This is a genomic window from Paraburkholderia pallida (assembly GCF_004524855.1).
Classification (GTDB): Bacteria; Pseudomonadota; Gammaproteobacteria; order Burkholderiales; family Burkholderiaceae; genus Paraburkholderia; species Paraburkholderia oxyphila.
Genome location: NZ_CP038148.1, coordinates 115344 through 171179 on the forward strand (window position 1 = coordinate 115344; position 55836 = coordinate 171179).

Here is a 55836-nt window from a genome sequence, read left to right on the forward strand (position 1 = left end):
CGCAGCTCGACCGCATCTGCGCGATCACCATCGCCGCGCTCGTCACGTTCGTCATCGCGCAGTCGTTTCCCATCATCGAACTCGATGCCAACGGCATCATCTCGCAGTCGAGTCTGTTCGGCGCGCTCGTGGTGCTGTGGAACGAGGGCATGGAGATCGTCGCGGTGATGGTTTTTTTCGCAACCATCCTCTGCCCGCTCACCGAGCTGGTCGCGCTGCTCTATGTGCTGCTGCCGATCCGGCGCGGCTACATTCCACCGGGCTTCAACCTCGTGCTGCGCACGATCCAGTTCGTGCGGCCCTGGGGCATGCTCGAAGTCTTCATGCTGGGTGTGCTCATCACCATCGTGAAGATGGTGAGCCTCGCGCGCGTGATTCCGGAGACCGCGCTGTTCGCGTTCGGTGCGCTCACACTCATGATCACCGTGGTCCTGACCTTCGACGCGCGCACGCTATGGGACGTGGCCGACGCCCTGCGCGAAAGCGCGCGCGGCGCGCGCCGCGGCAGTGCGGGTCCGGCGGGCAGCGGGACGGGTTCGGGTGGGCCGGGCGGTTCGGGCGGCCTTGGTGGTTCGGGCGGCCTTGGCGGTTCGGGCGGCCTTGGCGGTTCGGGCGGCCTTGCTGGTTCGAGCAGCCTGGGCGGTGCCGCCGCGCATGGCCTCTCCCGGGACGCAAGCGACATGAGCGGCACCGGGGTGCCCGGGGCGACCTCGGACGAGGGCGGACTCGATATCGACCCCATCGGCGCGCTCGACCCGGGCGTGCCCGCAGTGCTCGCTGAGGACGCGCGCGAAGCGAGCGACGCAGCCGGCGGCACCAATCCCGCATCCAGTGAAGACGCACCACGCGCCCCCGACGCGATCGGCCCGCTTGCCAGCCCAGAGATCCACGATCCCGCCGCGCCGAAGGGGCACGGCGGCGGCGCAAACGCGCCTGGCTGGACCCCGCAATGAACGCCCAGCGCACCGAGGCATCACGATGAAATTCACCACCGCCACCGACGCCGGCCTCGTCTCCTGCCACGCCTGCGGCCACGTCCAACCGCGCGCGCGCGCGGGCGGGCACGCACGCTGCGCGCGCTGCGACTCGCCGATGCACGAGCGCCATCCCGACAGCCTCACGCGCACCTGGGCGCTGCTCTTCGCCGCCGCGATCCTGTACATCCCCGCGAATCTGCTGCCGGTGATGCACACGGCCTCGCTCGTCGGCGAGGAGGACGACACCATCATGAGCGGCGTCGCTTACTTCTGGACTTCGGGCGACGCCCCGCTCGCAGTGATCGTCTTCATCGCGAGCATTCTCGTGCCCATGCTCAAGCTCTCCGTGCTCGCCCTGCTCTGCACCACGGCGCAGCGCCGCTCCACGTGGCGCCCGGTCGAGCGCACGAAGCTTTATCGGCTCGTCGAGTTCATCGGCCGCTGGTCGATGCTGGACGTGTTCGTTGTCACGCTGACTGTCGCGCTGGTACGCTTCCAGTCGCTTGCGGTGATTACGGCGGGGCCCGGCGCGATCGCGTTCGGCTCGGTCGTGATCCTGACGATGATCGCGTCGATGCAGTTCGATCCCCGCCTCATCTGGGATCCGGTAGACGAAGACAAACAGCAACCCTCGCAACACTCTCAGGATCGCCCTCATGAATAGTCCGAAAGGACCGACCCCGCCCTCGGGCGGTGCGCCTTCTGGCGGTGGCTCGCTACCGCCCGATCTGCCCGAACCGGACATCGTCAAGCCGAGGCGCTGGCTCCCTTCGCTCGTCTGGATCGTGCCGCTCGTCGCGGCGCTGATCGGCGTGGCACTCGTGGTGAAGTCCGTGGCCTCGCGCGGCCCGACCATCACGATCAGCTTCATGACCGCCGAAGGGCTCGAGCCCGGCAAGACCAAGGTCAAGTACAAGGACGTCGACATCGGCTCGGTGCGCGCCATCAAGCTCTCGCCGAATCTCTCGCGCGTGCTCGTGACCGTGGAGCTCACCAAGGACGCCGAAAACTTCGCCAAGAAGGACAGCCATTTCTGGGTCGTGCGCGCGCGCATCGGCGCGAGCGGCGTCTCGGGCCTCGGCACGCTGCTCTCGGGCTCGTATATCGGCGCCGACGCAGGCCGCTCGAACGACACCGCAACCGACTTCGTCGGGCTGGAAACGCCGCCGGCCGTCACCATCGACGAAAAGGGCCATCGCTACACACTGCATAGCGACAATCTGGGTTCGCTCGACATCGGCACGCCCATCTTCTATCGCCGCATCCAGGTGGGCCAGGTGACGGGCTACTCGCTCGACAAGGACGGCAACGGCGTCACGGTGCAAGTGTTCGTGAGCGCGCCCTACGACCAGTACGTGGGCACCAACACGCGCTGGTGGCACGCGAGCGGCGTGAACGTGCAGCTCGATTCGAGCGGCATCAAGGTCAACACGCAGTCGCTCGCGACCGTGGTGGTGGGCGGCCTCGCGTTCGAGGCGCCGCCAGGCCAGGCCATGGGTCCGCAGGCGCCCGACAACTCGACCTTCACGCTCGCGTCCGACGAGACCGAAGCGATGCGCGAGCCGGACGGCGCGCCGGTGCGCGTGGTGATGTACTTCAACCAGTCGCTGCGCGGCCTCTCGGTGGGCGCGCCGATCGACTTCCGTGGCATCGTGCTTGGCCAGGTGACCGACATCGGCATCGAGTACGACCCGAAGGAGCACAACTTCACGATGCCGGTGGCGATGAACCTGTATCCGCAGCGCCTGTCGCGCCGCATCCACGGCGAGGCGCCCGCGCCGCATTCGGCGCAAAGCCAGGAGCTCGTCAAGCGCCTCGTCGAGCGCGGACTGCGCGGCCAGTTGCGCACCGGCAATCTGATCACGGGCCAGCTCTATATCGCGCTCGACATCTTCCCGAAGGCGCCGGCCGCGAAGGTGGACCTCGACCACGACCCCATGGAGCTGCCGACGATTCCGAACTCGCTCGAGGAATTGCAGCTGCAGGTCGCCGACATCGCGAAGAAGCTCGACAAGATTCCGTTCGACCAGATCGGCATCAATCTGAACGACTCGCTGAAGAACGCGAACCAGTTGTTCGGCAAGGTCAACGACGAGATCCTCCCGCAGATGCGCGGCACGCTCGACCAGGCGCAGAAGACCTTCAACGCCGCGCAGTCCACGCTGCAGCAGGATTCTCCGATGCAAACGGACGTGCACCAGGCGCTGCAGGAGCTCACGCGCACGCTGCAGTCCCTCAACGCGCTCTCGGACTATCTGGAGCGCCATCCCGAATCGCTGCTGCGCGGCAAATCAGGAGACAAGCCATGACGTTTCGCCGGCTCCCCCTGCGGCTCCCGGCAGCCCTTGCGGCGCTCGCCCTTGCGGCGGCGCTCGCGGGCTGCGCCTCGCCCGGCAGCCGTTTCTACACGCTGAGCCCCACCGACGACGCCGCACACGCGAGCGTCGCCTCGACCACGGGCAACCCGGCGCTGCTCGTTGCGCTGGCGCCGGTCGACGTGCCGCCGCAGGTCGCGAAGTTACAGCTCGTCGTGCAAAACGACCCCACCCAGGTCAAGGTGCTCGAGCAGGAGCGCTGGGCTTCGCTGCCCGGCGACGAGATCCGCCGCGCGCTCTCGGGCGACCTCACGCAGCAGCTCAACACCATCGACGTGTATGGCTCGCCGCATCCTGAAGGCGTGCCCGTGTACCGCGTGAGCGTGCAAGTGCAGCGCTTCGAATCGTGGCCGGGCTCGCATGCCCTCATCGACGCGGTCTGGAGCGTGCGCTCGCTCGATTCGCAGGCGGTCATGACCTGCCGCAGCGTGCTCAATGAGCCCGTCGGCGACGGCTATGACGCGCTCGTGGTCGGCCACCGGCGCGCGGTGGCGGCGCTCTCGCAGGCCATCGCAAGCGGCGTGCGTACGCTTGCCGCCGCACCGCAGACGAGCGCGCCGGCCACCACGAAGAACGGCACGAAAAACGCGCACATGAAGCCGGTGACCAACCTGGCCTGCCCGCAGGCCATGTCTGCCGCCGCTACGGCGGGCTGACACTCCGGGTAGGGACGTCTCGATGATCGCGGTGTCGTGCGCGCCGCGTTCATCTGGCTTGCCGGCTGCGCCTCAGACATCCCCTGCGCTGGCGCCTCCGCGGCGCTTGCGCACCGCACGCCAGTGCCGGCGCGCCCGCCAGGAACATCCACCCGCCCCGCTGCCGCCCGCCCCTCTTACGCCGCCCGCGCGTCCCAAAACAACGCGCATCGACGATCCCCTGCGGCCCAACTCGAACAGGCGATTCCGCGCGAGCCGCGATAATGCCGCTTTACCCTACTGCCTGACGTTTTTGTATGTTTCGTTCGTTCACGACGCTCTGGAAAAAATGGCGCGCTTCGCGCAGCGCGGTTCGTCAGCTCGACGCGCTGCTTGCCATCGCCGACGCCGACGCGCCCTACGCGGAGCGCAGCGACTGGCTGATCGAGCTCGCGCACTGGATCCACCGGCGCGGCAAGCTCGACGCCGACGCCACGCCTTCCGCCACGGCGCCGGATGCGCCGCTGCGCGCGCCGCCCGAGCACGCGCGCGTGCGCTATCTGCTGCACGTGCTGGACCGCAATCCGGCATGGAAGGCCAACGTGGGCGCAATGGTGCGCAAGCTCCTGCGCGAGAGTGACAGCATCACGCTGCTCTGCGACGCGGGGATGCCGGTCCACTCGGGCCTGTTCGGCGCGCTCATCGGCCGCGTGCAGGCGCAACTGATTCCGCCGGCGCCCAATCGACGCGACCTCGCGGCGCTTGTCACGCTGATGTTCCCCGCCACCCACGATCCGGAGTGGATCGCGACGCTGCCGCGCGACCTGCTTGCGCGCCTGCAGGCCCTGATCGCGGAGCCCGCCGCCCTGCAACCTGGCGCCGCCGCCGAACTCACCACCGTATCCGCGAGCAGCCCCGCCGATGACAGCGCGCCAGGCGCGCGCGCCGCTGCGCCCGCGGCGCTGCCCAACGAGTTCTCGCTCGACCTGCTCACGGCGCTGCACAACCTGACCTGCCAGATCAGCTCGACGGGTCTCTCGCCGACGGTGCGCAGCCGCCTGTCCAGCGAGGACGCGCGCGTGGCCGTCGAAAAGCTGTCGTTCTTCCGCCTCACCCGCGCGATGCTTGCGGTGGAGAACGCGCGCGATGCGGGCGAGCCCGCGCGCCTGCTGCAGGAAGTCGCGTGGCTGCGCCTCTTGCTCGACGACTGCCGCAAGGCCACCGACGACGTCTTCGCGCACCTCTACCGCCACGGCGTGCGCGTGGACACGGTGTTCCAGGTCTTGCGCATGCGCATGCGCATCGTGCGCGCGGAGCGCCTGCTCGACGCGTGGATGGCCGCCGACGATCCCTCGACGCAGGCGCGCCTCGTCGCCGAGCTCGTGCAGGCGAACCAGAAGAGCCAGAGCGTGGCGTACCTCATGCGCAGCAACTTCGCGCTGCTCTCGCGCAAGGTGGTGGAGCTTTCCGCCGATACGGGCGAGCACTACATCGCCCGCGACCGCGCCGAGTACCTCACCATGCTGCGCATGGCGGCGGGCGGCGGCCTCGTCACGGCGGTCACGGTCTACGTGAAATTCGGCATTACGGGCGCGCACCTGCCCTCGATGATCGAAGGGCTTTTCGCGGGCATCAACTACGCGCTGAGCTTCCTTGTCATGCACTTCTGCCACTTCTCGCTCGCGACCAAGCAGCCCGCGATGACGGCGCCCACGCTCGCCCGCGAGCTCGACGGCGCCAACGAGAGCGCGGGGCGCGCGCGCTTCGTGTCGTCGGTGGTGGCGCTGATCCGCACCCAGGCCGCCGCCGTGCTCGGCAACGTGCTGCTCGTGTTTCCGGCCTGCCTCGCGATCCAGCTCGTGTGCGGCTGGCTCTTCCACACGAACCTGATCACGCCGGCGAAAGCGCACGCCACGCTCCAATCGTTCTCGCTCATCGGCCCGACGCCGTTCTACGCCGCACTGACGGGCGTACTGCTGTGGGCCTCGAGCCTGTTCGCGGGCTGGGCCGACAACTGGTTCGTGCTGCACCGCGTCGAGGATGCGCTCGCGTGGAACCGCCGCCTGCGCATGACGCTGGGTGCCGCGGGCGCGGCGCGCCTCGCCCACTTCTGCCGCACGAACGTGGCAGGCGTGTGGGGCAACCTCGTGCTGGGCATGTTGCTCGGTCTCGTGCCGGCAATCGTCTCGGCCGTCGCGTTCCACTTCGAGGTGCGGCACGTGACGCTCTCGTCGGGCTCGATCGGCGTGGCGCTCGGCGTGCTCGGCACAGCCACGCTCAAGAGCGGCGAGCTCTGGTGGGCCGTGGCGGGTGTAGCGAGCATGGCCGTGCTCAACGTGACGGTGAGCTTCGCGCTCGCGCTGCACATGGCACTGCGCTCGCGCGACCTCGGGCGCAAGGATGTTCGCCCGCTCATGCGTGCGTTCTGGCGGCGCGTGACGCGCCATCCGATCGATCTCGTGTGGCCGATCCGGCGGGGGCGGGCCACGGATCAAGAAGGTTGAAAGCCGATCGGGGCATTACCTCGGCGAGTTGACGGACGATAAGGTGCGGTAGACGCCTGGGCGTTAGGGTCGATGTTTCGGGGCCAACGCCCGACACGCGTTTCAGGCCCTTGCATTCAGAGGCCATGATCAACCGCCAGCATGTGAACCAAGGTTCACATTCCGTCAACTATGGATTACACTTCGTCCAGACTCACCATTCGGACAACCGAGGTTTTCGACCGCTGGTTCGACACGCTGAGAGACCGGATCGCCAAGCGTCGGATTCAGGCACGAATCGACCGGCTCATGCTTGGTAACGCGGGAGACACACGTTCTGCAGGTTCGCCAGTCGTCGAAATGCGCATTGACCATGGCCCCGGTTACCGCGTTTATTACGTGCCGCGCGGTTCCGTTCTGGTGATCCTGCTTTGTGGGGGCGACAAGTCGACCCAGGAAGCCGATATCCGGGCTGCGCACGGCATGCTCGCGCATCTCGACACGGAGTAGTGGATCATGTCCCGGAAGACCATCAAGACCCGGCCTTGGGATTCGGCCGAGCACCTGCAGACCGAAGACGACATCGCAGAATACTTCGAGGCCTGCCTGCGCGAAGGCGGCGAAGATCATGCGTTCATCGCGCACGCGCTTGGCGTAATCGCGCGAGCGCGCGGGATGGCGCAAGTCGCGCGCGATACGGGCATCAGCCGTGAAGGTCTCTACAAGGCGCTGTCGGGCGAAGGCAATCCGAGCTTCGCGACGATCCTGAAGGTCGTGAAGGCGCTCGGACTCGAATTGCATGGCTCGAAGGCGTCCGCCTGATCGACGCGATCCGGCGCAGCAAATTGCGCGAAGACAACGATTGAAACCGCCGATTTCATACTTCGTTCGGCCAACGATGCCGCAAATTTGACGCCATCCCCAAAGCGCGCAAAGCCGTAGTGCCAGGCTTGAGGGGCACTCACACCCCGCTCGTTCGCGGGGCGTCCCTCACCCTTTTCTACACCGCGACACGCCACCACAGGCCGTTGCAGCGTGTAGTCACATAGGCTACAGTTCATCATGATCAAAACCTTTCGGCACAAAGGTCTTGCATCGTTTTTTCTGGAAGGCAGCAAAAGCGGGATTCTCGCGCATCATGCGGGCCGGCTACGTGTCCTGCTCGGTGCGCTGGATCAGGCGCGTGGCCCGCAGGACATGAATGCGCCGCCCTGGCGATTGCACGCGTTGCACGGCGATCTTGTCGGGCACTGGGCGGTCTGGGTGAACGGCAACTGGCGTCTAACGTTCACATTCGACGGCACCGACGCCATCCTCGTCGACTATCAGGACTACCATTAAGGGAACGAACATGAGCAGAATGCACAACCCGCCGCATCCGGGCGAAGTGTTGCGGGAGTGGATCCCGCCGGACGTGAACGTGACGCAAGCCGCGCACGCGCTGCAGATCAACCGTGTCACGCTCTCCAATCTGCTCAACGGCAAGGCCGGTATGACGGCCAATATCGCGCTGCGCCTGTCGGCGTGGCTCGGCACCACGCCCGAGCATTGGCTCGGCCTGCAAACCCAGTGGGATCTCTGGCAAGCCCGCCAGCAGCCTCGCCCCAGGATCAAGCCGCTCGCCCGGCAAGCCGCCTGAAGGCCGCTTTCGCCAACCCGCGTACAATAGCGCCTTCCCCGCAGCGTCACCACTTTCCTCATGTCTTTCGATTTCTTTGCCCCCTGCCCGCGCGGCCTCGAAGCCCCGCTCGCCGCCGAACTGGCTGAAACCGCGCAGCGGCGCCTGCCGCCCGGCGCGCTCGAGGTGGGCGCCGAAGTGCCCGGCGGCGTGCATTTTCGCGGCAACTGGGCCGGCGCCATGGCCGCAAACCTGCACTCGCGCATCGCGAGCCGCGTGCTCCTGAAGATCGCCCAGCGGCCCTATCGCGGCGAGCAGGACATCTATGCGCTCGCGCGCGAGCAACAGTGGGAAAAGTGGTTCTCGCCGAACGAGACGATCCGCATCGACATCACCGCGATCAAATCGCCGCTGCGCAGCCTCGAATTCGCCACCCTGCGCGTGAAAGATGCGATCTGCGACCGCATGCGCGACAAGGCCGGCGCGCGTCCGAGCGTCGATACCGCCTACCCCGACGTGCGCGTGTTCGCCTTCCTCACCACGAACGACTGCACGCTTTATCTCGACACCTCGGGCGAGCCGCTCTTCAAGCGCGGCTGGCGCCTCGACAAGGGCGCCGCGCCCCTGCGCGAGAATCTCGCCGCCGGCATCCTGCGACTCACGGGCTGGACGCCCGAGATGCCGCTCTACGACCCGATGTGCGGCAGCGGCACGTTTCTCGCGGAAGCCGCGCAGGTCGCGCTCGACATCGCGCCGGGTCTCACGCGCAGCTTCGGCTTCGAGCGTCTGAAGCAGGCCGATACCGCCGCCTGGCGCCATCTGAAAAGCGAGGCGAACACGGCGCGCAACACGGCCATGAGCCGCGCGACGGAGCTGCGCATCTTCGGCAGCGACATTTCCGACGTCATGCTCGAGAAGGCGCGCGCCAACTTCGCGCGCGCGGGTCTCGGCAACGTGCCGCTCAAGCAGCTCGACGCGCGCAACATGACGCCGCCCGCCGAGGGCAACGGGATTCTCGTGGCGAATCCGCCATACGGCGAGCGTATTGAAGTGCGCGGACGCAATGCGCGCGGCGAGGCCCGCGCGCCCCGCGAGATGCGCGACGACTACGAGGCGCAGGAAGCGTTCCGCCGCGTCCATACCGATGCCCCCGACGCCGAGTTCTTCCAGGCGCTCGGCGACGCGCTCAAGCAGCGCTTCACCGGCTGGCGCGCGTTCTTCCTCACCTCGGACCGCAAGCTGCCAGGCCAGTTGCGCCTGCGCGAAGCCGCCAAGACGCCGCTCTTCAACGGCGCGCTCGAATGCCGTCTGTTCCGCTTCGACCTGATCGCCGGCAGCGTGCGCCAGCGTCCCGCGAGCGCCAGCGCGGACGCCGCAGCGGCCAAGGGCCCCGGCAGCGCCGACAACAACGGCTGACCCGCGACCGGGCCCATGCGCCGCAGTGCGCGTGGGCCGCTCATGACGGCGCGGCCCCCATGCCGCGCACCTCGTTCAGACGCGCGCAGGCCCGACGGCCTCGCCGCCCGGCTCGACGGGCAGCGGATATCCTTCGTACTCCGGAAAGAGCCTGGGCAGCAGGAAAACCGGCAGCGAATGGCGCGAAAAACAGCGCGAGGTCGAAGCCGGATGGATCAGATGCAGGCAGCTCGCCTGCGTGTCCTCGGCCGCGAGCACTTTTTGGCCCACTTCCACCACGCGGCGGATGAAGCTCTCGTCTTCGCCCAGATCGACGTCGTCGAAGCGCGCGAGATCGAAGAGCGCCTTGCGGTACACGTAGGCAAAGCCGTAGAAGAGGATGAAATCGGCGCCAATCTGCATCTTCTCGTGGAACGTCACCGTGCTCACTTCCTTGCCCTTGAGCACATAGTGCAGGCCGACGCGCGCGTTCAGGTCCATGTAGCCCAAGAACTGCGTATGCGGCGCGTACATCCAGAATGTCGAAAGCTTCATGAACTGCGCGCCGCTCTCGCGCAACAGCCGCAGCATTCCCGAGAGATAGTGCGCGGCGTAGTGGTCGTCGTCGTCGAAGTGGGCGATCAGCTCGCCGCGCGACTCGCCCACGAGGAAATTGCGCTTCGCGCCAATCGACATGCGCGTTTTCGACCAGTAGTAGCGCACGCGCGGGTCGGCGTCGGCGAGCTGGCGCATGAAGGCGCTGGGCTGCGGGCTGTCGTCGAGCACGAGCCACTCCCAGTCGACTTGCTGACGCGCGACGCAACGGGCGATAGCAGGCAGGAAAGCGTCGCGATTGGCCGTGGGCGTGATGATGGAAACGTTTGGAGACATGTGCTGAGGACGAGTCGAACAGTCTCGCCCATTACAGCAGAAACGTGTCCGCAGCTCTCTCGGAAAACTCCGGATGTCTCGTCGAAAGCAGCGCAGGGTTCAATGCAACTGAATTCGAGGTCGTCCGATCAGCTCCATTGCCCATCGCTGACAATCAGCCCGTCGCGCAGCAATGAGCGCCAACTCTCGTAGTGCGCAGTCGATGGACCGACGAAATTGGGGCTCTCCGCCCTGGCACCGGACGCCGAGGTGTAGGCGTCGTACTCGGAAGTGTGCTGCTGGCGCAGCGCCGCGGAGTTCAGGCGCAGGTTCATATCGCCGAGGAATTTGTAATGCAGCAGTGCGCCACTGACTTTACCGCCCGTGCGCGCCGCGGGGGCATTGAGCCGGTAAGGCCAGACTTCGTGCGTCGACTTGAGAAAGGCGTAATGCCTGCGCCAGCGGACGAGCACGGTCTTGTTGAGCGCGGGCCCCTTCCAGACGTCGTCGGCGAAGTAGGTCCGTCCACGCACCCCGCCCTTGATCCAGGTCGTGCGGGTGCACGGATCAAAATACGCGTTATAGCCGCTGCTGTCGTAGAGCGGGCAGACGTTCACCGGGTCGACACCAGGCGCGCACAGGTTGTCTTCGGGCGCTCGCTCGCTGTACATGTCCAGCATGAGCACGTTCATCGACTGCTGGCCCGTGCGCTCGAAGTGATCGGTCAACATGCGGATGCTCTTCACGTCGCTGTGCGGAAAAACGAGAAACTCGTCCGCATCGACATAGAGAATCCATTTTTGACGGCAATGCTTCGAGAGGATGGCGTTGACCCAGTCGATGCCGAAACGCGCGCTCCGATACTCGCCGTCCGCGTAGAAGTACGACACGCCGGGGCGGCCCTCGAGCAGCGCGGCCAAGCCATCGGTGGAACGATTGTCGACGATGATGAACTCGTCGATGCCGAGACGCCGGTAGTGGTCCAACAGGGCCTCGAGGCGCAACGCTTCGTTGTAGACGGGGACGACGGCGACGTGCGTCGCATCCTTCAGCCCGGGAGACATCCAGACGCAGGAAAGCTGACGGGCGTGCGCGATGCGCCGGATATGCGCCTTGGCGAACGCCTTGACGCTGTCAATCGCACGCGTAAGCGCACCGGCTGCCCCACGCTCGCCGGCGGCGTCTTCCCAACTCAAGCCACGCCCGGTGCCCACCCGCGTGGTGTCAGCCGTTTCGCGCAGGTAGCCCGCGTCACCACTAGCCGCTATCTCGATCGCCGCCCCGGAAGGCAGGCTGCTATTGACTGGATTCACGTGTCACTCCGTTGCACGATGTTCGCCGCTCATTGCCTGATTCACGCTGTGCCGCTGGGAACGCGTGCGCACCCGCCCGAATAACGACCCGAGCATCCGAACGACATGGGCCTTCACTCGAGGCTCGACCGATATCGACCAGGCGAGTGCCATGCAAGTCAGCCCCATCCAGACAGCGAGGCCCGCAAGCGAGAGCGAATTCAGCACGCAGGAAGCCGCGTAGGCCCCGAGCACCATGAGCATGGGCACGCAAAGCTGCCAGAGCTGCTTCTGGCCAAGGCGCGCGACACCGAAGAGCAGCACGCCATCGAGCGCGCAGCGGGCACTCCACGCCAGCGCCGCGCCAAGGACCCCCAGGGCGTGCAGCGCCCACCAGAGCCCGGCGATGAACAGCACGCTCTCGACGAGCTGAAAGCGCGCGACGATGCCGGGACGCCCGATGGCCTGCAGGTGGCAGGCCGGGACATAGGCCAGAGAATTGATCCAGACACCGAGCAAAATCGTCTCGCCGACCAAGGACGCCTTGCTTGCGAAGTCGTGCCCCACCCACAGCGAAAGAAACGGTTGCATCAGAAAGATGCCGAACACGACGGCCGGCGTCATCGCGGCGGTGAGCCCGCGCACTGCCGCGCGCGATAGCTGGGCGGCGTCGTGGCTGTCGAGCGCGGAGAGTCGCGGGAACAGCGTGCGCGTGATGACGCTGGGCAAGAGCCGCGCGCGCACGGCAAGGCTGAACGGCACCTGATAGTAGGCGACAGCCGGCGGGCCGAGCACGCTGCCAATCAGCAGGCGATCGGCCGTCTCGAGCACCGGCGTGACGAGGCTCGAGACGCTGATCCAGGCGCCATAGGAAAAAAGCTGCCTGACGTGCCGCCGCGCGGGTGGCGCGGCGAGCCGCAACGGAAAGACGCCCGCGGTGACGGCAAACGTGATGGCGAACGAGACGATGCTGGCGATCAACGTCGCGAAGACGAGATAGCGCAGGCTTGGCCCGAAAAGGATGGCGAAACCCAGCGGAACGAGCTGGAACAGCATCACGACCGGAACCTGCACGATATTGGATGCGCCGAACCGCTCGCGGCCCGCCATCGCGCCGTTGCACACGCTGATCAGGTTCGTCAGCGGCACGAGGCAGGAGATCCATGGCAGCGCCGGTCCCAGTTCGGCCGTCAGCGCGGGGCTGATATCGAACTGCGCGAGCATCAGATGCATGAGCGCAAGCAGCAGGAGCGCCCCGACGAGACCGAAGCCCAGATTCAGGAGCAGTGCAGTCCACAGCACCGATTCCCGTTCCGCCGGCGTCGCGTCCGCGAGCTGGGCAATGCGATTGGACGTCGCGGCGGAAAGGCCAAGGTCGAAAAAGCCGAAATACCCCTGCAGCATCCACAGGATGGCGAGCACGCCGAAGCGATCCGCGCCGATATGATGCAAATAGATCGGCGTGGTGACGAGCGAAACGAACGTGGGCAGCACGCTGCCCAGCAAGTTGAAAATCGCGCTTCTTTTGAGGCTGGGCTTGGCGTTCATGATGTGTGGCAATCCAGGCCATGGCGCAGCGGCGCACACGGCCGCCCGGCCATCAGGTTCAGTGGATTCTGCCAGCCCGATTGCGCCCTGTTCGTGCGCAGGCGAACGCAGGGAGCACGTCGCCCCAGCCGTGCGGCGGCGCCTTCGGACACCGGCCGGACGGCGAAACCCCGTTCTGCACGCCGGTACATTCCGGTCCGCCTGACGCAGCCGCCGCAATCTTCGCGCAGCCGAACGCTACTGACAGTACGTTGTCAGCAGTCCACCCGCACACTCCTCTTCACGCGGTCTGGGCGCGGCACGGCCTGCCTGGGCAGGCCGCATCCGGCACCGCGGATGCTGCCGTATCCTGCCACCCGCCGCTTATCCGCCAACTGCCATTACAGGCATCCGAGGAGCGCATCATGTCGACCGAAGTTTCCCGTGTCATCTCGTGGTTCGAAATCCCCGCGCACGATCTGGACCGCGCCGCCACTTTCTACGAAGCCGCTTTCGATGTGCCGTTGCAGCGCGAAGTCGTCGGCGGGGTGCCGATGGCGCTGTTCGCCCACACGGAAGCCGAGACCGGCGGCTGCATCGTGTTCAATCCGCACGACGCCAAGCCGGACCCGAAAGGCGTGCTCGTGTATCTGAACGCGCAGCCGTCGGTCACGGCGGTGCTGGACCGTGTGGAAAAGGCCGGCGGCAAGAAACAGGGCCCGGCGGTGGAGCTGCCGAACAACTACGGCTATATCGGCTTCTTCATCGATACCGAAGGCAACCGGGTCGGCCTGCACGCCGCCAAGCTCGGCTGAGCGCTACGGCACGCGAGCGGCGCTATCATCTGCGCTGACGTCCACACGCCGGCGCAGATGCGCTGGCGCATGGACGCTACCGCGCCCGCCCGGGCTCTGCCCGCGGCGCGGACCACGCCGCAGCCCGCACCCAGCCCACTGTCCTGGCCAGCCCCATCATGAGCCGCCGAGCCGACCGCCTGTTCCGCATCGCCGAGCTGCTGCGTGGCCGCCGCCTCACCACCGCGCAGCAGCTCGCGCAGTGGCTCGAGGTGTCGCCGCGCACCGTCTATCGCGACGTGCGCGACCTGCAGCTCTCGGGTGTGCCGATCGAAGGCGAAGCGGGCATCGGCTACCGGCTCGCGCGCACGGCGAGCCTGCCGCCGCTCACCTTCACCGCCGACGAGCTCACCGCGCTCGCGGTGGGCGCGCGCATGGCCGAGTCCTGGGGCGGCGCCGTGCTGGCGGGTGGTGCGCGCGGCGCGCTGGCGAAAATCGCCTCCGCCATGCCCGCCGAGAAACGGGCCGTGCTCGAGCGCATCGCCGTGTTCGCGCCGTCGTATCACGTCGACCCGGCTTATTCGGAGAAAGTGGACGCGTTGCATCGCGCCGTCGACTCGCGGCTCGTAGTGCGCTTCGCGTATTGCGACCGGATCGGCGCGCATACGGAGCGGCGCATCTGGCCGCTCGGGCTCGTGTACTGGGGCGCGCAGTGGACGGTGGGCGCGTGGTGTGAAATGCGCGAGGACTTCCGCAACTTCAACATCGCGCGGATGAACGGCGTGGAAGTCCTCGAGCCGTTTCCCGACGTGAGCGGACGACGCCTCGCCGACTACCTGCGGCGCGTGGAAGCGCCATCGAACTAACGCCGCATGCGGGCGTAAAAAAAGCGCGCATCGCTGCGCGCTTTGCGGTGGCCGGAAGGCTTAGGCGTTCGGCAAGGCTTATTCCGTCGCCTTGACCATCTCCTCGATCACCTTCTTTGCATCGCCAAAGACCATCATGGTCTTGTCCATGTAGAACAGCTCGTTGTCGAGGCCCGCGTAGCCCGATGCCATCGACCGCTTGTTGACGATCACCGTGCGTGCCTTGTAAGCCTCGATGATCGGCATGCCTGCGATCGGCGACTTCGGATCGTTCTTCGCCGCCGGGTTCACCACGTCGTTCGCGCCCAGCACCAGCACGACGTCGACCTGACCGAACTCGCCGTTGATGTCCTCCATTTCATGGACGATCTCGTATGGCACTTCGGCTTCCGCGAGCAGCACGTTCATGTGCCCCGGCATGCGGCCCGCCACCGGGTGAATCGCGTACTTCACGTCGACGCCCTTCTCGACGAGCTTGTCGGTCAGCTCTTTCAACGCATGCTGCGCACGCGCAACCGCCAACCCATAGCCCGGCACGATCACCACCGATTCGGCATTGCCGAGCATGAACGCGGCGTCGTCGGCCGAGCCCGATTTCACCGGCCGCTGCTCCTGCGCACCGCCCGAAGCCGCCGCGCCCGCTTCCGAGCCAAATCCGCCGAGGATCACGTTGAAGAACGAGCGGTTCATCGCCTTGCACATGATGTACGAGAGGATCGCACCCGAGGAACCCACCAGCGACCCGGCGATGATCAGCATTGCGTTGTTCAGCGAGAAACCGATGCCCGCCGCCGCCCAACCCGAATACGAGTTCAGCATCGACACGACGACAGGCATGTCCGCCCCGCCGATCGGAATGATGATCAGCACGCCCAGCGCGAACGCGATCGCCGTCATGATGATGAACGGCAGCCACGATTGCGTCAGGAAAAACAGGATACCGAAGCCGATCATGCCGAGCGCGAGCATCAGGTTGATCAGGTGCTGGCCCGCGTAGACCACGGGCGCGCCCTGGAACAGCCTGAACTTGTACTTGCCCGAGAGCTTGCCGAAGGCGATCACCGAACCCGAGAACGTAATCGCGCCCACGAACGTGCCGATGAACAGCTCGATGCGGTTGCCGTACGGCAGGAAGCCCGGATACGGCGCATCTTCGGCCACGAGGCCGAAGGCGGCCGGCTCGGACACCACCGCATAGGCGATGCACACTGCCGCGAGACCGATCAGCGAGTGCATGGCCGCGACGAGTTCGGGCATCTTGGTCATCTCGACGCGCGCGGCGACAAACGCACCGAGCCCGCCACCGACCACCAGCGCCCCGAACAGCAGCGCGAGACCGAGGCCGAGGTTAGAGCCGAACTGGGCCGATTGCTTCGCGATCAGCGCAATGGTGGTGAGAATGGCAATGGCCATGCCCACCATGCCGAACATATTGCCAGCGCGTGCGCTGCGCGGGTTCGACAAGCCCTTGAGCGCCTGGATGAAGCAGACTGACGCCACCAGGTAGAGCAGCGTAACGACGTTCATGCTCATTTACGCACCCTCCTTCGCGACCGCCTTCTTCGGCTCCTTCTTGCGGAACATCTCCAGCATGCGCCGCGTGACGAGGAAGCCACCGAACACATTCACCGCCGCGAGCAGCACGGCGAAGGTGCCGAAGAACTTGCCCGGGCCGCCCACCGTGAGCCCGGTGGCCAGCATCGCGCCCACGATCACGATCGCCGAGATCGCATTCGTCACGGCCATGAGCGGCGTATGCAGCGCCGGCGTGACATTCCACACCACGTGATAGCCGACATAGACGGCCAGCACGAAGATGATCAGGTTGATGACGGTATGGTTGATCAGTTCCATTGCCGGGTCTCCTCTCAGGTCTTGCGCGTGACGGCGCCGTCGCGGGCCAGCAGCGTGGCCGCGACGATGTCGTCCGCGAGATCGATATTCAGCGCGCCTTCCTTGGTCACGATCAGCTTCAGGAAGTCGAGCAGGTTGCGCGCGTAGAGCGACGAGGCATCGGCAGCCACCATCGACGCGAGATTCGTGTAGCCGCAGATCTGCACGGCGTGGTGCGTGACCACCTTGTCCGCTTCGGTGAGCGGGCAGTTGCCGCCGCGCCGTCCCGTTGCCGGATCGGCGACAGGACCGCGTCCTGCCGCGAGGTCGATCACCACGGAGCCCGGCTTCATCGCCTGCACCGTCTCCGAGGGCAGCAGCGTGGGCGCGTCGCGGCCCGGAATCAGCGCGGTCGAAATGACGATATCGGCCTGCTTCGCGCGCTCGTGCACCAAAGCCGACTGGCGCGCGAGCCACGAGGGCGGCATCGGCCGCGCGTAGCCGCCCACGCCTTGCGCCGCTTCGCGCTCCTCATCGGTTTCGTACGGCACGTCGATGAACTTCGCCCCCAGCGATTCGATCTGCTCCTTGACCGCGGGACGCACGTCCGAGGCCTCGATCACGGCGCCCATGCGCTTGGCCGTGGCGATGGCCTGCAGGCCCGCCACGCCCGCGCCCAGAATCAGCACGCGCGCGGCCTTCACGGTGCCGGCGGCCGTCATGAGCATCGGCATGAAGCGCGGATAGAGGTTCGCGGCCACGAGCACCGCCTTGTAGCCGGCGATGTTGGCCTGCGAGGACAGCACGTCGAGGCTCTGCGCGCGCGTCGTGCGCGGCGCGGCTTCGAGCGCGAAGGCGGTAAGCCCGGCCTCGGCAAGCTTCTGCGCATTCTCGGCATTAAAGGGATCGAGCATGCCGACCAGCACCGCGCCGCGTTTCATGAACGCGAGCTCGCTGACCGAAGGCGACTGGACCTTGAGCACGAGCTCGGCGCCGAAGGCGGCGGCCGCATCGGCGACCTGCGCGCCCGCGGCCACATAGGCCTCGTCGGGAAAGCTCGCGCCGGTGCCGGCGCCTGCCTGAATCGTGACCGTGTGACCCTGCGCGACGTACTTCTTCACTGTCTCCGGTGTCGCGGCCACGCGGGTTTCGTTCGCCCGGGTTTCCGCGGGCACTCCAATATGCATCGTTGTTTCCTCCTCGACCTGCTTTTCTTTCTAATCTGGCTCTAATCGAGCGGAGTGAGGCCGACGAGGCTCGCCGGCTTTCTGGTGCAACGGCAAACGACGCACCACTTTAACCGAAAGCGGCGGCGCCGTTGTAGCCCGATTCGACCGTTTTTGTGCACTGCACACAACACTTTTAGATGTCCGACCGGACGGTCAGCGATGTCCGTTGCAGGCTGCCGCCGGATTCCGCGCACCGCCTGCACAGCGTTGCCGGGCGCGCGATCCGGCCCCGGGCAGCGTGACGCGCGTCCCGGTAAAATAGCGGCCCATGAATGATGAAACCTGGGCCCCCCACGTCACGGTGGCGGCGATCGTCGAGCGCGACGGGCGTTTTCTCCTCGTCGAGGAGCACACGCCGGCTGGCTTGCGCCTGAACCAGCCCGCCGGGCATCTGGAAGCCGGCGAGACGCTTCATGAGGCCGTCGTGCGCGAGACGCTGGAAGAAACCGCGTATGCGTTCGCGCCCGAGGCGCTGGTCGGCATGTACATGACCCATTTCGGCAAGCCCGGCGAAAGCGGCACGACGTATCTGCGCTTCACGTATTGCGGCAGCGTCGCGAGCGAGCCGCAAACGCGCGCGCTCGATCCCGATATCGTCCGCACGCTGTGGCTGAGCGCCGACGAACTGCGCGCCGCGAGCGAGCGTCATCGCACGCCGCTCGTCATGCAGTGCGTCGACGATTACCTCGCGGGCAAGCGCGTGCCGCTCGACTTCGTGCATACGCACGCGGTCGGGCCCAAGGCAGGACCCAAACGCTGAAAGCAGCAACAAGGCAGCAGACAAATGAGCAAACGTAAGGTCGTGGTAGGCATGTCGGGCGGCGTCGATTCGTCGGTTACCGCATGGCTGCTCAAGGAGCAGGGGTTCGACGTCGTCGGTCTCTTCATGAAGAACTGGGAAGACGACGACGACGGCGAGTACTGCTCGACGCGCCAGGACTGGATCGACGTGGTGTCGGTCGCGGACCTGATCGGCATCGACGTCGAGGCGGTCAATTTCGCCGCCGAGTACAAGGACCGCGTGTTCGCGGAGTTCCTGCGCGAATATTCGGCGGGCCGCACGCCGAACCCCGACGTGCTCTGCAACGCCGAGATCAAGTTCAAGGCCTTCCTCGACCACGCGATGTCGCTGGGCGCCGAGACCATCGCCACGGGCCATTACGCGCGCGTGCGCCAGAACCCCGAACGCGACGGTCGTTTCGAACTGCTCAAGGCCCTCGATCACACCAAAGATCAGTCGTACTTCCTGCATCGGCTGAATCAGGCACAGCTTTCGAAGACGATGTTCCCGCTCGGCGAAATTCCGAAGACGAAGGTGCGCGAGATCGCTGCGCAGATCGGCTTGCCGAACGCGAAGAAGAAGGATTCCACCGGCATCTGCTTCATCGGCGAGCGGCCGTTCCGCGACTTCCTGAACCGCTATCTGCCGACGAAACCCGGCCCGATGATGACGCCCGAAGGCAAGATCGTGGGCGAGCATATCGGCCTTGCGTTCTACACGTTCGGGCAAAGAAAGGGCATTGGCCTTGGCGGCAGCAAGGATGGCAGCGGCGACCCGTGGTTCGTCGCGGGCAAGGACATGGCCACCAATACGCTCTACGTCGTGCAGGGCCACGATCACCCGTGGCTGCTCGCGCACGAGCTGCGCGCGGGCAACGTGAGCTGGGTCGCGGGCGAGCCGCCCGTCGACGGCCACGCGTGCGGCGCGAAAACGCGCTATCGCCAGGCCGACGCGCCCTGCTCGTTCAGGGTCGCGCCCCCGGGCGTGGATGGCGTCGACGGCGCCTCGGGCCAGTTCGCGCTGCACTTCCCCGCGGCGCAATGGGCCGTGACGCCGGGCCAGTCGGCAGTGCTGTACGACGGCGACGTGTGCCTCGGCGGCGGCATCATCGAATCCGTCACGACTTTGGAGCCGCACGTGCCCGCGGTGCCGCCGCCCGTCGCGCCGAAGAAAAAGCGCACGCCGCGCAAGAAGTCCGCGCAGTTCGCCGCATCGGCGGCGCAAGGCCAGGCGTAAGTTCACGCGCGCGGCGCAGCACGCGTCGCGCGTTCATCCGCTCCGACCGGCGAGGCGTATCTCGCGCTGCGCGTTCATCTACTCGCACAGGCACATCTCGCGCCACGCGCTCATCCCCTCGCCCAGGCGCATCTCGCGTCGCGCGTTCGTCCCCTCCGCCGGCGACGCGCATCCGCGCTTCGCGGTCTTCCCCGCCTTCTGCGCGGTCCCGGCCTCCCCGTTCCTGTTCCACCCCCGGTTTTCTGCCCGATTTTTTGCCTTTCTGCCGGCCAAATTCACAAACTTGCGGCATCATTCGGGCACGCTGGCGCCTCACCCGGGCGCGGCCGGCGCGCATGGCCCCAGCCGGGGCACCCTGATCCGGGCGGCCCCCACCGGCCACGCGCAGCGAAACAAGAGATCGAGGAGTTCCCCATGTTTTCCCGACGTTATCTCGCCATGTGGTGTGCGGTGCTGCTGCTGGCGGCCTGTGTTCTCGCAGCGGCGTTCCATCATCTGTCGTGGCTATGCGCCATCGTGCCCGCGCTCATCGTCGCGCTCGGCATCTATGACATGACCCAGCAGCGCCACGCCATCCTGCGCAACTATCCGCTCTGGGGCCATCTGCGCTTCCTGTTCGAATTCGTGCGCCCCGAGATCCGCCAGTACTTCGTCGAAGACGACACCGACGAAAAACCCTTCTCGCTCGTGCAGCGGAGCGTGGTCTACCAGCGCGCGAAGAACACCGTCGACAGCCGTCCGTACGGCACCGAGCTCGACGTGAAGGCGGTCGGCCACGAATGGATCAGCCACTCGCTCGCGCCGACGAAGCTTGCGGGCAGCGACTTCCGCGTGCTCGTGGGCGAGCAGCGCGAGCAGCCGTACTCGATGTCGATCTTCAATATCTCGGCGATGAGCTTCGGCGCCCTTTCCGCCAACGCGATCCGCGCGCTCAATCTGGGTGCGAAGAAAGGCGGCTTCGCGCACGACACCGGCGAAGGCTCGATGTCGAAGTATCACCGCGAAAACGGCGGCGACATCATCTGGGAAATCGCCTCGGGCTACTTCGGCTGCCGCAACGACGACGGCACCTTCAGCGCCGAGAAATTCCAGCGCCTCGCCAACGAGCCGCAGGTGAAGATGATCGAGGTGAAGCTCTCGCAAGGCGCCAAGCCGGGCCACGGCGGCATGCTGCTGGCCGCCAAGGTCACGCCCGAGATTGCCGAGACGCGCGGCATTCCGATGGGTCAGGACTGCGTCTCGCCCGCGCGCCACTCGGAGTTCTCCACGCCGCGCGGCCTGCTCGAATTCGTCGAGCGCCTGCGCAAGCTCTCGGGCGGCAAGCCCACCGGCTTCAAGCTCTGCATCGGCCACCCGTGGGAATTCTTCGGCATCGCCAAGGCCATGCTCGAAACGGGCATCCTGCCCGACTTCATCGTCGTGGACGGCGCCGAGGGCGGCACAGGCGCCGCGCCGATCGAGTTCACCGATCACATCGGCACGCCGCTGCAGGAAGGCCTCCTGCTCGTGCACAACACGCTCGTCGGCATCGGCCTGCGAGACAAGATCAAGATTGGCGCGAGCGGCAAGATCATCACCGCGTTCGATATCGCCAAGACACTCGCGATCGGCGCGGATTGGGTCAACTCGGCGCGCGGCTTCATGTTCGCGGTGGGCTGCATCCAGGCGCAGAAGTGCCATTCGGACCGCTGCCCCACTGGCGTGGCCACCCAGGACCCGGCGCGACAGCGCGCGCTGAACGTGCCCGACAAGGGCGAGCGCGTCTACTACTTCCATCGCAACACGCTGCACGCGCTGCAGGAAATTCTCCAGGCCGCGGGCCTCGACAGCCCCGCCGATCTGCGCGCGCACCACATCGTGCGGCGCGTGTCGTCGTATGAAGTGAAGCTGATGTCGGAGCTGCTCAAGTACCTGAAGCCGGGCGACCTGCTCGAAGGCCGCTATCGCTATCAGCTGTACGAGAAATGGTGGCCGGTCGCGCGCAGCGATTCGTTCGCGCCGAATGTGGAAAAGATCGTCTGATGGTGTGATGGTTGCGCGCTTGCCGCCCAGGTCGATGCCTGGCGGCGGCGCGAAAAAAAAAGCGCGCAAGAATTTTTTGCGCGCTTTTTTACGTCTTCATGCGGGCGACGGCAAGCCGCCGCCCGCCGGCATCAAGCCTGCGGCACCGTATCCGCGAACGACTGGCGCTGCATGAGCTTGTCGAAATGCCGCGCGAGATTGGGATGCGGCTCGCGCCAGTCGAGCTCCGGCATGCGGAAGTCGAGGTAGCCGAGCGCACAGCCCACCGCGATATCGGCGAGCGTATAGCGGTTGCCCGCGCACCACGCGTTGCCCGCAAGGCCCTTGGCCATCGCGTTCAAGCCCTCGCGGATCTTGCGCTCCTGGCGCGTGATCCATGCCTCGCAGCGCTGCTCGGGCGTGCGCTGCGTGCCTTCGGCGCGGATCAGCACGGCGGCGTCGAGCATGCCGTCGGCGAGCGCCTCCCAGCACCGCACCTCCACGCGCTCGCGCCCGCCCTGCGGAATCAGCTTGCCGACCGGCGAGAGCATGTCCACGTATTCGCAGATCACGCGCGAGTCGAATACGGCTTCGCCGTCCTCCATCACGAGACACGGCACCTTGCCGAGCGGGTTGAAATCGTGGATTGCCGTCTCGGCGCCCCACACGTTTTCAAGCACCAGCTTGTAGTCGATTTTCTTTTCGGCGAGCATGATCCGCGCCTTGCGGACATACGGGCTGCCGAGCGAACCGATAAGTTTCATCGCACCTGCCTTTTCTGGAATCCGGCCGAAGTATACGTTGGAATGCACCAATTCTGACGGGTCACCTACCTTGACGCCGGATTTCTCCGATCCGCGCTGTCGGCTCGATGCAACAGCGGTGCCTTGCGCAAGCGGGGTTGCGCCGCGCATTGCGCCACGCATACGGGCGCTGGCCGGCCGATGCGGGTTCTACACAGGCGCTACAATCGCACGATGGACACGACCCTCACGGAAAGCGCCTCGGCCGCCTCGTGCGCCGCTGCCGATGCGCCGCGCGGCCCCGATGGCGGCGCCGCGCTGTACCGCGCGCGCCGCGAGCGTGTGCTCGCCGCATTGCGCGCCAAAGGCGGCGGCGTGGCGCTGGTGCCCACCGCGCCCGAAGCACTGCGCAACCGCGACGCCGAATATCCGTATCGGCACGACAGCTACTTCTACTACCTCACCGGCTTCACCGAGCCCGAGGCGCTGCTCGTGCTCGACGCGAGCGCGGGCGAGAACCAGCCCGCCGCGATCCTGTTCTGCCGTGCGAAGAACGTCGAGCGCGAGACGTGGGAAGGCTTTCGCTTCGGGCCGGACGGCGCGCGCGAAGCGTTCGGCTTCGACGCCGCGTTTGCCATCGACGAGGCCGATACCCAGGTGCCGCGCCTCATCGCCGATCGCCCGGCGCTGCACTACGCGCTCGCGGCCAACGCCCGCTTCGACGCGCAAGTGAAGCGCTGGATCGACGCCGTGCGCGCGCAATCGCGCAGCGGCGTCGCCGCGCCGGCCGCCGCGTACGACCTCATGCCGCTGCTCGACGACATGCGCATCGTCAAGGACGCGCACGAGCTCGACACCATGCGCCGTGCCGCGAAGATCTCGGCGCTCGCGCACGTGCGCGCCATGCAGGCGTGCCGCCCCGGCATGCGCGAATACGAGATCGAAGCCGAGCTGCTCTACACGTTCCGCAAGCATGGCGCCCAGGCGCCCGCCTATGGCTCAATCGTCGCGACCGGTGCGAACGCCTGCGTGCTGCACTATCCGGCCGGCAACGCGGTGGTGCGCGAAGGCGACTTGATTCTGATCGACGCTGCCTGCGAGCTGAACGGCTATGCCTCAGACATCACGCGCACCTTTCCCGCAAGCGGCCGCTACACGAGCGCCCAGCGCGAGCTCTACGAGATCGTGCTCGCGGCCCAGCAGGCCGCGATCGACGCTACGCGCGCGGGCGTGAACTTCGAGGCGCCGCACGAGGCCGCCGTGCGCGTGCTTGCGCAAGGGCTGCTCGACACGGGCATTCTGGACAAGCAGCGCTTCGCGAGCGTCGACGACGTGATCGCCGAGCGCGCCTATGCGCGCTTCTATATGCACCGCACGGGGCATTGGCTCGGCATGGACGTGCACGACGCTGGCGACTACCGCGAGCGCGATGCGCAGGCCGGCGTCACAAGCACTGTGGACAGCGCGAACTCCGCTGGCGCGCCGGGCGCCGCCGCCGCGCCACCCTGGCGCACGCTGCGGCCCGGCATGACGCTCACGATCGAGCCGGGCCTCTACGTGCGCGCCGCCGAAGACGTGCCCGAGCGCTACTGGGACATCGGCATTCGTATTGAAGACGATGCCATCGTTACCGAAACGGGCTGCGAGCTGATCACGCGCGGCGTGCCCGTGGCCGCCGACGAAATCGAGGCGCTGATGCAGGACGCGCGCCGCGGCGCGTGAGCCGTGCGAGCGACGCGAGCGGCCGGCACGCCCAACGCCTCGCGGGCCGCCGCGCGCTCACAAGCGCCGAAGCGCGCAGGAAAAGCCAACGATCTGAAGTGAACGCAGCGACATGAATGCAGTGAACCCAGCAAGCGGGACCGGCCACGCGTCCAACGAGTATGACGTCATCATCGTCGGCGCCGGGCCGGTCGGGCTCGCGCTCGCCGGCTGGCTCGCGCGGCGCAGCGCGACGGCGGCGCTCTCGGTCGCGCTGATCGACGCGCGCGAGCCGGACGACAGCGCCGGCGACCCGCGCGCCATCGCCGTCTCGCAGGGCAGCCGCACGCTGCTGCAGGCGCTCGCGTGGCCGCAGGACGCGACACCGATCGAGCGCATCCACGTGTCGCAGCGCGGGCACTTCGGCCGCACGCTCATCGACCGCCACGACTACGACCTGCCCGCGCTCGGCTATGTCGCGCGCTATGGCGCGATCGTGCAATCGCTCGCGCACGCGGTGCGCGGCGCGCGCGTGCACTGGCTGCATCACACGCACGCGCACGAGCCGGTCGTCGAGCACGACGGCGTCACACTGCCCGTAGAAAGCGCGGGCGTCGCGCGCACGCTGCGCGCGCGCATTCTCGTGAACGCGGAAGGCGGGCTTTATCGGACGCAGGCGGCGCACAAGCGGTCGCGCGCCGGGTCACGTCAGGACGAAGACGAAGACGAAAATCAGGACGTGGCGGCAATGGAACGCGCTGGCCCTACCGAGGCTTCGAGCGAGGCCGATGTTTCAGGCGCCACCACGGCCGCGCACGATAGCGCCCCACCGCATCGAACGCAAGCGCCAAAGCGCACCCGCGATTACGGCCAGACCGCGCTGGTTGGCGTGGTGACGGTCTCGGCACCACAGCCACACGTGGCCTGGGAGCGCTTCACGGAAGAAGGCCCGATCGCGCTTTTGCCGATGGGCGGCGTGCGCGGCGCGGACTACGCGCTCGTGTGGTGCTCGGCGCCGGTCGAAGCCGAACGCCGCGCCCAGCTTTCCGATGCCGATTTCCTCGCTGAGCTCGGCACGGCATTTGGCGCCCGGATGGGCCGCTTTACGCAAATTCACGGCCGTGCGTCATTTCCGCTTGGCCTGAACGCGCTCGATACGCTCGTCTCGGGTCACAACCGCATCGCGGCGGTGGGCAACGCCGCGCAAACGCTGCATCCGGTTGCGGGCCAGGGGCTCAATCTTGGCTTGCGCGACGCTCATGCGCTCGTCGACGCTCTCGCGCAGCACGGCGCCACGCCGCTCGCGCTCGCCGATTTCGCGGGCCGCCGCGCCTTCGACCGCCGCATGACGATCGGGGCGACGGATACCCTCGCTCGCCTGTTCACTATCGACTTCGCGCCGCTCGCGACGCTGCGCGGGCTTGCGCTCACGGCGCTGGAATTCGCGCCGCCGGTGAAAGCGGCGCTCGCGCGGCAGATGATGTTCGGGCAAAGAAGCTGACGAGAGCATCAAGGGGTCGAAACGCATTAAGTGGGACAGCGCGGCTCGACCCTGGCTACCCAGTAGCGCCGCCCGACCTGGGCGGTCCCGCCTGCGCGGCCCTACCTCGGCGGCCCCACCTACGCGGCCCCACCTGGGCGGCCCCACCAGAACAACACCAGGGTCCGCAAGCCGAGACCCCACATCTCGTTAACGCTAAAATATGCGTTTCCCCATTTCGAGCCGCAGCCGCGCCAACGCCTTCGACGCCTGTCGAAGCCAGCCGGGCGCGGCGCTGCTTTCGTCCGCGCATCATGTTCACAATTGGCCGCCACACCCTGCGCAACAACCTGTTCGTCGCCCCCATGGCGGGTGTCACGGACCGGCCGTTCCGTCAGCTGTGCAAGCGCCTCGGCGCGGGCTACGCGGTCTCGGAGATGGTCGCGTCCAACGCGCAGCTCTGGAAGAGCGAGAAGACCATGCGCCGCGCCAACCACGCGGGCGAGGTCGAGCCCATCGCCGTGCAGATCGCCGGCGCCGACCCCGAAATGATGGCCGAAGCGGCGCGTTATAACGTCGCAAACGGCGCGCAGATCATCGACATCAACATGGGCTGCCCAGCCAAGAAGGTCTGCAACGTGGCGGCCGGCTCCGCGCTCCTGCAAAACGAGCCGCTCGTCGCGCGCATCGTGAAGGCCGTGGTGGACGCCGTGGGCATCGGCCCCGATGCCGTGCCCGTCACGCTCAAGATTCGCACAGGCTGGGACCGCGAGCACCGCAACGCGCTCACCATCGCGCGCATCGCTGAGGACAGCGGCATCTCGATGCTCACCATGCACGGGCGCACGCGCGCCGACCTCTATCACGGCGAAGCGGAGTACGAAACGATTGCCGCGGTCAAAGCCGCCGCGCGCATTCCGGTGGTCGCCAACGGCGACATCACGAAGCCGCAGAAGGCGCGCGAGGTGCTCGCCGTGACGGGCGCCGACGCCATCATGATCGGCCGCGCCGCGCAGGGCCGCCCGTGGCTCTTTCGTGAAATCGAGCATTTCCTCGCTACGGGCGAGCTGCTGCCGCCCCCGCGCGTCGATGAAATCCAGACGATCATGAACGAGCATCTGGAGGACCACTACGCGTTTTATGGCGAGTTTACGGGCGTGCGTACTGCGCGCAAGCATATCGGCTGGTACACTCGCGGCCTTTGTGGCGCCAACGCGTTCCGGCATCGCATGAACACGCTGGACACCACACGCGAACAGCTCGCCGCCGTCAACCAGTTCTTCGACGAGCAAAAGGCCGTTTCCGAGCGCCTCGTCTATGTCGATGACGAGAACGGTGCAGACGGCGAGCGCGAACCCACCGATCGACTGGCAGCATGAGCAAGCACAACATCGAACAATCCGTCCGCGAGAGTCTGGGCATTTACTTCCAGGATCTCGACGGCAGCAACCCGCACGACGTCTACGAAATGGTGATGGCGTGCGTCGAAAAACCGATGCTCGAGGTGGTGCTCGAGCAGGCAGGCGGCAATCAGTCGCTGGCCGCCGAGTATCTCGGCATCAACCGCAACACGCTGCGCAAGAAGCTTCAGCAGCACGGCCTGTTGTAACGGCCGTCGCCGCTCTTCAGGGGCGGTACTGGACTTCTGGCGCGGACTCCTCGATCCCTCGGCAACTTCTCCCCCATCATGATCAAGCAAGCGCTCATCTCCGTTTCCGACAAGGCCGGTATCGTCGATTTCGCGAAATCGCTGTCGGACCTCGGCGTCAAGATCCTGTCGACCGGCGGCACCGCGAAACTGCTCGCGGACGCAGGCCTCTCCGTCACCGAAGTGGCCGACTACACCGGCTTTCCGGAAATGCTCGATGGGCGCGTGAAGACGCTGCACCCGAAGGTCCACGGCGGCATCCTCGCGCGCCGCGACCTGCCCGAGCACATGGCCGCGCTCGAAAAGCACGACATCCCGACGATCGACCTGCTCGTCGTGAACCTCTACCCGTTCGTCCAGACGGTGTCGAAGGACGAGTGCACGCTGGAAGACGCGATCGAGAACATCGACATCGGCGGCCCGACAATGCTGCGCTCGGCGGCGAAGAACCATCGCGACGTGACCGTCGTGGTCGATCCCGCCGATTACGCGAAGGTGCTCGAAGAGATGCGCGCGAACGGCAACACCGTGAGCTACGCCACCAACTTCCGTCTCGCGACCAAGGTGTTCTCGCACACGGCGCAGTACGACGGCGCGATCACGAACTACCTCACGAGCCTGACTGAAGCGCTCGACCACAAGGCGCGCAACACCTACCCGGCCGTGCTGAACCTCGCGTTCGACAAGGTCCAGGACCTGCGCTACGGCGAGAACCCGCACCAGAGCGCCGCGTTCTACCGCGACCTGCAAACGCCCGCCGGCGCGCTCGCCAACTACAAGCAGATCCAGGGCAAGGAACTCTCGTACAACAACATCGCCGACTCCGACGCGGCATGGGAATGCGTGAAGACCTTCGACGCGCCGGCCTGCGTGATCATCAAGCACGCGAATCCGTGCGGCGTGGCCGTGGGTGCAAACCCGCACGAGGCGTACTCGAAGGCGTTCCAGACCGATCCGACCTCGGCGTTCGGCGGCATCATCGCGTTCAACCGCGAAGTGGACGAAGCGGCGGCACAAGCCGTGGCGAAGCAGTTCGTCGAAGTGTTGATCGCGCCGTCGTTCTCGGAAGCTGCCAAGACCGTGTTCGCGGCCAAGCAGAACGTGCGTCTGCTCGAAATCGCGTTGGGCGATGGCCATAACGCGTTCGACCTGAAGCGCGTGGGCGGCGGCCTGCTGGTGCAATCGCTCGACGCGAAGAACGTGCAGCCGCACGAGCTGCGCGTGGTCACGAAGCGCCACCCCACACCGAAGGAAATGGACGATCTGCTGTTCGCCTGGCGCGTCGCGAAGTTCGTGAAGTCCAATGCCATCGTGTTCTGCGCGAACGGCATGACGATGGGCGTGGGCGCGGGCCAGATGAGCCGCGTGGACTCGGCGCGCATCGCCAGCATCAAGGCGGAAAACGCGGGTCTCAAGCTCGCGGGCACGGCAGTGGCATCGGACGCGTTCTTCCCGTTCCGTGACGGCCTCGACGTGGTGGTCAACGCGGGCGCGACCTGCGTGATCCAGCCGGGCGGCTCGATGCGCGACGACGAAGTGATCGCCGCCGCCGACGAGCACAACATCGCCATGGTGGTGACGGGCATCCGCCACTTCCGTCACTGATCCTCGCGTGCGGCGCGCGTCCTGCACGCGCCGCCGCATCGCTGCAAGGCCCGCCGGACGCGTGTTCTGCGGGCTTTTTCTTTGCCGCGCGCGCCATGCGCATCGCGCGTCAGCGCTCGCGGTGCCTGCGCCGTTCGTTGTACCATCGCAGGCACATTCGTTTTTCCCGCATTTCATGAGAATTCTCGGCATCGACCCCGGCTTGCGCGTGACCGGCTTCGGCGTGATCGAGCGTCACGGCCATCAGCTCACATATGTCGCAAGCGGCGTCATCCGCACCGCCGACGCCGATCTGCCCACGCGCCTCGGCACCATCTTCGAAGGCGTGTCCACGCTGATCCGCCAGCACGCGCCCGACCAGGCCGCCATCGAAAAGGTCTTCGTCAACGTCAATCCGCAGTCGACGCTGCTGCTCGGCCAGGCGCGCGGCGCGGCCATCTGCGGGCTCGTTTCGGGCGGCGTGCCGGTGGCCGAATACACCGCGCTGCAACTGAAACAGGCCGTGGTGGGCTATGGCCGCGCGACCAAGGAGCAGATGCAGCAGATGGTCGTGCGCCTGCTTTGTCTCACGGGCACGCCCGGCACCGACGCCGCCGACGCGCTCGGCATGGCGATCTGCCACGCGCACAGCGGCGACACGCTCGCGACGCTCGGCAGCATTGCGCCAGCGCTCGCGAAGAAGGGCGTGCGCGTGCGGCGCGGACGCTTGATTGGTTGAACGCGCGGCTAGAAGCGCGGTTAAAGGCGTCGATAACATTGCGCCGGGCGGCGCTTCGGGTTTCCCAAGGACAGCCCTGGCTAAATGGCCAACGCACCCGGAAAGCACGCCGCGGCGCGGCGCGCTCCGCTACACTCTGCCCTTTCCCTCATCACTGAACCCGCCATGATCGGTCGCATTGCCGGCGTATTGCTGGAAAAGAACCCGCCGCACCTGCTCATCGACTGCAACGGTGTCGGCTACGAAGTCGACGTGCCGATGAGCACGTTCTACAACCTGCCCGGCAACGGCGAGCGTGTCGTCCTGCTCACGCAGATGATCGTGCGCGAGGACGCGCATCTGCTTTTCGGCTTCGCCACGGTGGAAGAACGCGCGACGTTCCGCGAGCTGCTCAAGATCACCGGCATTGGCGCGCGCATGGCGCTGGCCATCCTCTCGGGCATGAGCGTGCACGATCTCTCGCAGGCCATCACGCTGCAGGATTCGGCACGCCTCACGCGGGTGCCCGGCATCGGCAAGAAAACGGCCGAGCGTTTGCTGCTCGAACTGAAGGGGAAGCTGGGCGCGGATCTGGGCGCGATGGCCGCCGCCGCATCACCCTCCGATCACGCGAACGACATCCTCAACGCGCTGCTTGCGCTCGGCTATTCGGAGAAGGAAGCGCTCGCCGCGATCAAGAACGTGCCGGCCGGCACGGGCGTCTCAGAGGGCATCAAGCTCGCGCTGAAGGTGCTCTCGAAGGCCTGATGTCCACGCGCGTTCCAGGCGTGCGCGGTATGGTCGGGCCTTGGCTGGCTGTTAGTTGCACACGCCGCGTGGTGCCGGAAACGCGCCGTCCTGCGCGCATGGCGCGCGGTACAATCGCTGCATGATCGAAACCGACAAACTCGCCGCAGACCGCGCGGGCGAAAACCGCGTGATTGCTGCCACGCCGGCCTCGTCCAAGGAAGAGGCGTTCGAGCGCGCCCTGCGCCCGCGCCAGCTCGACGAATACGTCGGCCAGGAAAAGGTGCGCGGCCAGCTCGAAATCTTCATCGAGGCCGCCAAGCGCCGCTCGGAACCGCTCGACCACGTGCTGCTGTTCGGACCGCCGGGCCTCGGCAAGACCACGCTCGCGCACATCATCGCGCGCGAAATGGGGGTCAATCTGCGGCAGACCTCAGGCCCTGTGCTCGAACGCGCGGGCGACCTTGCGGCGCTGCTCACCAACCTCGAAGCGAACGACGTGCTCTTCATCGACGAAATCCACCGGCTCTCGCCGGTCGTCGAGGAAATCCTGTATCCGGCGCTCGAGGACTATCAGATCGACATCATGATCGGCGAAGGGCCGGCCGCGCGCAGCGTGAAGCTCGACCTGCAGCCGTTCACGCTCGTGGGCGCGACCACGCGCGCGGGCATGCTCACGAATCCGCTGCGCGACCGCTTCGGCATCGTCTCGCGGCTCGAGTTCTACAACGCGAGCGAACTCTCGCGCATCGTGCAGCGCTCGGCTGCGCTGCTCGGCGCGCAGATCCATCCCAACGGCGCGCTCGAAATCGCGCGCCGCTCGCGTGGCACGCCGCGTATCGCCAACCGCCTGCTGCGCCGCGTGCGCGACTACGCCGAAGTGAAGGCTGACGGCGCGATCACCGCACAAGTCGCCGACGCCGCGCTCCGGATGCTCGACGTCGATCCCGTGGGCTTCGACCTGATGGACCGCAAGCTGCTCGAAGCGATCCTGCACAAGTTCGACGGCGGCCCGGTGGGCGTGGACAACCTCGCGGCGGCCATCGGCGAAGAGCGCGACACGATCGAGGACGTGCTGGAGCCCTACCTGATCCAGCAAGGCTTCCTGCAGCGCACGCCGCGCGGCCGCGTGGCGACGCAGCTCACCTACCGCCACTTCGGCCTCACGGTGCCCGACGACGCCTCGACCGGCGGCGACTGGACCCCGGACGCGTCGTAAGGCGCGGCAAGGCGCAACGCAGCGCGAGCCAAAGCACGATGTCCGATCACGCCGGCCTGCCTCCCAACGCTCCCGAGCCGACCAGCCTCGTCGGCCAGCTCGCGCGGCGCCTGCGCATGACACTTGCCGAAAACGTCACGCATCTCACCACGGGCAGCGGCCCGAAACTCGACTACTCCTCGCCGCCCGGCGACCCCGGCCTGTTCGGCCCTGACGCCATCTGCTGGAAAGTGCACGCCGATTTCGCCGGGATGATGGCGGGCGGCATCAGCGCGCTGCTGCTGCAGGCCTTGCACCCGCTCGCGCTCGCGGGCGTGTGGGACCACTCGACGTTTCGCGCCGACATTCTCGGCCGCCTGCGCCGCACCGCGACCTTCATCGCCGGCACGACCTACGGCAGCCGCGCCGACGCGCTTGCGCTCATCGAGCGCGTGAAGACAATCCACCTCTCGGTAACAGGCACCGGACCCGATGGCCGCCCCTATCGCGCGAGCGATCCCGCGCTGCTCACCTGGGTGCACGTGGCCGAGGTGTCGAGCTTTCTCACCGCGTATCTGCGCTACGTGAATCCCGCACTACCGGGCGAGGAGCAAGACCAGTACTACGCCGAGGTCGCCCTCATCGCGCAGTTGCTGGGCGCAACCGAGGTGCCCCGCTCGCGCGCCGAAGTCGCCGCGTATCTGGAGGCAATGCAGCCCGAACTCGTTGCGAGCGAGCGCACGCGCGAAGTCGTGCGCGTGCTGATGGAAGTGCCCGTGCCGCGTCCGGCAATGCGCCCCGCCGGCGCGCTGATGCGCAATGCTGGCATCGACCTCCTGCCGCCGTTCGCCCAGCAGATGCTCGGTTTCGACCGCTTCGCCCTCGCGCGCCGCGCGATGGTGCAGCCGGGCATGCGCGCGGTCGCACCCGTGTTGCGCTGGGCGCTCGTGAATGGCGTCTCGAAGCGCGCGCGCCGGCGTGCGGCCGCCCCAGTGGCGCGCTGAGCCCCCTCCTCGTTCCGCACGCAACGAAAAACGGCCAGTCTGCTCGAGCAGGCTGGCCGTTTTCGCTTGGCAGGCAACGCCGACCGGTGCGAGACCGGACGCGTCTTACATCTTCACCACGTCGAGCAGCGTCTTCTTGCCTGCCTTGTAGTTGTAGAGCGAGATCACGCCGTGCTTGAGATCGCCCTTCGAATCGAACACCGTTTCGCCGATCACACCTTTGTAGTCGGTGCCCGGAATCTGCGCGAGGACCTTCGCCGCGTCGGTCGAGTTCGCGCGCTTCATCGCGTCGACGACGATGTACACCGCGTCGTAAGTGAACGGCGCATCGTACTCGACCGGGTGGCCAAAGCGCTTCTGGTACTTCGCCGAGAACACCGCGCCGCCTTCCATTCGCTCGAGCGCCATGCCGGCCTGCGAGCAGACGATGTTGTCGGCCGCCGTGCCCGCGAGCTGCGCGAGGCTTTCCGTGCATACGCCGTCGCCCGCCAGCACCTTCGCGCGCAGGCCGAGTTGCCGCGCCTGCTTGGCGAACGGGCCGCCGGTGGCGTCCATGCCGCCGTACATGATCGCGTCGGGATTCTCGCCCTTGATCTTCGTGAGGATCGCGCGGAAATCGACGGCCTTGTCGTTGGTCGCATCGTGCGAAACGACCTTCATGCCGAGCGACTTAGCGGTCTTCTCGAACTCGTTCGCGAGGCCCTGGCCGTATGCGGTCGAATCGTCGACCACGGCAACGGTCTTCACGTTCAGGCTTTTCGCGGCATAGTTGGCGAGCGCGGGGCCCTGCTGCGCGTCGGTCGCCACCACGCGATAGGTGGTCTTGAAGCCCTGCTGCGTATAAGCCGGATTCGTCGACGACGGCGAGATCTGCACGATGCCCGCGTCGCTATAGATCTTCGAAGCCGGAATCGACGCGCCCGAATTCAGGTGGCCGATCACGGCCACGACCTTGTCGTCGACGAGCTTTTGCGCGACCTGGGTCGCCTGGCGCGGGTCGGCCCCATCGTCCTGGCCGTCGAGCACGAGCGTGACCTTCTGGCCGCCGATCGTGAGGCCCTTCGCGTTGATCTCTTCGATCGCGAGACGCGCGCCGTTTTCGTTGTCCTTGCCGAGGTGGGCCGAGCCGCCCGTGAGCGGGCCCACGTGGCCGATCTTCACGACCTGGTCTGCGCTGGCGTTGGCCGACCATGCAGCGAACGCCACGACGGCGGCGCTCACCGGCAACAGCTTGTGAAGCTTGAACGTCATTGAGAATCTCCTGCGACTTGATCTTTCTGGAAACTGCCTTTCGTTTTTCATGTGCAACCCCGGCTTCGCCGACACCGCCTGCACGTGGTGCGCGCGCGTCCCTCTTCAACGCGCGGCCGGCGCTCGCAAGGATTGTTGAGAATCGCTGCGAGGCCCCACCAGCGCGGCAAAGCACAAAGGTCTGATGAATGGTATCAGGCACACCCGTTTTACGGTTGGCCTTTGGAAAGCAGATGAAAGTCGCAGGTAAGGGACTTGACGGCGGCGCCGAACGCTGCACACGGCAATGAAAAAGTGCCGCTCGTGTGACGAACGGCGCTCTCTTTTTCTGTTCGGCGTTTAACGGCCCACTTCGGGCGTGCGCTTGAAGCCGTCGTCGGCGCTTGCGGCCGGCAGATGCGTGACGTCGCCCCACGCGACCACCCGCGCTTGCGTCACCGCGCCGTCGCGCTCGAAATCGACGATGTTCACGCTCGTGTTGAGAAGCGGCCAGGCGCGCGGCGCGTCGAGCGTGAGCCCGTTCGCGAAACGATAGATGCAGTCGAGCACGCCGCCATGCGCGACGCACGCGATGCGCCCCTCGGGATGCTTCGCGAGGATCGGCTCCAGCGCGTGCAGCACACGGTGGTAGAACGCGCGCTGCGACTCGCCCTCGGGCGGCGCGAAACCGGGGTCGCGCGTTTGCCAGTGCGCGTATTCATCGGGAAAGCGTTCGGCGATCTGGTCGCTGTCGTGGCCCTGGAACGCGCCGTAGTTGCGCTCGCGCAGGCCTTCGGTGAGCTGAAGCGGCAGTCCGAGCGCGGCAGCAATCGGCTGCGCGGTTTGTTGCGCACGCATCAGGTCGCTCGACCAGATCGCGTCGAGGCGTGCACCTTTGCGCACCTCGTGCGCCTCATGTGCCTCGCGAGCCTCATGCGCAAAACGCGCACCGAGCAATTGGGCCTGCTCGACGCCGCTCTCCGCGAGCGGAATGTCGATGTGCCCCTGGATGCGCTTGATGCGGTTCCAGGCGGTTTCGCCGTGGCGGATGAAGAGAATCTGCGTGGTCATGGATTAATTGCGCACCTGCAGCCAGAACGTGACGGGGCCGTCGTTCACGAGCGAGACCTGCATATCGGCGCCGAATTCGCCGGTCTCGACCATCGGGTGCTTTTCTCGCGCGGCGGCGACGAAGTAGTCGAACAGACGCCGCCCCTCGTCGGGCGGCGCGGCGGGCGTAAAGCTCGGACGCAGGCCGCTGTTGGTATCGGCGGCAAGCGTGAACTGCGAGACCAGCAGGAGGCCGCCGGCCGCGCCGTTGCCGTCGATGTTCTGCACCGGCAGGTTCATCTTGCCTGCCGCGTCGCTGAACACGCGGTAGCCCAGCAGCTTCGCGAGCAGCTTGTCGGCATTTGCCTCGGTGTCGCCGCGCTCCGCGCAGACGAGCGCAAGCAGCCCCTGGCCGATCGCGCCGGTCACGCGCTCGGTTTGACCGTCGGCAACACGCACTTCCGCGCGGCGCACGCGTTGAATCAGCGCGATCATCGCGTGCGCTCCTTCAGCGCACGCACGCGCACCGCGCCCATGCAGGCAAAAACACGAACCGTCATCACGCGGTGAGCGTCACGCGCGCGAAGCGGCGCTTGCCGACCTGCACGATGAACTCGCCCGGCTCGACCTTCAGGCCCTTGTCGGACACGGTCGCGCCGTCGATCTTCACGCCGCCCTGCTCGATATTGCGCAGCGCCTCGCTCGTGGAAGGCACGAGCCCCGCCTGCTTGAGCAGCTGGCCGATGGCGAGCGGCGCGCCCGCGAGCGTGACCGACGGGATGTCGTCGGGCACACCACCTTTCGCGCGGTGATTGAAGTCTTCGAGTGCGCGCTCGGCATCCGCCTGGGAATGGAAGCGCGCGACGATTTCCTGCGCGAGCAGCACCTTGAAGTCGCGCGGGTTGCGGCCCGCTTCGATCTCGCGCTTGTAGCCTTCGATTTCCGCCATCGGACGGAACGAGAGCAGTTCGAAGTAACGCCACATCAGCACGTCGGAGATGCTCATGAGCTTGCCGAACATGTCGTTGGGCTTCTCGCTGATGCCGACGTAGTTATTCTTCGACTTCGACATCTTCTCGACGCCGTCGAGGCCTTCGAGCAGCGGCATCGTGAGAATGCACTGCTGCTCCTGCCCGTACTGCTTTTGCAGTTCGCGGCCCACGAGCAGGTTGAACTTCTGGTCCGTGCCGCCGAGCTCGAGGTCGGCGTTGAGCGCGACCGAGTCATAGCCCTGCATTAGCGGGTAGAGGAATTCGTGAATCGAGATGGGCACGCCGCCCTGGAAGCGCTTGGTGAAGTCCTCGCGCTCGAGAATGCGCGCGACCGTGTAGCGCGACGCGAGCTTGATCATGCCGTCGGCGCCGAGCGGCATCGACCATTCGCTGTTGTAGCGGATTTCGGTCTTCTCGCGGTCGAGCACGAGCGCGGCCTGCTCGAAGTACGTTTTCGCGTTCGACTCGATCTGCTCGCGCGTGAGCGGCGGGCGCGTGGCATTGCGGCCCGACGGGTCGCCGATCAGCGAAGTGAAGTCGCCAATCAGGAAGATCACGTTGTGGCCGAGATCCTGGAGCTGGCGCATCTTGTTGAGCACGACCGTGTGGCCGATGTGGATGTCGGGCGCGGTTGGATCGAGCCCGAGCTTGATGCGCAGCGGCTTGCCAGTGGCGGCGCTCTTCGCAAGCTTCTGCTGGAATTCTTCTTCGATCAGCAGTTCGTCGACGCCGCGCTTCGTGACGGCAAGCGCGTGACGGACTTCGTCGGTGACCGGAAAGGCGTCTTTGGCGCCGCTGTTGGGAGTGGACTCGGTGCTCATGCTTCGATCGGATTCGTTAGGTCTGGGTCTAGACCGGGATTTTACGTGATTCGACTGGCGACGCCGAAGTTTGCGGGTGAACACGGCGCGTCGGCCGCCTCGAGCGGCGCGGGTCCGCATGAGGCGGCGCAAGCGAGAACGAGCCGGGTTACGACGAAGAACGACGAAGCCGCGCCGCTCACGAACGAGCGACCGCGCGCTCGACGCGCGGCGAGCCCTTCGAGCGCGCCTGCCAAAGGTCGTAGGCAGCCTGCTGCGCGAGCCAGAGATCGGCGCGGCCGCCGTGCTCCTCGCCGAGCCACGCTTCGAGCCGCAGCGCCATTTCCGGCGAAATGCCGGCACGAGCGTTGAGCACGCGCGAGAGCGCCACGCGCGTGACGCCGAGCTGCGCCGCGGCCTCGGTCACGCTCAGCCCGAGCGCCGGGAGGATGTCCTCGCGGAGCGTCTCGCCCGGATGCGGCGGGTTATGCATACGGATGATCTCGTTCATCTTCAATCTGCCTCAGTGGTAATCGCGGTAGTCGACGAGCACCGCATGGCTGCCCTCGAACGCGAAGGTCAACCTCCAGCTGCCGTTCACGCATACCGCGTGATGGCCCTCGAGCGAACCTGCCAGCGCATGGCAGCGCCATCCCGGCACGTTCATATCCTGCACGGACTCGGCCTCGTCGAGCCGCGCGAGCTGGCGACGCAGCCGGGGTGCGTGATCGGGCCGGACGCCCGCTTGAGTGCCGTCGAAAAAGAACGCCTTGAGCCCTTTGTGTTTCCACGTCTTGATCATGGTGCCCCTGACATAGCGAAACGAACATGGATAGCTCGGTTCGTGGGCGCCGGATGATCTGTATAGCGTATAGGCTCACTATACAACCCACGATTGACACAATCAACGTGCCTGAGCACGAAGCTTGATCGAATCGAGGTTTCGCCCGTGCCCACACGAGCCAGACAGGCCCATAGGGTCACATGCCAGGCGCGTTCGGCTCAATTCATCCGATCGGCTTACGCTGAATGGCCATTGCCCCGATAATCACCGTCAGAATCCGTTCTTCGCACTCACGAAAGGAGCACAAACGTGGCGCCACGCGACGCACGCAAAGACAGCGCACATCCGGCCGACGGCGTGTATTTCGGCCTGATGTCGGGCACCAGCATGGACGGCGTGGACGGCATCGCCGTGCGCTTCGAGCACGGCAAACGGCCCGTGGTGCTGGCCGAGGCCTTCGTGGGCTTCGCGCAGGGCCTGCGCGAAGCGCTCTTTTCGCTCCAGCAGCCCGGCGAAAACGAGATCGAGCGCGCGGCGCTCGCAGGCAATGCGCTCACGGCGCGCTATGCGGTCTGCTGCCACGAGTTGCTGCGCGCCGGCAACCTCTCCGGCAGCGAGGTGCGCGCCATCGGCGCCCACGGCCAGACCATCCGTCACCGGCCCGAAAAGGGCTTTACGGTGCAGATCCAGAACCCGGCGCTGCTCGCGGAGCTCGCGCACATCGACGTGGTCGCCGACTTCCGCAGCCGCGACGTCGCCTCGGGCGGCCAGGGCGCGCCGCTCGTCCCGGCGTTTCACGCGACGCTATTCGGCTCGCACGAGGAAACCCGCGTCGTCTGCAATCTCGGCGGCATCAGCAACATCACGATCCTCGCGGCGACGGGCGCGGTGCGCGGCTTCGACTGCGGCCCGGCCAACGCGCTGCTCGACCTGTGGGCCGAGCGGCATCTGGGCAAGCCCTACGACGAGAACGGCCAGTTCGCGGCGAGCGGCAAGCTGCACCAGCCGCTCCTGAACGTGCTGCTCGACGAACCGTACTTCGAGCAACCGCCGCCCAAGAGCACGGGCCGCGATCTCTTCAACGCCGCGTGGCTCGACGCAAAGCTCAAGGGCTTCGAATCGCTCGCGCCCGCCGACGTGCAGGCCACGCTCGTCGCGCTCACCGCGGTGAGCGTCGCGCGCGAAATCGAGCGTCATGCGGGAGACTGCCGCGCGGTATACGTGTGCGGCGGCGGCGCACGCAACCGTGCGTTGATGGGCGCGCTGCAAAAAGCGCTGGAGACGGGCGGCGTGGCTGGCGTGCCGGTCACGACCACCGAGGCGCTGGGCGTGCCGCCGCAGCAGGTGGAGCCGCTAGCCTTCGCGTGGCTTGCGATGCGCTGCCTCGCGCGCGAGCCGGGCAATCTGCCGACCGTGACGGGCGCGGCGGGCGAGCGCGTGCTGGGCGCGATTTATCCGCGCTAAAGATTCCGGGCGTAGAAATGAAAAACGGGGCGTGATGCCCCGTTTTTTCAATGCCTGGCGTGTCCGCTCAAACCGAGAACGACGAACCGCAACCGCAGGTGGTCGTGGCGTTCGGGTTCTTAATGACGAACTGCGCGCCATTCAGATCGTCCTTGTAGTCGATCTCGGCGCCGACGAGGTACTGATAGCTCATCGAGTCGATCAGCAATTGGACGCCGTTCTTGTTCATCACGGTGTCGTCTTCGTTCACGGTCTCGTCGAACGTGAATCCGTACTGGAAGCCCGAGCAGCCGCCACCTTGCACGAACACACGCAGCTTCAGCTCCGGATTGCCTTCCTCGTCGATCAGTTGCTTGACCTTGTCAGCCGCTGCGTCGGTAAAGACGAAGGGACCGGGCATTTCAGTCACGGGGGTCTCAGTGACAGCGTTCATTCGAACTCTCCAAAAAAGCTTCTAGCCGCTATTGTAGGGCTCTTCCGCAGATCGTGCTTAAGCCCAGAAAATCAAGGGTTTCTCGCCACTTTCTTGCGGCTGGTGCTACTCGTCTCGCGCGTCGTTGCTGAACAAACGAAAAAGCCGCCCGGCGCAATGCGCTCGGACGGCTTTTGCAGTTGCATCGCACCCCGTTCCGCGAAAGAAGAGGCACGATCCAAAGCGGATTAACGCTTCGAGAACTGCTTGCGGCGACGTGCCTTGTGGAAACCGACCTTCTTACGTTCCACTTCACGTGCGTCACGGGTGACGAAGCCAGCTTGCGACAGTGCCGGCTTGAGCGTTGCGTCGTAGTCCATCAGCGCGCGCGTGATGCCGTGGCGAACTGCGCCGGCCTGGCCGGTTTCGCCGCCGCCGTTCACGTTCACCTTGATGTCGAACGTCGTGGCGTGGTTCGTGAGTTCCAGCGGCTGACGCACGATCATGAGCGACGTTTCGCGCGAGAAGTAGTCGGCGATGGGCTTGCCATTGACGATGATGTCGCCCTTGCCCGACTTGATGAAGACACGAGCAACGGCGCTCTTGCGGCGGCCCGTACCGTAATTCCAGTTACCGATCATGTGGGCTCCCCTTAGATCTCGAGCGCCTTCGGCTGTTGAGCCGAGTGCGGATGCGTTGCGTCTGCGTAGACCTTGAGCTTCTTGATCATCGCGTAGCCCAGCGGGCCCTTCGGCAGCATGCCCTTCACGGCCTTCTCGAGCGCGCGGCCCGGGAAGCGTTCTTGCATCTTGCCGAACGTCGTTTCGTAGATACCGCCCGGGTAGCCCGAGTGACGGTAGTACTTCTTGTCGGTGGTCTTGTTGCCCGTGACCTTCAGCTTGCCGGCGTTGATGATGATGATGAAATCACCAGTGTCGACGTGCGGGGTGAACTCAGGCTTGTGCTTGCCGCGAAGACGGCGTGCCACTTCGCTGGCGACACGGCCGAGAACCTTATCCGTCGCGTCAATCACGTACCATTCGCGCTGCACTTCATGTGCCTTGGCGGAAAAAGTCTTCATGATCGATCCAAAAAATATGCTGTGCCCTGATTCGGTCCTGCTTGTATGGTGACGCTCGTTGGCGCCGGCGCAGGCTCTCCCTGTTCTTCCCCCGCGGGCATGGATGCGGGAAACCCACGATTATAAAGGAAAAAATCGGACGGAGACAAGTTTTTGGTGCCGCGTGCGAATGCCGGCCGCCATCGTGCGGCGATGTGTACGGCTTTTGCGCGCATCCTGACTCGTTCTCCCATCTATTTGACGCATATCACCCCTATTTGGACAGATGCGACGCCCGATTTGGGTAGAGTTACGCGTCTACGATCCGAATTTCAGGGAATGATCATGCGCAGGATCGGTTTGGCCGACGATCACCCCATCATCATGGACGCGCTGGAAACGGCGCTGCTCGAGGCGGGCGAATTCGAAATCGCCTTCAAGGTCCGCACGGGCGAGCAGTTGCTGGATGCCTTGCGCACCTGTCCGTGCGAATACGTCGTGACCGACTACTCGATGACGCAAGGCGCACCGGGCGGCGACGGCCTTGCCCTGATCGAGCGCGTATTGCGGCAGTTCGCGCCGCTTCGGCTGGTGGTCTTCACGATGTTGTCGAACCCCGCGCTGTGCGGGCAACTCGCGCAACTGGGCGTCCATGGGATCGTCAGCAAGAACGATGAGCGCCACGAAGTGCTGCGGGCGCTGCGCGCCATCGAGGCTGGGGCGAGGCTCCCCTGGCGCTCGCCCAGCCTGCGCGGCTGGCTCCATGAGCCGCTCAAATCGCTCAAGCCCGCGTGCAAAAACCTCGCCGCGCTCAGCCAGCGCGAGCTTGACGTGGTGCGCCTGTTCGCGCAGGGCCAGACGCTGGACGAAATCGCCGCCAATCTTCAGCGTGCGAAAAGCACGGTCGCCACGCACAAGCAGAACGCCATGCACAAACTCGGCATAGCGAATAACGCCGATCTGATCTGCTATGCCTACGATGTCGGGATCGTCCGATAGCGTGTGCACCGCGCCGTCGTGGCGCGTCCTGCTTGCCCGATTGCTCCGGCTGTGGATCGTGCTGAGCCTGTGCGCCATGAGCTGGGCGGACACGGTATTCGCAGCGCAGCCCGCTCAGGTTGCCGAGCTGTCCCTGGCGAGCCCGCTCACGCGCGCTCGCTTCCCAGTCGAATTGTCCCCGGACGAGATCGCTTGGCTGGACCGCCACGGCACGCTCGTCGCGGGCCTGTACGGCGGCGACTACGCGCCGTTCCAGTTTCGCTCGGACAACGACAGCGTCAAAGGCATCACGGTCGACTATCTGGTGCTGCTCGGCAACGCGCTGCAACGGCCCGTGCGCGTGAGCTGGTTCGCCAACCGCAGCGCCGCGCTCGCCGCACTGCGCTCGCATGAAATCGACGTGCTGGGTGAGATCGGTTCGGCACCTTTCGTGCAGCCCGACGCGCCCTACGCCGTGCCCTGCCTGAACATGCCGCTCGCCACCGTGCGCCGCGCGGGGCCCATGCTCGCGAGCAACGGCGCGTGGGATGGCCGCGGTGTCGTCAAAGACAGCGAGCCAGAACCGCTCGCCGCCCTGCAAAAGCAGCGGCTCGAGGCAAGCGGCAAGGCAACGCTCTTCGACGCGCTCGAAGCCGTGTCGCTCGGCCAGGCCGACTTCTATGTGGGCGACCTGATCAGCGCCACCTATTACGTCGAACAGGGCATCTTCCTGAATCTGCGCGTCGTGCGTGTCGAGCGCGAGGAAACGGCGCTCGCCCTCGCCATCGCCACGGACCGGCCCCTTCTGCGGCGCATCGTCGGCGCCGGCATCGACGCGGTGCCGGCATGGATGCGCCGCAGCATCCTGCGCCGCTGGACGGCGGGCGCGGTGCCCGACATCGTTGGCCGGCCACAACTGAGCGCCGCCGAACAACGTTGGCTCGAGGCGCATCCCGTGGTGCGAGTCGGCGTCAACACGACCGAAGCCCCCTATACCTTCATCGACTCCGCAGGCGAGTTCACCGGCATGTACGCCGACCTGCTCAAGCTGATCAGCCGGCGCACCGGGCTGCGCTTCGAGGTCTCCGCGCGCGCGTCGACGGCCGGGCTCGAGGACGATCTGCGCGCCCAGCGCACGCAACTCGTGACGACCTTGATGCCCACCCCCGAGCGGCGCGGCTTTCTGGATTTCAGCGAGGACATTGCCCCCATGATCTGGGCCCTCGTCGAGCGGCGCGGCACGACGCCCGCGGACACGACGCCGCTCGCGGTATTCGACGGACTCGATGGGCTCGACGCGCTGCGCGGCAAGCGCCTCGCGCTGACACGCGGGCACGGACTGGCCGACACGCTGCGCGCGCTCCACCCCGACATCGCGCTCGTATTCACGTCCACGCCCAACGACGCGCTGGTCCAGGTGGCGCAAGGCCACGCCGATGCGGCGCTGCTCAGCATGGCGAACGCCAGCTACACGGTCGAGCGGTACTTTCCCAATCAACTCCGGATTGCCGCGACCGCGTTCGGCGGCCCGGATCAGGCGCGCTTCGGCGTAGAGGCCCATTCGCCGGAACTGCTCGGCATCCTGAATAAAACGCTGGCCGGCATCACGCCCGCCGAGCGCGCCAGCATCGCCTCGAAATGGCTCGCCAACATCAACTATCCGAGCAGCACGTGGGAGAACCTGCGCCGCCAGGTGTTCCACTGGCTGCCGTGGGCGCTGGGCGCGCTCGGGCTTGCGCTCGTGTGGAACAGCCTGCTGCGCTATCAGATCCGCCGCCGCAAGCAGCTCGAACGCGAGTTGCGTGCGGCGCGCGACGAGGCCGAACGCGCGAACACGGCCAAGAGCGACTTTCTCGCCGTCATGAGCCACGAAATCCGCACGCCGATGAGCGCCGTGATCGGCCTGCTGGAGCTTGCACACCGGCGCGCCCGGGCCGGCGTGGCCGACGAGCAGGCGCTCGCGCTCGCCGAGTCCTCGGCGCGCGGCTTGCTCCATCTGGTCGGCGACCTGCTCGACCTGCGCAAGGCAGAGGCCGGCGAGCTGACGCTCTCCCCGTGCGCCGTCCAACTGCGCGCCCTGCTGGCCGACACGGTGACGCTCTTTCGCCACGCGGCCGAGGTCAAGGGACTGCGCCTCTCGCACGGCGTGGCGGCCGAGGTGCCCGAATGGGCCGCGTTCGATCCGTTAAGACTGCGCCAGGTGATTTCCAATCTGCTCTCGAACGCACTCAAGTTCACCGCGCACGGCGAGATCGATCTACAGGCAAGCCTCGTCGCAGCCGGGCCGACGACCGACGATGAGAGCCAGGAAGCCTCACCGCTTTTGCGCATCGTCGTGCGCGACACCGGTAGCGGCATTCCCGCCGACGACCTGCCGATGCTCTTCGAGCCGTTCAGGCAGGCGTCGTCGCCGGCCGCCCATATGGGCACAGGACTCGGGTTGGGTATCGTCAAACGGCTCGTTACGCTGATGGGCGGGCGCATCGAACTAGCGAGCAAACCGGGCGGCGGTACTTGCGTGAGCTTCGAAGTGCCTTGCCGCAGCGTGCCGGGCGGCGCGAAAGAGCAAATGCCGCTGCTCTTCGCCGCAGTATCGCGCCGCATCCTCATCGTGGACGACCATCCCGTCAACCGGCGCATCCTCGCCGACCAGCTCGCCTGGCTCGGCTACACACCTATCGAAGCGTCCGGCGCGCAGGAGGCGCTGCACCTGCAGCAGGCCGGCGTCGACCTCGTCCTCACCGACTGCAACATGCCCGTGGTTTCCGGCATCGAGCTGGCACGCCGCATCCGGGCCGACGAAGCCGCGCGCTCGGGCACCCGCTGCCCTATCGTCGGCTACACCGCGAATGCGCTGCCCGAGGCGCGCGCGGCCTGCCTGCAGGCGGGCATGGACGACGTGCTCGTCAAACCGCTCGACGTGACGCAGATCGGCCGTGTCCTCGCGCGCTGGTTCGCGACCCGGACCGACCGGCCAGCGCAGGCGGCCGGGCCCGGGGCACCCGCATCGCCACGAATCGAAACGGAACTGGCGATCAGCCTGCGCGACGACTGCGCGGGGCTGGAGCGCGCACTCGCCGCGCACGCATGGCCCGAAGTCGCCGATCTCGCACACCGACTGCGCGGCGTACTCGCCTGCACGCTCGCCGACGCCGATATCGATCAGGCATGCCTGGTACTCGAAATGCTCGCGAGAAGGGCTGGACAAACCGCTCCGGAAAAACTTCGCGCGCAAGGTGCGCGCGTCACGGCGCTCTTGCGCGCGCATGCCGCTCGCTAACGCAAGCCGCGCCGCCCGGGGCCGGCGAGCGCGGCAGCGCGCACGACAACTCTCGAATAAATTCGATGCTCGCCGGCGACCAGCTGCGGCACAGTATCGACGAGCGGCACACAGCGCGCTCACAACTCACGGAGTAAAGAAATTCTCATGAAAAAAATCGTCATCGCGTCTGCCCTCCCTTTCATCTTCATCAGCACTGCTACGTTTGCCGGTTCGCAAGATTGCGCAACCCGCATCAACGCCATCCAGACGCAGATCCAGAACGCGAAGCAATGGGGCAACGTCAACCAGGTCGCCGGTCTCGAGCGCTCGCTGGCGAACGTGCAGGCGAACTGCAGGGACACGGATCAGATCGAGCGCGCCCAGCGCGATGTGCAACAGAAGCAGGAAGACGTTCGCAAAGCGCAGGCCGAAGTGGCAGAAGCCTCCGACAAACTGCGCGACGCGCAAAGCCGCGGCGATGCAAAGAAAATCCAGAGCGCCCAGGAAAAGCTCGCCGACAAGCAGGACAAGCTGCGCGAAAAGATGGACAAGCTGCGCGTCGCCCAAGCCGATCTCGGCGCATTGAAGGGCTAAGGGATCCAACGGCGTTTCGCGCGTAGCCGAAGCGCCGCCTCTGATACAGGGACAGGTGGCTGCCGCCCCCTGTTCTTTTTTCATTGATCGAGCACGACGTTGGTGGCTATTAGAGGATCGCTGTTTCCGGTCTGCGGCGTTGCGCTTCTGTTTGCACCGCTGACCGGGTATGCAGGCGAGCCGTATCTTTCGGGCGACGATCTCGAAAGCGATGCGAATGACGCGACGCGACCTGGGCCAAGCTTTTTACCTGCCGTTCCCAACCAACACGATGCCGATGTACCTGGGCCGCCCGCCCACGACGAGGAAGGGCCGCAGTTGGAGCCGATCAAGGCTGGCGTCTATGTGAACGGCCGCTGGAACGGCTATTACTCGTTGACCGTGCGTGACGACGGCCTGTTTTGCGTGCCGGTCTCGGACTGGCTGGAATGGGGCGTCGCAGAAGATGCGCGGTTCGTGCCGGACGGCGACGCGGGCGAGACGCAATGCGTGCAGCCCCAGCGCCCAGCGGCCGACCCGCAGACGGAGACGCCCGGCGAAGAAGACGAAGCGGTGCGACTCAGTTATGACGCGAGCCAACAGCGCATGACGGTGCGCATCGACGCGTCGTTGCTGAGCCACTCGCGCGGCTCCGTGCAGCCCGCACGACTTGACCACGGCGTATCGGCGCTCCTGCTCGATTACCAGTTCAGCTCGTCGCGTAGCGAAGGCAGCAACGTACCCGCCGAAGGACGAGCCACCACGTTGTACGGCACGATCAATGCGGGGGCCAATTTTGGTCCCTGGCGCTTTCGCACCCGTCAGGTCTATTCACGCGGGACGGCAGGGCCGCCACAGTGGGAAAACCTCGGCACATGGCTACAGCGCGATATCGCCTCGTTGCGCGCAAGGCTGCTGATCGGCGAAGGCACGACTGACAGCCTGCTGTTCGACGGCGTGCCGTTCACCGGCGTGCAACTGAAGTCCGAAGACGATCTGCGGCCGGATTACCTGACGCGCTACGCACCCGTGGTACGCGGCATGGCGCTTGGCAACGCCGAGGTTTTCGTGCGCCAGCGCGGCGTGCTCATCTATCACGCGAACGTGGCGCCGGGGCCCTTCGCGTTCCATGACGTGCACCCGCCGTCGAGCAGCGGCGATCTCAACGTCACGATCCGGGAAGCGGACGGCACCGAGCGCGTCACGATCATCCCGTACATCTCCATGCCGCTGCTCCTGCACGACCGGGACGTCAAATACGCATTCAATGTGGGCCGCTACCGCCGTGACAGCAGCGATGAACGCTATGCACAACCCGAGTTCATGCAGGCGACGCTCGGTTTCGGGTTGCCGCTCGGCCTCAGTGTGTTCGCCGGCATCGTCGAGGCGCGCGGCTATCGCAGCACGGCCGCCGGCGCCGGGTGGCGCCTGGGCGCGGCCGGCGCAGCGTCGCTCGATGTCGCGCGCTCGAATGCAGCGCAAACCGGCGGCGCCACGACAAGCGGTTATCGCATCCGGGCCCGCTACGCGAAAACGTTCGCAACCAGCGGCACCGGCATCAGCATCGATTGGCGACGCTTCACAGGCGAAAGCTTCCGCACACTCACCGACCAGTTGCAGCGCGATGCCGACCGCGCCTTCTGGCGCGAGCTCTTTGGCGACGACGCCCCGGATGCGCCAGCCGAGGCCAAACGCCGAAGCCAGTTGCGGCTCGATGTCCGGCAGAATTTCGGCGGTACGGCCAATCTGTACGCAACTCTCAGCGCCTACCGCTACACCGGCAATTCGCCCTCGCGGCTATCGACGCAAATTGGCGCGAGCTGGTACGGCGAGCGTTTCGATATCGACGTGCAGGCCGGATGGAATCGTTTCGCGAATCAAAGCAACGTGGCGTTCATGGCCACGCTGTCCATTCCGCTATCGATCGGCTGGAAAAAAGGCAGTCTGCGCTACGCCGCTTCGGTGAACCGCGACGACGACGGCGCGCTCGCATGGGGCAACCAGTTGTCGGGCTCCGCCCTGCGCGACTACCGGCTGAGCTATTCGTTGAGCCAGCAGCGTTCTTCCGATACGGGCAATCAATACGGCGCACGCGTGGGTTACCAGGCCGATGCCGGCCGTATCGACGCCGGCTATGAAAATGGACGCGGCTACCACAAGACCGACCTTGCGCTTGCGGGCGGCGTGGTGGCGTATCGCGACGGCGTGGTGGCGGGACAATCGCTCGGCGAGACCATTGCCGTGGTCGATGCACCCGGCTATGCGGACGCGAACGTCGACGGCCAGCTCGGGACGCGAACCGATGCGGCCGGCCGCGCGGTCATCTCGCATCTGACGCCTTACCGGGTCAATCGGGTCGGGCTCGATGGGCTCGAGCTCGGCGACGACCTCGACTACACCTCGCTGTTTCGCGAAGTCGCCCCCACATTGGGCGCCGTGATCTACGTGCCGATCCGTCCGCAGCGGATGCTCGCGCCCGACTGAAAGCCGAGATGGGTGGAGAGCGAATCGGGTGCCGCAGGAAGCCGCGGCAGGAGAAATAAAAAAAGCCCGAACGCGTTTGTTCGGGCTTAATCCACTCTTTGGAGGAGGGTGGAGGAGACATGCTGAGGTGTCGTGAAGCACGACAACCAATGAGATGAATTATACGGATCGACCTTGTGCGACGCAAGAAGATTTGCATTGTGAAAACCAACACCGTAATATGAAATCAAAAAATCGCGCGCGCAAGAATGCTTTTAATATAAAAATCAAAGCATTACGATGAGTGCAGAAACAGACGTCTCACATTGACTAGAGCAAAACCCCTAATTGCACGAGGGAAATCGGACTTGTTCGTAAGATGTCGCGTCGCAACATTCAAGCAGGACGCATCGTCTGCATGCGCCCTGTCCCCCCGGACATACCAGTAGGGCACGGGCTACAATGCCTGTGGAATTGAAAACTTGCGCAGGGGCAAACGCATGGAATGCAAAGTGAGCTGGATGGGTCAGGACGGCATGGCGTTCGCTGCCGAAACGGGTAGCGGCCATCTCGTCAACATGGACGGCGCGCCGGAAGGCGGTGGCCACAATCTCGCGCCGCGTCCGATGGAAATGGTGCTGCTCGGCACGGGCGGCTGCACGGCCTACGATGTGGTCCTGATTCTGAAAAAGAGCCGCCAGGAAGTGGCCGGCTGCAACGTCACGCTCAAGGCCGAGCGCGCGAGCGAAGACCCCAAGGTCTTCACGAAGATCCACTTCCACTTCACCGTGACCGGCAAGAACCTGAACCCGGCCACCGTCGAGCGCGCGATCAATCTCTCGCACGACAAGTATTGCTCGGCATCGATCATGATCGGCAAGACGGCCGAGATCACGCACACGTTCGAGATCGTCGCGGTTTAAGTCGCGCTCACGCCGCTCGCGGTATCGGCGTAAAAGAAAAAGCCGGCGCGCTCCGATGGAGTGCGCCGGCTCTTTTTTGCCGTCGTCCTGATGGAAAACGCGGCGGGAATAAGGCCGCAAAGCAGGCCGATAAGCCGGATTCTGTGCACACGCCGCGTCCGAAGACGCGCCGCGCGTGGCAGCCATTCCTCTAGGCGCGCCATTGCTGACGCGCTCAAGCTTCCTACCCGCAGACGGAATGGGGGCCCCATCCTGCATCCCGAAGATGCGCGCCTGCCTACTTGGAATTGCTCCGGGTGGAGGTTACCGTGCCGTCTACGTCACCGCAGACGCGGTGCGCTCTTACCGCACCGTTTCACCCTTACCTGATCCCGACCGAAATCGGGCCATCGGCGGTCTGTTCTCTGTTGCCCTGTTCCGCGTGTCGCCACGGATGGCCGTTAGCCATCACCCTGCCCTGTGGAGTCCGGACTTTCCTCGCCCCCTCGGCGTGAGCCTCGGGGCCGCGACTGCCTAGCCTGCTTTGCGAGGCGCGATATTAGCACGGGTCGATGCATCGCGCCGGACGCGCGAGGCGTCGGGCACTCAGCGCGCACGCCGTCCCGGACGGAAAACTGCAGCGTCGTCGTAGAACGAAGGGTCTTCGTTGGGCGCCCACCAGCCCGGAATGCCCAGCACCGGCAGCGGCGAGAAGCTGCGCCCATTCAGATGGGCGTTGGCTGCAAGCGCCGCGCTGATCGTTTCATCCAGCCAGGCGTTGCGCTGCGCACGCGGCCACGCGAAGTACGCAGGCGGCACGTCGACCACCCAGGCGTGCGCCGTGCACGCCGCATAGGGTGCGATCAGCTTTTCCAGCAGCGCATGGCCGAAAACGTGCACTTCGCAGCGCGCCGGGCTATGCGTCAAGTCGTGCGCCACGGCGGCCGTTGTCCCTGCCGTCCCTGCCGTCCCTGCCGTCCCTGCCGTCCCTGCCGTCGCGCCGTCCGCCGTCTCCCATGCCGCCCGCCCCGCGACGAACAGCGTGCGCCAGTCGAAGCCGCGTAGCGCCTGTGTGAGCGCCGGATCGGCGCTCGCGAACAGCACGGCGTTTTCGTCGAACAACGTGAGCGCGTCGCGCACGCCGCCGCGCGTGGGCCCGACGCCCAGCACGTCGATCGCCGCTGCCTGGCGCGCGTTGAGCGTCGCCTTGATGCGCGGGAACGCGAACCAGGCAAGCGCATTGAAGAAGTCGTGGAGGTTGTGGCGCGTGGGCACGCATCCCGTCGCGGCGATGTGCGCCTCGTAAGACGCCCCCTCCGGCAGATCGTCCTGCGCGATGAAGCCGAGCGTCTGGCCGCGGCCCGTGCGATGCTGCGCGGCGTGGGCGTCGGCGTTCAGCTCGTCGAGATAGCGCGCGTAGCTTGCCAGCGCGGCCTGCTGCCAGCGCCGGCCGCGCACCGCGTGCTGGGCGAACCAGGGGCGCGCCCAGTCGATGTCGGCGAAACTGCCCTCGGGCAAGGTCCGGCGCGGCGCGACCGTGTGCATCGGTGTGTCTGCATCGACCGCCGCCTGGCTGGCCACGCCGGGCATCGCAACGCTCAATCGAGCTTCCAGCCGATCGTCTCGCCGCCACGCAGCGGCACGACAGGCGCGTCGCCGGCCATCACTTCCGCCGGGAGCGTCCACTGCTCGCGGCGCAGCGTGACCGTTTCGGCGCTGCGCGGCAGGCTGTAGAAGTCGGCGCCGAAGAAGCTCGCAAAGCCTTCGAGCTTGTCGAGCGCGCCGGCGTTGTCGAACGCCTCGGCGTAAAGCTCGAGCGCGTGCAGCGCCGTATAGCAGCCCGCGCAACCGCACGCGTGCTCCTTCAAGCCCTTCGGATGCGGCGCGCTGTCCGTGCCGAGGAAGAAGCGCGCATCGCCCGACGTCGCCGCCTCGACCAGCGCCACGCGATGCGTCTCGCGCTTGAGAACCGGCAGGCAGTAGTAATGCGGACGGATACCGCCCTGGAAGATCGCGTTGCGGTTGTACAGCAGGTGATGCGCCGTGATCGTCGCGCCCAGCAGGCCAGGCGCCGCGTGATCCGCGCGAATGTAATCGACAGCATCCTTCGTCGTGATGTGCTCGAACACCACCTTCAGCGCCGGGAAGTCGCGGCGCAGCGGGATCATCACGCGGTCGATGAAGACCTTCTCGCGGTCGAACAGGTCGATGTCGGCGTTCGTCACTTCACCGTGCACCAGCAGCGGCATGCCCACTTCCTGCATCGCCTCGAGCGTCGGCGCGCATTTGCGGATGTCGGTCACGCCCGCGTCCGAGTTGGTGGTCGCGCCCGCCGGGTAAAGCTTCACGCCATGCACGAAGCCGCTCGCCTTGGCGCGGCGGATTTCCTCGGGCGGCGTGTTGTCGGTGAGATAGAGCGTCATCAGCGGCTCGAACTTCGCGCCCGCGGGCAGTGCCGCGAGAATGCGCTCGCGGTACGCCGCGGCCTGCTCGGTCGTCGTGACCGGCGGCTTCAGGTTCGGCATGATGATCGCGCGGCCGAACTGGCGGGCCGTATGCGGCAGCACCGCCGCGAGCATCGCGCCGTCGCGCACATGCAGGTGCCAGTCGTCGGGGCGGGCGAGCGTGAGAGTCGTGGGAGTGGAAGCGTTCATGGCTAGTAGGCGCGTTGCGCAGCGGATGATCGGACAGCGATATGGGCCAGCAAAGCTCGGGCTGCGAAGCAACGAGGCGGCGAGGCGGTGAAACGGCCGGTGCGGCGTCGCGCGCGCACGACAGCCGCCACGCGCGAATGTCCCGCTGGCGCGCTTTCGCGTCAGCCGGGAATGCATCCGACAAATTTCGTATTGGCGCGCCGCGGCCCGGTGATATGCTTGGAAAATCATCATTGTACCGGGTCGCGCGACCTGCCTCATACGCCGTACCGGGTACCCGTATTACGTACTATAAGCACCATGTGCCAACTTCTCGGAATGAACTGCGCCGCGCCAACGGACGTCACGTTCTCCTTTACAGGATTCGCGGCGCGCGGCGGCGCCACCGACCACCACGCCGACGGCTGGGGCATCGCATTCTTCGAGGACAAGGCCTGCCGCCTCTTCATCGACCACGAGGCCTCGGCGCGCTCGCCCATCGCCGAGATGGTCAAGCGCTACCCGATCAAGTCGCGCAACACCATCGCGCACATCCGCAAGGCCACGCAAGGGCACACGTCGCTCGAGAACTCCCACCCGTTCCAGCGCGAGCTGTGGGGCCGCCACTGGATCTTCGCGCACAACGGCGACCTGCAGGACTTCAATCCGGTCATGTCGGGCGTCTACCAGCCGGTCGGCACCACCGATAGCGAGCGGGCCTTCTGCACCCTGCTGGAAGGGCTGCGCAAGGCCTTTCCGGGATCTCAGCCGCCGCTCGAGGAGCTTTTCGCGACACTGGAGTCGCTCACGCGCGAGATCACGCAGTTCGGCGTGTTCAACTTCCTGCTGTCGAACGGCCAGGCGCTGTTCGCGCATTGCTCGACGCATCTCTACTACCTCGTGCGCAGCTGGCCGTTTTCTACAGCGCATCTGGTCGACGCCGATGTCTCGATCGACTTCGCGGAGTACACCACGCCCGAAGACCGCGTGTCCGTGATCGCCACTGCGCCGCTCACCGACAACGAAGTCTGGACGCGCTTCGCCCCCGGCGACCTGCTGATGTTCCAGCACGGCGATGTCGTCGCGCGCACGAGCGTGCCGGTGCCGCAAAAGGTGCTCGACAAGCTCAGGAATCCTTCGACGGATGCCTCGGCCAGCGCGTCGCGCGTGGCCCAGCCAGGCGAGGTGGACCCGGAAGCCGTTGCCGCCTTGCAGACCTGGGGCGAATGACGCGACGATAATGCCGGCGTGACGCCGCTCCGACGCGCGCAAGACGTGCGCGGCGCCCTCGCCGCCCAAACGAAAAAAACCGCGCAAGGCCCGAAAGCCTGCGCGGTTTTTTCATGCCTTGCGCGTCTAGCGAGACGCGTGGTGCAGACGCCTAGTGCAGAATCTTCGCGAGAAAGTCCTTCGCGCGGTCCGACTTCGGGCTGGCGAAGAACGCATCCTTCTGGTCGTCCTCGACGATAAAGCCCTTGTCCATGAAGATCACGCGGTGCGCGACCTTCTTCGCGAAGCCCATTTCGTGCGTCACGCACATCATGGTCATGCCTTCCTGCGCGAGCTCCACCATCACGTCGAGCACCTCGTTGATCATTTCGGGGTCGAGTGCGGAGGTAGGCTCGTCGAACAGCATCGCGATGGGGTCCATCGAAAGCGCGCGCGCGATCGCCACGCGCTGCTGCTGACCGCCCGAGAGCTGGCCCGGGTATTTGTCGGCGTGCGCGCGCAGGCCCACGCGGTCGAGCAGCTTCAGGCCCTTCTGCATGGCTTCGTCCTTGCTGCGGCCGAGCACCTTGATCTGCGCAAGCGTGAGGTTCTCGGTAATCGACAGATGCGGGAACAGCTCGAAGTGCTGGAACACCATGCCCACCTTCGCGCGCAACTTCGAGAGATTGGTGCGCTTGTCGCCCACCGACTGGCCGTTCACGAGGATCTCGCCCTGCTGGAACGGCTCGAGCCCGTTGACGGTCTTGATGAGCGTGGACTTGCCCGAGCCTGACGGCCCGCACACCACCACCACCTCGCCCTTTTTCACTTCCGTCGTGCAGTCGGTCAGGACCTGGAACTGGCCGTACCACTTCGAAACGTTCTTAATTGAAATCATCTTGCGACCTTTTTCTGAAGACCTTTCACAAGGCTCGACGCGATCACGCAGACCACGAAATAGCATGCGCCCGCGAACAGTACCATCTCGACCATCGTTCCGTCACGATCGCCGATATTGGTGGCGGTGCGGAAGAAGTCGGCAAGGCTGATCACGTAGACGAGCGAGGTGTCCTGAAAGAGCACGATGGCCTGCGTGAGCAGGAGCGGCACCATCGCGCGAAACGCCTGCGGCAGCACCACGTATTGCATCGCCTGGCCATAGCGCATGCCGAGCGCGAACGACGCATTCACCTGCCCGCGCGGCACCGCCTGAATGCCCGCGCGGATGATCTCCGAATAATACGCGGCCTCGAACAGCGAAAACGCGATCATCGCCGAAGCGAGACGGATGTCGATGTCGGGCGACAGACCGAGCAGGCTCTGCAGCAACTGCGGCACGATCAGGAAGAACCACAGCAGGACCATCACGAGCGGGATCGAGCGGAATACCGTGACGTAGCCCTGGGCGAACCATGCGAGCGGCTTCACGCCCGACAGGCGCATGAGCGCGAGCAGCGTCCCCCACAGAATCCCCACGACGATCGCGCAGACCGTGATCTTGAAGGTGACGACAGCGCCGGTCCACAAGGTCGGCAGCGCGCCCGGAATACCGCTCCAGTCGAAATGATGCATCACTTGCCTCCGATATAGCCGGGTAGCCGGGATCTCGCTTCGACCCAGCGCATCAGCGCCATGACGATCAGGTTGATCAGCACGTAGGCGAGCGTGACCGCGATGAACGACTCATAGCTTTGCGCCGTGTAGTCGACGAGCTGGCGCGCCTGTGCGGAAAGATCGAGCAGGCCGATCGTCGAGGCGACCGCCGAGTTCTTGAAGATGTTGAGAAACTCGGAAGTGAGCGGCGGCACGATAATGCGGTACGCAACCGGCAGGAGTACATATCGATACGTTTGCCATTGCGTCAAGCCCATCGCGTAACCGGCGGCGCGCTGACCGCGCGGCAGCGCGTTGATGCCCGAGCGCACCTGCTCGCACACGCGCGCCGCCGTGAAGAGCCCGAGGCAAATGACCGACGCGGAGAAAAACTGCACGCCGGGCGGCAGTTGCTTGAACGCGTTGCCGAGCGAGGGCGGCACGATTTCCGGCAGCACGAAGTACCAGATGAAGAACTGCGCGATGAGCGGGATGTTGCGGAAGATCGCGACATAAACGGTGCCCGCGCCGGCGGCGTATTTGTTCGGCAACGTGCGCAGCACGCCGAAGAACGAGCCGACGATGAGCGCGATCACCCACGCGCAAAGCGACACCGAGACCGTCACCCAGAGGCCCGAGATGAGCCAGCCGAGATAGGTGGTGGGTTCGCCCGTCGAGACCGGGCTGAGCAAAATGCCCCAGTTCCAGTGGTAGGACATGAAGAGCCTCCAACAAAAAGAACGGAAGAAGCGCGGCTTCTTCCGTTCCGTTTTACACGCCGATCAGGCTGGTGCCCTGAATCAGTCGATTGCCTTGTCGTTCGGGCTCTTGAAGAGCGCCTTCATGTCTTCGCTTTCCGGGAAGTTCAGGTTGAGACCCTTCGGCGGAATCGGCGATTCGAACCACTTCTTGTAGATGGCGTCGGCTTCGCCCGAGGTCTCGACCTTCGCGATGGCCTCGTCGGCGACCTTCTTGAACTCGGGGTCGTTCTTGCGCAGCATGCAGCCGTATGCCTCACGCGATTGCGGCGTGCCGACGATCACGAAATCGCCCGGATTGTTCGACTTCGCGCGCTCGCCCGCGAGCAGCGCATCGTCCATCATGAACGCCACCGCGCGGCCCGTGGAGAGCGTCATGAACGACTCGCCGTGGTCCTTCGCGCTGATGATGTTCATGCCCATGCTCTTGTCCTGGTTCATCTTGCGCAGGATGCGCTCGGACGTCGTGCCCGCCGTCGTCACGACGGTCTTGCCCTTGAGATCGGCGAAATCCTTGATGCCCGAATCCTTCTTCGTCATGAGGCGCGTGCCGATCACGAAAATCGTATTCGTGAAGGCGGCCTGCTGCTGGCGTTCGGCGTTATTGGTCGTGGAGCCGCATTCGATGTCGATCGTGCCGTTCTGCACGAGCGGAATGCGGTTCTGCGAGGTGATGGGCACCATCTTGACCTTGAGGTTAGGCATGTTGAGCTTTTGTTTCACCGCCTCGACGATCTTCATCGCGAATTCTTGCGAGTAGCCGACCACGTTCTGCTTGTCGTCGTAGTACGAAAACGGAATCGACGATTCGCGGTGGCCCAGCACGATCACGCCCGTATCCTTGACCTTCTTGAGCGTCCCCGAGTCCTGCGCCCAGGCACTCGCAGCAACGAAACCGAGGGTGGCGAGAACGAGCGCGGCCTTTTTGATTTTCATCT

Annotated in this window: 52 protein-coding genes, 1 other RNA gene and 1 pseudogene (1 of these 54 cut by a window edge); 31 read left to right on the forward strand and 23 right to left on the reverse strand. The window is 65.9% G+C overall.

What is annotated here, in order from left to right; genetic code table 11:
- The 10 genes and pseudogenes from E1956_RS46760 to E1956_RS00500 all read left to right on the forward strand — a co-directional run.
- Positions 1-548: pseudogene (locus E1956_RS46760) on the forward strand (paraquat-inducible protein A) (its annotated part extends 124 nt beyond the left edge of the window); the annotation flags it as partial.
- 430 nt (positions 549-978) lie between these two features.
- Positions 979-1641 carry a paraquat-inducible protein A gene (locus E1956_RS00460; protein WP_134746455.1) on the forward strand — a complete coding sequence of 221 codons (663 nt, stop codon included), beginning with the start codon at positions 979-981 and terminating at the stop codon, positions 1639-1641.
- The gene (locus tag E1956_RS00465) at positions 1634-3286 is read left to right on the forward strand and encodes a PqiB family protein (protein WP_134746457.1); all 1653 of its coding nucleotides are present in this window, start codon (positions 1634-1636) and stop codon (positions 3284-3286) included. Before E1956_RS00460 ends, E1956_RS00465 begins: the two co-directional genes overlap by 8 nt.
- The gene (locus tag E1956_RS00470) at positions 3283-4008 is read left to right on the forward strand and encodes a PqiC family protein (protein ID WP_134746459.1); all 726 of its coding nucleotides are present in this window, start codon (positions 3283-3285) and stop codon (positions 4006-4008) included. The genes E1956_RS00465 and E1956_RS00470 overlap by 4 nt, the downstream gene beginning before the upstream one ends.
- Before the next feature lie 296 nt (positions 4009-4304).
- A complete protein-coding gene (locus tag E1956_RS00475) occupies positions 4305-6491 on the forward strand; it encodes a site-specific recombinase (protein ID WP_134746461.1) in 2187 nt (728 codons plus the stop codon).
- 171 nt (positions 6492-6662) lie between these two features.
- Positions 6663-6980 carry a type II toxin-antitoxin system RelE/ParE family toxin gene (locus E1956_RS00480; RefSeq protein WP_134746463.1) on the forward strand — a complete coding sequence of 106 codons (318 nt, stop codon included), beginning with the start codon at positions 6663-6665 and terminating at the stop codon, positions 6978-6980.
- 6 nt (positions 6981-6986) lie between these two features.
- The gene (locus tag E1956_RS00485; protein ID WP_134746465.1) at positions 6987-7292 is read left to right on the forward strand and encodes an addiction module antidote protein; all 306 of its coding nucleotides are present in this window, start codon (positions 6987-6989) and stop codon (positions 7290-7292) included.
- A gap of 240 nt (positions 7293-7532) precedes the next feature.
- Positions 7533-7811, forward strand: a complete 279-nt coding sequence (locus tag E1956_RS00490; protein WP_134746467.1) for a type II toxin-antitoxin system RelE/ParE family toxin — start codon at positions 7533-7535, stop codon at positions 7809-7811.
- A 10-nt stretch (positions 7812-7821) separates the two neighbouring features.
- The gene (locus E1956_RS00495; RefSeq protein ID WP_134746469.1) at positions 7822-8109 is read left to right on the forward strand and encodes a HigA family addiction module antitoxin; all 288 of its coding nucleotides are present in this window, start codon (positions 7822-7824) and stop codon (positions 8107-8109) included.
- A 60-nt stretch (positions 8110-8169) separates the two neighbouring features.
- The gene (locus E1956_RS00500) at positions 8170-9504 is read left to right on the forward strand and encodes a THUMP domain-containing class I SAM-dependent RNA methyltransferase (protein ID WP_134746471.1); all 1335 of its coding nucleotides are present in this window, start codon (positions 8170-8172) and stop codon (positions 9502-9504) included.
- A 75-nt stretch (positions 9505-9579) separates the two neighbouring features.
- On the opposite strand, the gene E1956_RS00505 is transcribed toward E1956_RS00500, so the two are convergent.
- From E1956_RS00505 to E1956_RS00515, 3 genes are all read right to left on the reverse strand, one after another.
- A complete protein-coding gene (locus tag E1956_RS00505) occupies positions 9580-10374 on the reverse strand; it encodes a glycosyltransferase family 2 protein (protein WP_134746473.1) in 795 nt (264 codons plus the stop codon).
- A 128-nt stretch (positions 10375-10502) separates the two neighbouring features.
- Entirely contained in the window at positions 10503-11666 is a 1164-nt protein-coding gene (locus tag E1956_RS00510) for a glycosyltransferase family 2 protein (protein ID WP_134746475.1), read from the reverse strand.
- A 3-nt stretch (positions 11667-11669) separates the two neighbouring features.
- Positions 11670-13193 (reverse strand): flippase, encoded by a 1524-nt coding sequence (locus E1956_RS00515; protein WP_134746477.1) that lies wholly within the window; start codon positions 13191-13193, stop codon positions 11670-11672.
- A gap of 404 nt (positions 13194-13597) precedes the next feature.
- Between E1956_RS00515 and E1956_RS00520 the strand changes: the two genes are divergently transcribed.
- On the forward strand, positions 13598-13987 hold the full coding sequence (locus E1956_RS00520; protein WP_028216145.1) for a VOC family protein: 390 nt from the start codon (positions 13598-13600) through the stop codon (positions 13985-13987).
- Between the two features lie 158 nt (positions 13988-14145).
- Entirely contained in the window at positions 14146-14832 is a 687-nt protein-coding gene (locus E1956_RS00525; RefSeq protein WP_134746479.1) for a helix-turn-helix transcriptional regulator, read from the forward strand.
- Positions 14833-14910: 78 nt separating this feature from the next.
- Here E1956_RS00525 and E1956_RS00530 read toward each other — a convergent pair whose 3' ends face one another.
- The 3 genes from E1956_RS00530 to E1956_RS00540 are packed head-to-tail and all read right to left on the reverse strand — an operon-like array spanning position 14911 to position 17852.
- On the reverse strand, positions 14911-16365 hold the full coding sequence (locus E1956_RS00530) for an NAD(P)(+) transhydrogenase (Re/Si-specific) subunit beta (protein ID WP_134746482.1): 1455 nt from the start codon (positions 16363-16365) through the stop codon (positions 14911-14913).
- Positions 16366-16686 carry an NAD(P) transhydrogenase subunit alpha part 2 gene (locus E1956_RS00535; protein WP_134746484.1) on the reverse strand — a complete coding sequence of 107 codons (321 nt, stop codon included), beginning with the start codon at positions 16684-16686 and terminating at the stop codon, positions 16366-16368.
- A 14-nt stretch (positions 16687-16700) separates the two neighbouring features.
- Positions 16701-17852, reverse strand: coding sequence for a Re/Si-specific NAD(P)(+) transhydrogenase subunit alpha (locus E1956_RS00540; protein ID WP_134746486.1), 1152 nt, complete (start codon positions 17850-17852; stop codon positions 16701-16703).
- A 310-nt stretch (positions 17853-18162) separates the two neighbouring features.
- Here E1956_RS00540 and E1956_RS00545 point away from each other — a divergent pair, with 310 nt between their 5' ends.
- The 3 genes from E1956_RS00545 to E1956_RS00555 all read left to right on the forward strand — a co-directional run bounded on the left by E1956_RS00545 (position 18163) and on the right by E1956_RS00555 (position 21933).
- Positions 18163-18654: an NUDIX hydrolase gene (locus E1956_RS00545; protein WP_134746488.1), complete on the forward strand. Its 492-nt coding sequence runs from the start codon at positions 18163-18165 to the stop codon at positions 18652-18654.
- A gap of 24 nt (positions 18655-18678) precedes the next feature.
- Positions 18679-19911, forward strand: a complete 1233-nt coding sequence (gene mnmA / locus E1956_RS00550; protein WP_134746490.1) for a tRNA 2-thiouridine(34) synthase MnmA — start codon at positions 18679-18681, stop codon at positions 19909-19911.
- Between the two features lie 414 nt (positions 19912-20325).
- Positions 20326-21933, forward strand: coding sequence for an FMN-binding glutamate synthase family protein (locus E1956_RS00555; RefSeq protein ID WP_134746493.1), 1608 nt, complete (start codon positions 20326-20328; stop codon positions 21931-21933).
- Between the two features lie 131 nt (positions 21934-22064).
- On the opposite strand, the gene E1956_RS00560 is transcribed toward E1956_RS00555, so the two are convergent.
- Complete coding sequence (locus tag E1956_RS00560; protein ID WP_134746495.1) at positions 22065-22676, reverse strand: glutathione S-transferase; 612 nt, start codon at positions 22674-22676, stop codon at positions 22065-22067.
- A 180-nt stretch (positions 22677-22856) separates the two neighbouring features.
- Between E1956_RS00560 and E1956_RS00565 the strand changes: the two genes are divergently transcribed.
- From E1956_RS00565 to E1956_RS00605, 9 genes are all read left to right on the forward strand, one after another.
- Positions 22857-24377: an aminopeptidase P N-terminal domain-containing protein gene (locus tag E1956_RS00565; RefSeq protein WP_197732801.1), complete on the forward strand. Its 1521-nt coding sequence runs from the start codon at positions 22857-22859 to the stop codon at positions 24375-24377.
- Positions 24378-24489: 112 nt separating this feature from the next.
- Entirely contained in the window at positions 24490-25857 is a 1368-nt protein-coding gene (locus tag E1956_RS00570) for a UbiH/UbiF/VisC/COQ6 family ubiquinone biosynthesis hydroxylase (RefSeq protein ID WP_134746499.1), read from the forward strand.
- Between the two features lie 293 nt (positions 25858-26150).
- Complete coding sequence (gene dusB, locus E1956_RS00575; RefSeq protein WP_134746501.1) at positions 26151-27215, forward strand: tRNA dihydrouridine synthase DusB; 1065 nt, start codon at positions 26151-26153, stop codon at positions 27213-27215.
- On the forward strand, positions 27212-27445 hold the full coding sequence (locus tag E1956_RS00580) for a Fis family transcriptional regulator (RefSeq protein WP_028216158.1): 234 nt from the start codon (positions 27212-27214) through the stop codon (positions 27443-27445). The genes dusB and E1956_RS00580 overlap by 4 nt, the downstream gene beginning before the upstream one ends.
- A 78-nt stretch (positions 27446-27523) precedes the next feature.
- Positions 27524-29089: a bifunctional phosphoribosylaminoimidazolecarboxamide formyltransferase/IMP cyclohydrolase gene (gene purH, locus E1956_RS00585; protein WP_134746503.1), complete on the forward strand. Its 1566-nt coding sequence runs from the start codon at positions 27524-27526 to the stop codon at positions 29087-29089.
- Positions 29090-29264: 175 nt separating this feature from the next.
- Positions 29265-29807: a crossover junction endodeoxyribonuclease RuvC gene (gene ruvC, locus E1956_RS00590; RefSeq protein WP_134746505.1), complete on the forward strand. Its 543-nt coding sequence runs from the start codon at positions 29265-29267 to the stop codon at positions 29805-29807.
- A gap of 165 nt (positions 29808-29972) precedes the next feature.
- A complete protein-coding gene (ruvA, locus tag E1956_RS00595) occupies positions 29973-30554 on the forward strand; it encodes a Holliday junction branch migration protein RuvA (protein WP_134746508.1) in 582 nt (193 codons plus the stop codon).
- A gap of 121 nt (positions 30555-30675) precedes the next feature.
- Positions 30676-31752, forward strand: a complete 1077-nt coding sequence (gene ruvB / locus E1956_RS00600; RefSeq protein ID WP_028216162.1) for a Holliday junction branch migration DNA helicase RuvB — start codon at positions 30676-30678, stop codon at positions 31750-31752.
- A gap of 116 nt (positions 31753-31868) precedes the next feature.
- Positions 31869-32735, forward strand: a complete 867-nt coding sequence (locus E1956_RS00605) for an oxygenase MpaB family protein (protein WP_232071463.1) — start codon at positions 31869-31871, stop codon at positions 32733-32735.
- Between the two features lie 105 nt (positions 32736-32840).
- On the opposite strand, the gene E1956_RS00610 is transcribed toward E1956_RS00605, so the two are convergent.
- From E1956_RS00610 to E1956_RS00635, 6 genes are all read right to left on the reverse strand, one after another.
- Positions 32841-33986 carry a branched-chain amino acid ABC transporter substrate-binding protein gene (locus E1956_RS00610; protein WP_134746512.1) on the reverse strand — a complete coding sequence of 382 codons (1146 nt, stop codon included), beginning with the start codon at positions 33984-33986 and terminating at the stop codon, positions 32841-32843.
- Between the two features lie 339 nt (positions 33987-34325).
- Positions 34326-35036 carry a histidine phosphatase family protein gene (locus E1956_RS00615; RefSeq protein ID WP_134746514.1) on the reverse strand — a complete coding sequence of 237 codons (711 nt, stop codon included), beginning with the start codon at positions 35034-35036 and terminating at the stop codon, positions 34326-34328.
- Between the two features lie 3 nt (positions 35037-35039).
- Complete coding sequence (gene dtd / locus E1956_RS00620) at positions 35040-35510, reverse strand: D-aminoacyl-tRNA deacylase (RefSeq protein WP_133196240.1); 471 nt, start codon at positions 35508-35510, stop codon at positions 35040-35042.
- Between the two features lie 64 nt (positions 35511-35574).
- Positions 35575-36828, reverse strand: a complete 1254-nt coding sequence (gene tyrS, locus E1956_RS00625; protein WP_134746516.1) for a tyrosine--tRNA ligase — start codon at positions 36826-36828, stop codon at positions 35575-35577.
- 178 nt (positions 36829-37006) lie between these two features.
- Positions 37007-37309 carry a HigA family addiction module antitoxin gene (locus E1956_RS00630; protein ID WP_134750228.1) on the reverse strand — a complete coding sequence of 101 codons (303 nt, stop codon included), beginning with the start codon at positions 37307-37309 and terminating at the stop codon, positions 37007-37009.
- Positions 37310-37330: 21 nt separating this feature from the next.
- Complete coding sequence (locus E1956_RS00635) at positions 37331-37609, reverse strand: type II toxin-antitoxin system RelE/ParE family toxin (RefSeq protein WP_134746518.1); 279 nt, start codon at positions 37607-37609, stop codon at positions 37331-37333.
- 291 nt (positions 37610-37900) lie between these two features.
- On the opposite strand from E1956_RS00635, the gene E1956_RS00640 reads away from it, so the two are divergent.
- Complete coding sequence (locus E1956_RS00640; protein ID WP_134746520.1) at positions 37901-39055, forward strand: anhydro-N-acetylmuramic acid kinase; 1155 nt, start codon at positions 37901-37903, stop codon at positions 39053-39055.
- Positions 39056-39122: 67 nt separating this feature from the next.
- Here E1956_RS00640 and erpA read toward each other — a convergent pair whose 3' ends face one another.
- From erpA to rplM, 3 genes are all read right to left on the reverse strand, one after another.
- On the reverse strand, positions 39123-39488 hold the full coding sequence (gene erpA / locus E1956_RS00645) for an iron-sulfur cluster insertion protein ErpA (RefSeq protein WP_134746522.1): 366 nt from the start codon (positions 39486-39488) through the stop codon (positions 39123-39125).
- 227 nt (positions 39489-39715) lie between these two features.
- The gene (gene rpsI / locus E1956_RS00650; protein ID WP_028216172.1) at positions 39716-40108 is read right to left on the reverse strand and encodes a 30S ribosomal protein S9; all 393 of its coding nucleotides are present in this window, start codon (positions 40106-40108) and stop codon (positions 39716-39718) included.
- Between the two features lie 11 nt (positions 40109-40119).
- A complete protein-coding gene (gene rplM, locus E1956_RS00655; RefSeq protein ID WP_027795838.1) occupies positions 40120-40548 on the reverse strand; it encodes a 50S ribosomal protein L13 in 429 nt (142 codons plus the stop codon).
- 156 nt (positions 40549-40704) lie between these two features.
- Between rplM and E1956_RS00660 the strand changes: the two genes are divergently transcribed.
- The 5 genes from E1956_RS00660 to E1956_RS00680 all read left to right on the forward strand — a co-directional run bounded on the left by E1956_RS00660 (position 40705) and on the right by E1956_RS00680 (position 48726).
- Complete coding sequence (locus tag E1956_RS00660; RefSeq protein WP_232071467.1) at positions 40705-41526, forward strand: LuxR C-terminal-related transcriptional regulator; 822 nt, start codon at positions 40705-40707, stop codon at positions 41524-41526.
- Entirely contained in the window at positions 41498-44785 is a 3288-nt protein-coding gene (locus E1956_RS00665; protein ID WP_134746525.1) for an ATP-binding protein, read from the forward strand. Before E1956_RS00660 ends, E1956_RS00665 begins: the two co-directional genes overlap by 29 nt.
- A 147-nt stretch (positions 44786-44932) precedes the next feature.
- The gene (locus E1956_RS00670) at positions 44933-45361 is read left to right on the forward strand and encodes a DUF1090 domain-containing protein (RefSeq protein WP_134746527.1); all 429 of its coding nucleotides are present in this window, start codon (positions 44933-44935) and stop codon (positions 45359-45361) included.
- Positions 45362-45679: 318 nt separating this feature from the next.
- Positions 45680-47824 carry a fimbria/pilus outer membrane usher protein gene (locus tag E1956_RS00675; protein WP_167759951.1) on the forward strand — a complete coding sequence of 715 codons (2145 nt, stop codon included), beginning with the start codon at positions 45680-45682 and terminating at the stop codon, positions 47822-47824.
- A gap of 479 nt (positions 47825-48303) precedes the next feature.
- On the forward strand, positions 48304-48726 hold the full coding sequence (locus E1956_RS00680) for an OsmC family protein (protein WP_028216178.1): 423 nt from the start codon (positions 48304-48306) through the stop codon (positions 48724-48726).
- Positions 48727-48840: 114 nt separating this feature from the next.
- Here the strand turns inward: E1956_RS00680 and rnpB are convergent.
- From rnpB to pyrC, 3 genes are all read right to left on the reverse strand, one after another.
- Positions 48841-49251, reverse strand: an RNA gene (gene rnpB / locus E1956_RS00685) — RNase P RNA component class A.
- A 60-nt stretch (positions 49252-49311) separates the two neighbouring features.
- Complete coding sequence (locus E1956_RS00690; RefSeq protein ID WP_232071332.1) at positions 49312-50250, reverse strand: DUF3025 domain-containing protein; 939 nt, start codon at positions 50248-50250, stop codon at positions 49312-49314.
- 53 nt (positions 50251-50303) lie between these two features.
- Positions 50304-51359 carry a dihydroorotase gene (gene pyrC / locus E1956_RS00695; protein WP_134746531.1) on the reverse strand — a complete coding sequence of 352 codons (1056 nt, stop codon included), beginning with the start codon at positions 51357-51359 and terminating at the stop codon, positions 50304-50306.
- Positions 51360-51659: 300 nt separating this feature from the next.
- Between pyrC and E1956_RS00700 the strand changes: the two genes are divergently transcribed.
- Positions 51660-52568: a class II glutamine amidotransferase gene (locus E1956_RS00700; protein ID WP_134746533.1), complete on the forward strand. Its 909-nt coding sequence runs from the start codon at positions 51660-51662 to the stop codon at positions 52566-52568.
- 151 nt (positions 52569-52719) lie between these two features.
- On the opposite strand, the gene E1956_RS00705 is transcribed toward E1956_RS00700, so the two are convergent.
- The 4 genes from E1956_RS00705 to E1956_RS00720 form a co-directional block, all read right to left on the reverse strand.
- Positions 52720-53445 (reverse strand): amino acid ABC transporter ATP-binding protein, encoded by a 726-nt coding sequence (locus tag E1956_RS00705; protein WP_134746535.1) that lies wholly within the window; start codon positions 53443-53445, stop codon positions 52720-52722.
- On the reverse strand, positions 53442-54119 hold the full coding sequence (gene gltK / locus E1956_RS00710) for a glutamate/aspartate ABC transporter permease GltK (RefSeq protein ID WP_134746537.1): 678 nt from the start codon (positions 54117-54119) through the stop codon (positions 53442-53444). The genes E1956_RS00705 and gltK overlap by 4 nt, the downstream gene beginning before the upstream one ends.
- Positions 54119-54859, reverse strand: a complete 741-nt coding sequence (locus E1956_RS00715) for an amino acid ABC transporter permease (protein ID WP_134746539.1) — start codon at positions 54857-54859, stop codon at positions 54119-54121. The genes gltK and E1956_RS00715 overlap by 1 nt, the downstream gene beginning before the upstream one ends.
- Before the next feature lie 81 nt (positions 54860-54940).
- The gene (locus tag E1956_RS00720; protein ID WP_134746541.1) at positions 54941-55834 is read right to left on the reverse strand and encodes a glutamate/aspartate ABC transporter substrate-binding protein; all 894 of its coding nucleotides are present in this window, start codon (positions 55832-55834) and stop codon (positions 54941-54943) included.
- Between the last annotated feature and the right edge of the window lie 2 nt (positions 55835-55836).

Bases quoted from the DNA above. Each gene is read 5' to 3' on its own strand.
- tyrS (WP_134746516.1), bottom strand. From the start codon at position 36,828: ATGAGCACCGAGTCCACTCCCAACAGCGGCGCCAAAGACGCCTTTCCG.
- E1956_RS00610 (WP_134746512.1), bottom strand. From the start codon at position 33,986: ATGACGTTCAAGCTTCACAAGCTGTTGCCGGTGAGCGCCGCCGTCGTG.
- rplM (WP_027795838.1), bottom strand. From the start codon at position 40,548: ATGAAGACTTTTTCCGCCAAGGCACATGAAGTGCAGCGCGAATGGTAC.
- E1956_RS00720 (WP_134746541.1), bottom strand. From the start codon at position 55,834: ATGAAAATCAAAAAGGCCGCGCTCGTTCTCGCCACCCTCGGTTTCGTT.
- gltK (WP_134746537.1), bottom strand. From the start codon at position 54,119: ATGCATCATTTCGACTGGAGCGGTATTCCGGGCGCGCTGCCGACCTTG.
- E1956_RS00570 (WP_134746499.1), top strand. From the start codon at position 24,490: ATGAATGCAGTGAACCCAGCAAGCGGGACCGGCCACGCGTCCAACGAG.
- E1956_RS00605 (WP_232071463.1), top strand. From the start codon at position 31,869: ATGACACTTGCCGAAAACGTCACGCATCTCACCACGGGCAGCGGCCCG.
- E1956_RS00615 (WP_134746514.1), bottom strand. From the start codon at position 35,036: ATGACCACGCAGATTCTCTTCATCCGCCACGGCGAAACCGCCTGGAAC.
- E1956_RS00690 (WP_232071332.1), bottom strand. From the start codon at position 50,250: ATGCACACGGTCGCGCCGCGCCGGACCTTGCCCGAGGGCAGTTTCGCC.
- E1956_RS00485 (WP_134746465.1), top strand. From the start codon at position 6,987: ATGTCCCGGAAGACCATCAAGACCCGGCCTTGGGATTCGGCCGAGCAC.
- E1956_RS00560 (WP_134746495.1), bottom strand. From the start codon at position 22,676: ATGAAACTTATCGGTTCGCTCGGCAGCCCGTATGTCCGCAAGGCGCGG.
- E1956_RS00475 (WP_134746461.1), top strand. From the start codon at position 4,305: ATGTTTCGTTCGTTCACGACGCTCTGGAAAAAATGGCGCGCTTCGCGC.
- E1956_RS00680 (WP_028216178.1), top strand. From the start codon at position 48,304: ATGGAATGCAAAGTGAGCTGGATGGGTCAGGACGGCATGGCGTTCGCT.
- erpA (WP_134746522.1), bottom strand. From the start codon at position 39,488: ATGAACGCTGTCACTGAGACCCCCGTGACTGAAATGCCCGGTCCCTTC.
- E1956_RS00520 (WP_028216145.1), top strand. From the start codon at position 13,598: ATGTCGACCGAAGTTTCCCGTGTCATCTCGTGGTTCGAAATCCCCGCG.
- E1956_RS00670 (WP_134746527.1), top strand. From the start codon at position 44,933: ATGAAAAAAATCGTCATCGCGTCTGCCCTCCCTTTCATCTTCATCAGC.
- E1956_RS00480 (WP_134746463.1), top strand. From the start codon at position 6,663: ATGGATTACACTTCGTCCAGACTCACCATTCGGACAACCGAGGTTTTC.
- E1956_RS00505 (WP_134746473.1), bottom strand. From the start codon at position 10,374: ATGTCTCCAAACGTTTCCATCATCACGCCCACGGCCAATCGCGACGCT.
- E1956_RS00540 (WP_134746486.1), bottom strand. From the start codon at position 17,852: ATGCATATTGGAGTGCCCGCGGAAACCCGGGCGAACGAAACCCGCGTG.
- E1956_RS00495 (WP_134746469.1), top strand. From the start codon at position 7,822: ATGAGCAGAATGCACAACCCGCCGCATCCGGGCGAAGTGTTGCGGGAG.
- E1956_RS00530 (WP_134746482.1), bottom strand. From the start codon at position 16,365: ATGAGCATGAACGTCGTTACGCTGCTCTACCTGGTGGCGTCAGTCTGC.
- dusB (WP_134746501.1), top strand. From the start codon at position 26,151: ATGTTCACAATTGGCCGCCACACCCTGCGCAACAACCTGTTCGTCGCC.
- E1956_RS00470 (WP_134746459.1), top strand. From the start codon at position 3,283: ATGACGTTTCGCCGGCTCCCCCTGCGGCTCCCGGCAGCCCTTGCGGCG.
- E1956_RS00515 (WP_134746477.1), bottom strand. From the start codon at position 13,193: ATGAACGCCAAGCCCAGCCTCAAAAGAAGCGCGATTTTCAACTTGCTG.
- E1956_RS00460 (WP_134746455.1), top strand. From the start codon at position 979: ATGAAATTCACCACCGCCACCGACGCCGGCCTCGTCTCCTGCCACGCC.
- E1956_RS00705 (WP_134746535.1), bottom strand. From the start codon at position 53,445: ATGATTTCAATTAAGAACGTTTCGAAGTGGTACGGCCAGTTCCAGGTC.
- E1956_RS00665 (WP_134746525.1), top strand. From the start codon at position 41,498: ATGCCTACGATGTCGGGATCGTCCGATAGCGTGTGCACCGCGCCGTCG.
- E1956_RS00635 (WP_134746518.1), bottom strand. From the start codon at position 37,609: ATGATCAAGACGTGGAAACACAAAGGGCTCAAGGCGTTCTTTTTCGAC.
- ruvC (WP_134746505.1), top strand. From the start codon at position 29,265: ATGAGAATTCTCGGCATCGACCCCGGCTTGCGCGTGACCGGCTTCGGC.
- ruvB (WP_028216162.1), top strand. From the start codon at position 30,676: ATGATCGAAACCGACAAACTCGCCGCAGACCGCGCGGGCGAAAACCGC.
- E1956_RS00580 (WP_028216158.1), top strand. From the start codon at position 27,212: ATGAGCAAGCACAACATCGAACAATCCGTCCGCGAGAGTCTGGGCATT.
- E1956_RS00525 (WP_134746479.1), top strand. From the start codon at position 14,146: ATGAGCCGCCGAGCCGACCGCCTGTTCCGCATCGCCGAGCTGCTGCGT.
- E1956_RS00555 (WP_134746493.1), top strand. From the start codon at position 20,326: ATGTTTTCCCGACGTTATCTCGCCATGTGGTGTGCGGTGCTGCTGCTG.
- E1956_RS00500 (WP_134746471.1), top strand. From the start codon at position 8,170: ATGTCTTTCGATTTCTTTGCCCCCTGCCCGCGCGGCCTCGAAGCCCCG.
- E1956_RS00700 (WP_134746533.1), top strand. From the start codon at position 51,660: ATGTGCCAACTTCTCGGAATGAACTGCGCCGCGCCAACGGACGTCACG.
- E1956_RS00490 (WP_134746467.1), top strand. From the start codon at position 7,533: ATGATCAAAACCTTTCGGCACAAAGGTCTTGCATCGTTTTTTCTGGAA.
- pyrC (WP_134746531.1), bottom strand. From the start codon at position 51,359: ATGAACGCTTCCACTCCCACGACTCTCACGCTCGCCCGCCCCGACGAC.
- purH (WP_134746503.1), top strand. From the start codon at position 27,524: ATGATCAAGCAAGCGCTCATCTCCGTTTCCGACAAGGCCGGTATCGTC.
- ruvA (WP_134746508.1), top strand. From the start codon at position 29,973: ATGATCGGTCGCATTGCCGGCGTATTGCTGGAAAAGAACCCGCCGCAC.
- dtd (WP_133196240.1), bottom strand. From the start codon at position 35,510: ATGATCGCGCTGATTCAACGCGTGCGCCGCGCGGAAGTGCGTGTTGCC.
- rpsI (WP_028216172.1), bottom strand. From the start codon at position 40,108: ATGATCGGTAACTGGAATTACGGTACGGGCCGCCGCAAGAGCGCCGTT.
- E1956_RS00715 (WP_134746539.1), bottom strand. From the start codon at position 54,859: ATGTCCTACCACTGGAACTGGGGCATTTTGCTCAGCCCGGTCTCGACG.
- E1956_RS00465 (WP_134746457.1), top strand. From the start codon at position 1,634: ATGAATAGTCCGAAAGGACCGACCCCGCCCTCGGGCGGTGCGCCTTCT.
- mnmA (WP_134746490.1), top strand. From the start codon at position 18,679: ATGAGCAAACGTAAGGTCGTGGTAGGCATGTCGGGCGGCGTCGATTCG.
- E1956_RS00565 (WP_197732801.1), top strand. From the start codon at position 22,857: ATGCGGGTTCTACACAGGCGCTACAATCGCACGATGGACACGACCCTC.
- E1956_RS00545 (WP_134746488.1), top strand. From the start codon at position 18,163: ATGAATGATGAAACCTGGGCCCCCCACGTCACGGTGGCGGCGATCGTC.
- E1956_RS00535 (WP_134746484.1), bottom strand. From the start codon at position 16,686: ATGGAACTGATCAACCATACCGTCATCAACCTGATCATCTTCGTGCTG.